Annotated in this window: 52 protein-coding genes and 3 tRNA genes (1 of these 55 only partly in view); 33 read left to right on the top strand and 22 right to left on the bottom strand. The window is 61.4% G+C overall.

The window, feature by feature from the left end; all coding sequences use genetic code 11:
• The 5 genes from rpmH to jag all read left to right on the top strand — a co-directional run.
• Positions 1-74: the 3' portion of a 50S ribosomal protein L34 gene (gene rpmH, locus B5G28_RS05850; protein WP_087231281.1), read on the top strand. Its footprint begins 61 nt before the window's first position; the window shows 74 of its 135 coding nt (coding positions 62-135); its start codon lies off the left edge, out of view; it ends in the stop codon at positions 72-74.
• A 282-nt stretch (positions 75-356) separates the two neighbouring features.
• Positions 357-776, top strand: coding sequence for a ribonuclease P protein component (rnpA, locus tag B5G28_RS05845; protein WP_087246801.1), 420 nt, complete (start codon positions 357-359; stop codon positions 774-776).
• The gene (gene yidD, locus B5G28_RS05840) at positions 773-1,063 is read left to right on the top strand and encodes a membrane protein insertion efficiency factor YidD (RefSeq protein ID WP_087246799.1); all 291 of its coding nucleotides are present in this window, start codon (positions 773-775) and stop codon (positions 1,061-1,063) included. Before rnpA ends, yidD begins: the two co-directional genes overlap by 4 nt.
• Before the next feature lie 82 nt (positions 1,064-1,145).
• Positions 1,146-2,231, top strand: a complete 1,086-nt coding sequence (locus B5G28_RS05835; RefSeq protein ID WP_087246797.1) for a YidC/Oxa1 family membrane protein insertase — start codon at positions 1,146-1,148, stop codon at positions 2,229-2,231.
• A 5-nt stretch (positions 2,232-2,236) separates the two neighbouring features.
• A complete protein-coding gene (gene jag / locus B5G28_RS15175; protein ID WP_087246795.1) occupies positions 2,237-3,421 on the top strand; it encodes an RNA-binding cell elongation regulator Jag/EloR in 1,185 nt (394 codons plus the stop codon).
• A gap of 629 nt (positions 3,422-4,050) precedes the next feature.
• Here the strand turns inward: jag and B5G28_RS14415 are convergent.
• Positions 4,051-4,503 carry a hypothetical protein gene (locus B5G28_RS14415; protein ID WP_144265482.1) on the bottom strand — a complete coding sequence of 151 codons (453 nt, stop codon included), beginning with the start codon at positions 4,501-4,503 and terminating at the stop codon, positions 4,051-4,053.
• A gap of 54 nt (positions 4,504-4,557) precedes the next feature.
• On the opposite strand from B5G28_RS14415, the gene mnmE reads away from it, so the two are divergent.
• The 11 genes from mnmE (at position 4,558) to B5G28_RS05775 (ending at position 14,453) form a co-directional block, all read left to right on the top strand.
• Positions 4,558-5,928 carry a tRNA uridine-5-carboxymethylaminomethyl(34) synthesis GTPase MnmE gene (gene mnmE / locus B5G28_RS05825; RefSeq protein ID WP_087246832.1) on the top strand — a complete coding sequence of 457 codons (1,371 nt, stop codon included), beginning with the start codon at positions 4,558-4,560 and terminating at the stop codon, positions 5,926-5,928.
• Between the two features lie 56 nt (positions 5,929-5,984).
• Positions 5,985-7,874: a tRNA uridine-5-carboxymethylaminomethyl(34) synthesis enzyme MnmG gene (gene mnmG / locus B5G28_RS05820; protein WP_087246793.1), complete on the top strand. Its 1,890-nt coding sequence runs from the start codon at positions 5,985-5,987 to the stop codon at positions 7,872-7,874.
• Complete coding sequence (gene rsmG, locus B5G28_RS05815) at positions 7,867-8,574, top strand: 16S rRNA (guanine(527)-N(7))-methyltransferase RsmG (RefSeq protein WP_087246791.1); 708 nt, start codon at positions 7,867-7,869, stop codon at positions 8,572-8,574. Before mnmG ends, rsmG begins: the two co-directional genes overlap by 8 nt.
• Positions 8,575-8,724: 150 nt before the next feature.
• Entirely contained in the window at positions 8,725-9,534 is an 810-nt protein-coding gene (locus B5G28_RS05810; protein ID WP_087246789.1) for a ParB/RepB/Spo0J family partition protein, read from the top strand.
• Between the two features lie 261 nt (positions 9,535-9,795).
• Positions 9,796-10,308: a GNAT family N-acetyltransferase gene (locus B5G28_RS05805; RefSeq protein WP_087246787.1), complete on the top strand. Its 513-nt coding sequence runs from the start codon at positions 9,796-9,798 to the stop codon at positions 10,306-10,308.
• On the top strand, positions 10,293-10,604 hold the full coding sequence (locus tag B5G28_RS05800; RefSeq protein WP_087246785.1) for a GNAT family N-acetyltransferase: 312 nt from the start codon (positions 10,293-10,295) through the stop codon (positions 10,602-10,604). Before B5G28_RS05805 ends, B5G28_RS05800 begins: the two co-directional genes overlap by 16 nt.
• 183 nt (positions 10,605-10,787) lie before the next feature.
• Complete coding sequence (locus tag B5G28_RS05795) at positions 10,788-11,606, top strand: ParA family protein (protein ID WP_087246782.1); 819 nt, start codon at positions 10,788-10,790, stop codon at positions 11,604-11,606.
• Positions 11,607-11,622: 16 nt separating this feature from the next.
• Complete coding sequence (locus B5G28_RS05790) at positions 11,623-12,507, top strand: ParB/RepB/Spo0J family partition protein (RefSeq protein WP_087246780.1); 885 nt, start codon at positions 11,623-11,625, stop codon at positions 12,505-12,507.
• Between the two features lie 64 nt (positions 12,508-12,571).
• Positions 12,572-13,897, top strand: a complete 1,326-nt coding sequence (gene serS, locus B5G28_RS05785; protein WP_087246778.1) for a serine--tRNA ligase — start codon at positions 12,572-12,574, stop codon at positions 13,895-13,897.
• 319 nt (positions 13,898-14,216) lie between these two features.
• Positions 14,217-14,293, top strand: a tRNA-Met gene (locus tag B5G28_RS05780).
• A gap of 88 nt (positions 14,294-14,381) precedes the next feature.
• Positions 14,382-14,453, top strand: a tRNA-Glu gene (locus tag B5G28_RS05775).
• A 245-nt stretch (positions 14,454-14,698) separates the two neighbouring features.
• On the opposite strand, the gene B5G28_RS05770 is transcribed toward B5G28_RS05775, so the two are convergent.
• From B5G28_RS05770 to B5G28_RS05760, 3 genes are read right to left on the bottom strand one after another with little or no spacing between them, the layout of a single operon-like run.
• Complete coding sequence (locus B5G28_RS05770; RefSeq protein ID WP_087246776.1) at positions 14,699-15,361, bottom strand: HAD family hydrolase; 663 nt, start codon at positions 15,359-15,361, stop codon at positions 14,699-14,701.
• Positions 15,358-16,749: a hypothetical protein gene (locus B5G28_RS14965; RefSeq protein ID WP_087246774.1), complete on the bottom strand. Its 1,392-nt coding sequence runs from the start codon at positions 16,747-16,749 to the stop codon at positions 15,358-15,360. The genes B5G28_RS05770 and B5G28_RS14965 overlap by 4 nt, the downstream gene beginning before the upstream one ends.
• The gene (locus B5G28_RS05760; RefSeq protein WP_087246773.1) at positions 16,746-17,189 is read right to left on the bottom strand and encodes a PH domain-containing protein; all 444 of its coding nucleotides are present in this window, start codon (positions 17,187-17,189) and stop codon (positions 16,746-16,748) included. The genes B5G28_RS14965 and B5G28_RS05760 overlap by 4 nt, the downstream gene beginning before the upstream one ends.
• Before the next feature lie 366 nt (positions 17,190-17,555).
• Here B5G28_RS05760 and B5G28_RS05755 point away from each other — a divergent pair, with 366 nt between their 5' ends.
• Both B5G28_RS05755 and B5G28_RS05750 read left to right on the top strand, forming a co-directional pair.
• Positions 17,556-18,386, top strand: a complete 831-nt coding sequence (locus tag B5G28_RS05755) for an undecaprenyl-diphosphate phosphatase (protein ID WP_087246771.1) — start codon at positions 17,556-17,558, stop codon at positions 18,384-18,386.
• 114 nt (positions 18,387-18,500) lie between these two features.
• Positions 18,501-19,625 carry a DUF362 domain-containing protein gene (locus B5G28_RS05750; RefSeq protein ID WP_087246769.1) on the top strand — a complete coding sequence of 375 codons (1,125 nt, stop codon included), beginning with the start codon at positions 18,501-18,503 and terminating at the stop codon, positions 19,623-19,625.
• Between the two features lie 71 nt (positions 19,626-19,696).
• On the opposite strand, the gene B5G28_RS05745 is transcribed toward B5G28_RS05750, so the two are convergent.
• The gene (locus B5G28_RS05745) at positions 19,697-20,296 is read right to left on the bottom strand and encodes a hypothetical protein (RefSeq protein WP_087246768.1); all 600 of its coding nucleotides are present in this window, start codon (positions 20,294-20,296) and stop codon (positions 19,697-19,699) included.
• Positions 20,297-21,182: 886 nt separating this feature from the next.
• On the opposite strand from B5G28_RS05745, the gene B5G28_RS05740 reads away from it, so the two are divergent.
• The 3 genes from B5G28_RS05740 to gluQRS all read left to right on the top strand — a co-directional run bounded on the left by B5G28_RS05740 (position 21,183) and on the right by gluQRS (position 25,193).
• Complete coding sequence (locus B5G28_RS05740) at positions 21,183-22,736, top strand: PTS transporter subunit EIIC (RefSeq protein WP_087246767.1); 1,554 nt, start codon at positions 21,183-21,185, stop codon at positions 22,734-22,736.
• 181 nt (positions 22,737-22,917) lie between these two features.
• Positions 22,918-24,252 carry a M18 family aminopeptidase gene (locus B5G28_RS05735; protein WP_087246766.1) on the top strand — a complete coding sequence of 445 codons (1,335 nt, stop codon included), beginning with the start codon at positions 22,918-22,920 and terminating at the stop codon, positions 24,250-24,252.
• On the top strand, positions 24,249-25,193 hold the full coding sequence (gene gluQRS / locus B5G28_RS05730; protein ID WP_087246765.1) for a tRNA glutamyl-Q(34) synthetase GluQRS: 945 nt from the start codon (positions 24,249-24,251) through the stop codon (positions 25,191-25,193). Before B5G28_RS05735 ends, gluQRS begins: the two co-directional genes overlap by 4 nt.
• A gap of 90 nt (positions 25,194-25,283) precedes the next feature.
• On the opposite strand, the gene B5G28_RS05725 is transcribed toward gluQRS, so the two are convergent.
• Positions 25,284-25,724 carry a hypothetical protein gene (locus B5G28_RS05725; RefSeq protein WP_087246764.1) on the bottom strand — a complete coding sequence of 147 codons (441 nt, stop codon included), beginning with the start codon at positions 25,722-25,724 and terminating at the stop codon, positions 25,284-25,286.
• A 117-nt stretch (positions 25,725-25,841) separates the two neighbouring features.
• A complete protein-coding gene (locus tag B5G28_RS05720) occupies positions 25,842-27,197 on the bottom strand; it encodes an MATE family efflux transporter (protein ID WP_087246763.1) in 1,356 nt (451 codons plus the stop codon).
• Positions 27,198-27,478: 281 nt separating this feature from the next.
• Between B5G28_RS05720 and B5G28_RS05715 the strand changes: the two genes are divergently transcribed.
• Together B5G28_RS05715 and B5G28_RS05710 are read left to right on the top strand one after the other, a co-directional pair.
• Positions 27,479-29,134, top strand: coding sequence for a putative manganese-dependent inorganic diphosphatase (locus B5G28_RS05715; protein WP_087246830.1), 1,656 nt, complete (start codon positions 27,479-27,481; stop codon positions 29,132-29,134).
• Between the two features lie 35 nt (positions 29,135-29,169).
• Positions 29,170-29,496, top strand: coding sequence for an acylphosphatase (locus B5G28_RS05710; protein WP_242956838.1), 327 nt, complete (start codon positions 29,170-29,172; stop codon positions 29,494-29,496).
• A gap of 374 nt (positions 29,497-29,870) precedes the next feature.
• Here the strand turns inward: B5G28_RS05710 and B5G28_RS05705 are convergent, their stop codons facing one another.
• Together B5G28_RS05705 and B5G28_RS05700 are read right to left on the bottom strand one after the other, a co-directional pair.
• Complete coding sequence (locus tag B5G28_RS05705; RefSeq protein ID WP_087246762.1) at positions 29,871-30,539, bottom strand: EcsC family protein; 669 nt, start codon at positions 30,537-30,539, stop codon at positions 29,871-29,873.
• 150 nt (positions 30,540-30,689) lie between these two features.
• Positions 30,690-31,355: a hypothetical protein gene (locus tag B5G28_RS05700; protein ID WP_087246761.1), complete on the bottom strand. Its 666-nt coding sequence runs from the start codon at positions 31,353-31,355 to the stop codon at positions 30,690-30,692.
• 241 nt (positions 31,356-31,596) lie between these two features.
• Here B5G28_RS05700 and B5G28_RS05695 point away from each other — a divergent pair, with 241 nt between their 5' ends.
• The 4 genes from B5G28_RS05695 to B5G28_RS05680 are packed head-to-tail and all read left to right on the top strand — an operon-like array spanning position 31,597 to position 34,629.
• Complete coding sequence (locus B5G28_RS05695; protein WP_087246760.1) at positions 31,597-31,824, top strand: hypothetical protein; 228 nt, start codon at positions 31,597-31,599, stop codon at positions 31,822-31,824.
• A gap of 60 nt (positions 31,825-31,884) precedes the next feature.
• Positions 31,885-32,901 carry an ABC transporter substrate-binding protein gene (locus B5G28_RS05690; RefSeq protein WP_087246759.1) on the top strand — a complete coding sequence of 339 codons (1,017 nt, stop codon included), beginning with the start codon at positions 31,885-31,887 and terminating at the stop codon, positions 32,899-32,901.
• Positions 32,891-33,877 carry an iron ABC transporter permease gene (locus B5G28_RS05685; RefSeq protein WP_242956841.1) on the top strand — a complete coding sequence of 329 codons (987 nt, stop codon included), beginning with the start codon at positions 32,891-32,893 and terminating at the stop codon, positions 33,875-33,877. Before B5G28_RS05690 ends, B5G28_RS05685 begins: the two co-directional genes overlap by 11 nt.
• Positions 33,874-34,629: an ABC transporter ATP-binding protein gene (locus B5G28_RS05680; RefSeq protein WP_087246757.1), complete on the top strand. Its 756-nt coding sequence runs from the start codon at positions 33,874-33,876 to the stop codon at positions 34,627-34,629. Before B5G28_RS05685 ends, B5G28_RS05680 begins: the two co-directional genes overlap by 4 nt.
• A 72-nt stretch (positions 34,630-34,701) precedes the next feature.
• On the opposite strand, the gene B5G28_RS05675 is transcribed toward B5G28_RS05680, so the two are convergent.
• From B5G28_RS05675 to B5G28_RS05665, 3 genes are all read right to left on the bottom strand, one after another.
• The gene (locus B5G28_RS05675) at positions 34,702-35,439 is read right to left on the bottom strand and encodes a Type 1 glutamine amidotransferase-like domain-containing protein (protein WP_087246756.1); all 738 of its coding nucleotides are present in this window, start codon (positions 35,437-35,439) and stop codon (positions 34,702-34,704) included.
• Between the two features lie 186 nt (positions 35,440-35,625).
• Positions 35,626-37,368 (bottom strand): hypothetical protein, encoded by a 1,743-nt coding sequence (locus B5G28_RS05670; RefSeq protein ID WP_087246755.1) that lies wholly within the window; start codon positions 37,366-37,368, stop codon positions 35,626-35,628.
• A 5-nt stretch (positions 37,369-37,373) separates the two neighbouring features.
• Positions 37,374-39,452, bottom strand: a complete 2,079-nt coding sequence (locus B5G28_RS05665) for an MMPL family transporter (RefSeq protein ID WP_087246754.1) — start codon at positions 39,450-39,452, stop codon at positions 37,374-37,376.
• Between the two features lie 209 nt (positions 39,453-39,661).
• Here B5G28_RS05665 and B5G28_RS05660 point away from each other — a divergent pair, with 209 nt between their 5' ends.
• Positions 39,662-40,483 (top strand): purine-nucleoside phosphorylase, encoded by an 822-nt coding sequence (locus B5G28_RS05660; protein ID WP_087246753.1) that lies wholly within the window; start codon positions 39,662-39,664, stop codon positions 40,481-40,483.
• 66 nt (positions 40,484-40,549) lie between these two features.
• On the opposite strand, the gene B5G28_RS05655 is transcribed toward B5G28_RS05660, so the two are convergent.
• The 5 genes from B5G28_RS05655 to tig all read right to left on the bottom strand — a co-directional run bounded on the left by B5G28_RS05655 (position 40,550) and on the right by tig (position 45,850).
• Positions 40,550-41,023: a DUF2798 domain-containing protein gene (locus B5G28_RS05655; protein ID WP_087246752.1), complete on the bottom strand. Its 474-nt coding sequence runs from the start codon at positions 41,021-41,023 to the stop codon at positions 40,550-40,552.
• Between the two features lie 598 nt (positions 41,024-41,621).
• Complete coding sequence (locus B5G28_RS05650) at positions 41,622-42,173, bottom strand: histidine phosphatase family protein (RefSeq protein WP_087246751.1); 552 nt, start codon at positions 42,171-42,173, stop codon at positions 41,622-41,624.
• A gap of 61 nt (positions 42,174-42,234) precedes the next feature.
• The gene (locus B5G28_RS05645) at positions 42,235-43,137 is read right to left on the bottom strand and encodes a DUF4097 family beta strand repeat-containing protein (RefSeq protein WP_087246750.1); all 903 of its coding nucleotides are present in this window, start codon (positions 43,135-43,137) and stop codon (positions 42,235-42,237) included.
• A 60-nt stretch (positions 43,138-43,197) separates the two neighbouring features.
• Positions 43,198-44,319, bottom strand: coding sequence for a 2-dehydropantoate 2-reductase (locus B5G28_RS05640; protein ID WP_158099585.1), 1,122 nt, complete (start codon positions 44,317-44,319; stop codon positions 43,198-43,200).
• A 229-nt stretch (positions 44,320-44,548) separates the two neighbouring features.
• Positions 44,549-45,850 (bottom strand): trigger factor, encoded by a 1,302-nt coding sequence (tig, locus tag B5G28_RS05635; protein WP_087246748.1) that lies wholly within the window; start codon positions 45,848-45,850, stop codon positions 44,549-44,551.
• 164 nt (positions 45,851-46,014) lie between these two features.
• On the opposite strand from tig, the gene sdaAB reads away from it, so the two are divergent.
• From sdaAB to B5G28_RS05620, 3 genes are all read left to right on the top strand, one after another.
• Complete coding sequence (gene sdaAB, locus B5G28_RS05630; protein WP_087246747.1) at positions 46,015-46,680, top strand: L-serine ammonia-lyase, iron-sulfur-dependent subunit beta; 666 nt, start codon at positions 46,015-46,017, stop codon at positions 46,678-46,680.
• A 24-nt stretch (positions 46,681-46,704) separates the two neighbouring features.
• Positions 46,705-47,589, top strand: coding sequence for an L-serine ammonia-lyase, iron-sulfur-dependent, subunit alpha (sdaAA, locus tag B5G28_RS05625; protein WP_087246746.1), 885 nt, complete (start codon positions 46,705-46,707; stop codon positions 47,587-47,589).
• A gap of 84 nt (positions 47,590-47,673) precedes the next feature.
• Positions 47,674-47,750 (top strand) — tRNA-Arg (locus B5G28_RS05620).
• Positions 47,751-47,901: 151 nt separating this feature from the next.
• Here B5G28_RS05620 and B5G28_RS05615 read toward each other — a convergent pair.
• Genes B5G28_RS05615 through B5G28_RS05605 form a run of 3 tightly spaced genes read right to left on the bottom strand, consistent with a single transcriptional unit; the run spans position 47,902 to position 50,485 of the window.
• Complete coding sequence (locus B5G28_RS05615) at positions 47,902-49,287, bottom strand: site-specific integrase (RefSeq protein ID WP_087246745.1); 1,386 nt, start codon at positions 49,285-49,287, stop codon at positions 47,902-47,904.
• Between the two features lie 15 nt (positions 49,288-49,302).
• Complete coding sequence (locus B5G28_RS05610; protein WP_087246744.1) at positions 49,303-49,605, bottom strand: helix-turn-helix domain-containing protein; 303 nt, start codon at positions 49,603-49,605, stop codon at positions 49,303-49,305.
• Positions 49,606-49,624: 19 nt separating this feature from the next.
• Entirely contained in the window at positions 49,625-50,485 is an 861-nt protein-coding gene (locus B5G28_RS05605) for a CHC2 zinc finger domain-containing protein (protein ID WP_087246743.1), read from the bottom strand.
• 354 nt (positions 50,486-50,839) lie between these two features.
• Between B5G28_RS05605 and B5G28_RS05600 the strand changes: the two genes are divergently transcribed.
• The gene (locus B5G28_RS05600; RefSeq protein WP_343215544.1) at positions 50,840-51,700 is read left to right on the top strand and encodes a sigma-70 family RNA polymerase sigma factor; all 861 of its coding nucleotides are present in this window, start codon (positions 50,840-50,842) and stop codon (positions 51,698-51,700) included.
• Positions 51,701-51,707: 7 nt separating this feature from the next.
• Positions 51,708-52,625 (top strand): hypothetical protein, encoded by a 918-nt coding sequence (locus B5G28_RS05595; protein ID WP_087246742.1) that lies wholly within the window; start codon positions 51,708-51,710, stop codon positions 52,623-52,625.
• A gap of 275 nt (positions 52,626-52,900) precedes the next feature.
• Here B5G28_RS05595 and B5G28_RS05590 read toward each other — a convergent pair whose 3' ends face one another.
• Together B5G28_RS05590 and B5G28_RS05585 are read right to left on the bottom strand one after the other, a co-directional pair.
• Positions 52,901-54,514, bottom strand: coding sequence for an ABC transporter ATP-binding protein (locus B5G28_RS05590; protein WP_087246741.1), 1,614 nt, complete (start codon positions 54,512-54,514; stop codon positions 52,901-52,903).
• Positions 54,515-54,643: 129 nt separating this feature from the next.
• Entirely contained in the window at positions 54,644-55,636 is a 993-nt protein-coding gene (locus tag B5G28_RS05585) for a radical SAM protein (RefSeq protein ID WP_158099584.1), read from the bottom strand.
• Positions 55,637-55,764 lie beyond the last annotated feature (128 nt).

The following is a 55,764-nucleotide window of genomic DNA, read 5'->3' as shown; positions in this document are numbered from 1 at the left end:
GTATGAGCACCAAGAACGGCCGCAAGGTCATCAATGCCCGCCGTGCCAAGGGCCGCAAGAGCCTGACTGTCTGATTGCAGCAGTGAGGCCGGCTGCATCCGGCTGCCGCGGCGTCCGGGCTGCCTTTAAGGCGGCCCGCCGAGGAGGCCGCAGGGCGGGCAGTTCCGGCCAGACAATCAAAGAATGCGCACGAAAAAGGCCGCTGATGGAAATTGGTGGCCTTATTTTTTCAGGAAAAACTGGAATTGTGTGAAAAAATTCGGGCGGCGGTCTTTCAAAGCCGCCCGTTTTTTGCTATACTGACATGGTAGGGCCCTGCTTTTCACACAGGACCGGACAAGATAGGAGGCCCGCAGATGCGATACCGTCCGCTGCGGCATAACAGTGAGTTCGGGCGGGTCTATGCGCGGGGCAAGGCGTATGTGGACCATGCCCTTGTGCTGTATGTGCTGAAAACCCGCGCCAAACAAACCCGCGTCGGCCTGACCGCCACCAAGAAGGTGGGCTGCGCCGTCCAGCGCAACCGCGCCCGCCGGGTCATGAAGGCGGCCATCGACGAACATCTCGACTACAACATCGGGGGCTATAACCTGGTGTTTGTGGCCCGCGCCGCCACACCCCGCCTCAAGAGCTGGCAGGTGTCCCGGGCCGTGGCCCGGCTGTTCCGCCAGGCCGGCCTGCCCGACCGGGCTCTGGAACCCGGCGCACCCCCGCCCTCCAGCCTGCCCCCCGCAAGAAAGACCGCCCCGTCCGCCCAGGAGGGGAGCCGTCCGTGAACCGCTGGCAGAAACTCTGCCGGGATGCGCTGTGCGTCCCCATCCGGCTGTACAAGCGTTGGATCAGCCCGGGGCTTGGGCACAACTGCCGGTTCACACCCACCTGCAGCGAATACGCCATCCAGGCCATCCAGGTCCACGGCTGTCTGAAGGGACTGCTGCTGACCGCCTGGCGGATCGCGCGCTGCAATCCCTTTGGCCGCTGGGGCTATGACCCCGTCCCCGAGCCGGGACGGTGGCGCAGTCCCCGCCGGGTGCTGCATCCGGCCCGCAGGCCCAAAAAATAACTTTGCTTCTTGTGACGGCCCGGCAGCTGTGAGCGGGTTGTCCCACGCATAAAAAACGTTCCGCGCTCACAGGCGGGACAGAATGGAAGCGCATATGAATTTTCTCTACATTCTCGCCTGGCCGCTCGGCTACGTCATGGAGCTGATCTACAACATCATCCCCAACTACGGCTGGGACCTGATCATCTTCACCCTGCTGATCCGGCTCCTGAGCATCCCGCTGTCCCTCAAACAGCAGAAAAACATGGTGCGGATGACTGCATTCCAGCCCATGATTGAGGAGATCCAGAAAAAGTACAAGGACAAGCCCGAAAAGCAGCAGGAGGAGATGCTCCGCCTGCAGCAGGATTTCGGCTACAACCCCACCTCGGGCTGCCTGCCCATGCTGCTGAACTTCTTTGTGATGTTCGGCGTCATCGGCGTCGTCTATGAGCCCCTGAACCGCATCTTCCACATCAGCAACGACCTGCTGACCACTGCCGGCACCGCTCTGACCAACCTGGGCATTCAGTTCACCAACATCACCCGGGACAACCTGATCATCGAGCAGATCCTGGCCGGGGAGCAGAGCATCATCAGCATCTTCTCGGACAGCCAGCTGCAGACCATCACCGAGTTCAGCAAGCACATGAGCTTCTTCGGCATCGACCTGACCAAAGTGCCCCAGTACAGCCTGTCGGCCGAGAACCTGCCTCTGCTGATTTTCCCCATCCTGGCTTTGCTCACCAGCTTTGCCTCCACCTGGTACAGCATGAACAGCAGCGGCCAGAAACTCCAGGGCAGCATGAAGGTCACCATGTACCTGATGCCCCTGATGTATATCTTCTTCTGCTTCACCGTTCCCACCGCTTTCTCTCTGTACTACGTCATTTCCAACGTGGTCATGGTGATCCAGAGCGCCGTCATGAAGAAAATCTATAACCCCGCCGAGGTCAAGGCCCAGGTGGCCGCCGAGATCGAGGCCAAGCGCAAGGAACAGCGCCGCGGCGTCAAGAGCACCGTGGTGAAGGTTGTGGACGAAAAGACCGGCCAGACCGTGGAGAAGAACATCTCGGCCAGCGAGATGAACAAGCGCCGTCTGGAGTACGCCCGCCAGCTGGACCAGGAAAAGTACAAAGACGAGAGGACGGTACCTCTGTCTGAGCTGAACAAAACGAAGGAGGAGTGAGCAGAATGATCCGTTCCAAGGAAGCCACCGGCAAGACGGTGGAGGAAGCCCGTGCCGCAGCCTGCGCCGCCCTGGGTGTCAACGAAGACGACCTGAACGTCAGCTATGAAGTTCTGGAAATGCCCCAGAGCACCGGATTTCTGGGCCTGAAGAAGATTCCTGCCCGGGTGCGGGTCATGGTCGAGGAGGAAGACCCGACCCCCGCTCCGGTGGAAAAGCTGGTGGTGAAGGCTGCCGTGAAGGTGGAGAAGCCCGAAAAGGCAGAGCCCGCCCAGCCCGCTGAACCTGCCGAGAAGGCCGAGCCTGCCCAGGCCGCACAGCCTGTGGAAAAGACCGAGCCCGCTGCCAAGCCTGCCAAGAAGCCCGCTCCCGCCAAGGAAGAGGCCAAGGCAGAGCCCAAGGCTGCTGTAACTGCCACTCCCGCGCCGGTGGACGAGACCCCGGTGCCCATTGATATTGAGTCTAACGCCAAGGTGAAAGCCGCGGTGGATTACCTGAAAGAGATTGTGGCCCTGATGGGCGTGGAGAACGTGACCTTCAGCGCCCTGCAGAAGGGTGAGGCCACCATCATCCGCCTGGACGGCGACAAGATGGGCGCGCTCATCGGCCGCCGCGGCGAGACCATGGAGAGCCTGTCCTATCTGGCCAGCCTGGTGGCCAACCGCCTGGAAGGCGATTACATCAAGCTGGGTCTGGATGTGGCCGGCTACCGCGGCAAGCGTGAGAACGACCTGACCGCTCTGGCCCAGAAGATCGGCCAGAAGGTGCGCCGCAGCGGACGCAGCTTCTCGATGGAGCCCATGAATCCCTACGAGCGCCGGATCATCCACTCGGCCATCAGCCAGATGGAAGGCCTGCGCAGCGAGAGCAAGGGCGAGGGCAAGGACCGCCATGTGGTGATCTATTCCACCGAGCCCGGCGCCCAGACCGAGGCCAACGAGCGCCGCAGCCGCGGCGGTCGTGGGGACCGTCGGCCCAGTGACCGGAACGGCCGCGGCCGCAACGATCGTTCGGGCCGCGGCAACGGCAGCCGTTCCCGTTCGGGCGGCAGCCGCGGGCCCCGTCCTTCCAGCGTGCCTGACCGCACTTATGTGGCGGTGGACGCTGCCGACGCCGCACCCGTTGCGCCCAAGCGCAGCCAGCGCGTCGACGATTTCGCCGATCTGGACTTCGGCAAAATCGAACTCTAACCTACTTTTTCGAGAAAAAGTAGGCAAAAAGCTTTTCACTGGGTGCCATCAAGTTTCCGGGTCTCCGGAACTTCCACGGGGCCGTTACGCCCCGGCTCGCTCCCGGCGTTTGCGCCTGCGGCGCGGTATGCAAACACAGCGACCGCGTCCGGCGCAGAAAATTTGGGCAACGGCAACCCGGACCTGCGCCCGGTACGATGCAAAGTGTTAATACACCCTGATTTCCTCTTTTTGCAAGGCCCGGCCAATCCCGGAGAAAAGTGGTCCCATCTGTTTTGCTATAACCGCGCATTGCGGCACCTATAACAGAGAAATTTCCTCGCTCCTTTGGGGGCGGGGAAATTTTGTTTGACAGGGGATGTGTTTCTGGTAGTCCATCGGCTTTGGGGGTATCGGATGTGCGGCTGAAAGGGGAGGGATGAGCCTTTTTCAAAAGGGTCTCGGATTCTCCACAGAACAGGAAATCTTTGTGGAAAACCTGCCCGCAGATTTCAGCGGCCGGGCGGGGAAGAGCTGAATGTATCCGCTGTGTTTGCATCGTACCCGGGCGCAGGTCCGGGTTGCCGTTGCCCAGATTTTCTGCGCTGGACGCGGTCCGCTTGAAAATTTGAACGGCTGTCCTCTTGCGCTTAGCCAATTTTCCCGGCGGGCGGCAATGCGCCCTTGTGAAAATTGGAGCGCTGCGCCAAGCACACCTCGCTGCATCGTCCGCTGGACGCGCTTCGGTGTGCTTGCCCCAACTCCGGCTCGGCTGTTTCTGCCGCAGGCAGCGCCTCGCCTACGTTGCCGGACGTAACGTGAGCGCGGCAAAGTCCGCAACCATCTGTCACCCTATAAGGAGCGGCCAGAGTGGACGGTACCCAGTGAAAAGCTTTTTGGATACTTTTTCTCGAAAAAGTATCGCGATGGAAGGACAAAAAATGGAAAATAGCCATCCAGAGAAGGCAAAATGATACGGGGATGGTTTTGAGAGTGTATCTTTTGAAGAAAATATACAGTTTGGAAAATACAAAAGAGGGAATGTTTTTCCACAGGAAAAGAGAAACCGGTGGAAAATGTACCGCCCGCCGGCTGTATTTCATTTTTTGTCCAAACGTGGTACAATACACACAACACCAAAGGAGGGACACCCCATGATGGAAAACAGTACCATTGCGGCCATCGCTACGCCCCCCGGCCAGGGCGGTATTGCGGTGGTCCGCCTGTCCGGCCCCGAAAGCTATGCGGTGGCGGAGAAAGTATTTCGCCCCGCCGACTCCCGCAAACAGGTGGCCGACGCCAAGGGCTATACCGCCCTGTACGGAACCTTTGTCCACGGGGGAGAAACCTTTGACGACGGGGTCGCCCTCTTTTACCGGTCGCCCCGCAGCTATACCGGAGAGGACGTGGTGGAACTGTCCTGCCATGGCGGCGACGCCGTGGCCCGGCGCCTGGTGGAAGCCTGCCTGGCCGCAGGTGCTGTCCCAGCCGGACCGGGCGAGTATACCCGCCGCGCCCTTTTGAACGGCAAACTCAGCCTCACCCAGGCCGAGGCGGTGATGGACTTGATTTCGGCCGGCGGGCGGCAGGGCGCAGCTCTGGCCAACGCGGCCCGGGACGGCGCCCTGGCCCGGAAGATTTCCGCCCAGCAGCAGATCCTCACCGACCTGCAGGCTCACCTGACCGCATGGGTGGATTTCCCCGAGGAGGACGTCCCCGCCCTGGAAACCGATGCGCTGCGCGCTTCCCTGGAAGAGGTAAAGGCCGGGCTGGATGAACTGATTGAAAATTACAACGCCGCCGCAGTGCTGCGGGAAGGGGTGGACTGCGCCATTGTGGGCCGCCCCAACGCCGGCAAATCCACCCTCCTGAATTTGTTGGCCGGCTTTGACCGGGCCATCGTCACCCCCATCGCCGGCACCACCCGGGACGTGGTGGAGCAGGCGGTCCAGCTGGGAGAGATAAGGCTCAACCTGTTCGACACCGCAGGTCTGCGGGAAACCGACGACCCGGTGGAGGCCGAAGGCGTCCGCCGCAGCTGGGCCAAGCTGGCCGAGGCGGGTTTGGTTCTGGCGGTGTTTGACGGCTCGTCCCCCCTGGCCAAAGAGGATCTGGACCTGGCCCGCCGCTGTGCCGAGTGCCGGGCCATTGCCCTCATCAACAAGGAGGACCTGCCCATCCAGTTTGACGCCGAGGTGATCGCCCCCTATTTCGCCATGGTGATCCCGGTCTGCTGCAAAGAGGAAGGGGCCAGGAAAGTCATCGCCGCGGCGGTGGCCCGGCTGCTGGGCACCGGCCGCATCGACCCCCACGCCGCCAGCCTCTCGGGCCAGCGGCAGCTGTCGGCGGCCCTTCGGGCCCGGGACGGCGTCAACGGTGCGCTGGACGCTCTGGCCACCGGCTTTGGCCTGGACGCGGTGTCGGTCTGTGTGGACGACGCCCTGGACGCCCTCTATGCCCTCACCGGCGAGAACGCCACCGAGGCTGTCATCGACCAGGTATTTGAGAAATTCTGTGTGGGCAAATAACCGGCGCAGGGGAGGGGACCAAACCGGAGCCATCCCCCCAAATGGAAAGGAACTCTATGAACCATCTTGGAGACTATGATGTGATTGTGATTGGCGCGGGCCATGCCGGCATTGAGGCGGCCCACGCGGCGGCGGTGTTGGGCGCCCGCACCGCCGTCTTTACCATGAGCCTGGACGCGGTGGGGAATATGCCCTGCAACCCCAGCATCGGCGGCACCGCCAAGGGCACTCTGGTGCGGGAGGTGGACGCTCTGGGCGGCCTGATGGGATTGGCGGCGGACGCCACCGCCCTTCAGAGCCGGATGCTCAACCGGGGCAAGGGCCCCGCGGTCCACGCCCTGCGGGTTCAGACCGACCGCAAGAAGTACAACGCCTGGATGAAGCACGCTCTGGAACTGACCCCCGGCCTGGCCATTCATCAGGCCGAGGTGGTGTCCATCCAGATTGAGAACGGCCGGGTGAAAGGGGTGGTCACCCAGCTGAACGGGGAGTACGGCGCCAAGTGCGTGGTGATTGCCACCGGCACCAACCTGGGCGGAAAGATCTTTGTGGGAGATGCCTGGTACGCCTCGGGTCCCGACGGGATGCACGCCTCCAATGCCCTCACCGAGAGCCTGCGGGCGGCAGGGCTGCCCCTGCGCCGGTTCAAGACCGGCACCCCCGCCCGGGTCCATCGCCGCAGCATCGACTTCGACAAGCTGGAGCGCCAGCCCGGCGACCCGGAGGAAACCCTGCAGCCTTTCAGCTTCATGACCACCCAGCCGGTCCGCAATCTGGTGGACTGCTACATTGCCTACACCAACCCCGAGACCCACAAGATCATCCTGGACAACATCCAGCGCAGCCCCCTGTACGGCGGCATGATCGAGGGGGTAGGGCCCCGCTACTGCCCCTCCATTGAGGACAAGGTGGTGCGGTTTGCCGGCAAGGACCGGCACCCCATCTTTGTGGAACCCTGCGGTGAGAACACCGAGGAAATGTATCTGCAGGGCGCGTCCAGCAGCCTGCCGGAGGATGTGCAGAACGCCTTCTACCACAGCATTGTGGGCTTTGAGCATCTGGAGATTCTCCGCCCGGCCTACGCCATCGAATACGACTGCGTGGACCCCACCAGCCTGGCCCCCACGCTGGAGAGCCGGCAGGTGGAAGGCCTCTACGGCGCGGGCCAGTTCAACGGCACCTCCGGTTACGAGGAGGCGGCGGCCCAGGGCCTGCTGGCCGGCCTCAACGCCGCCCGCCGCGCCCTGGGAAAAGAACAGCTGGTGCTGCCCCGTCAGACCAGCTACCTGGGCACCCTGGTGGACGACCTGGTGACCAAGGGGGTCATGGACCCCTACCGGATGATGACCAGCCGCAGCGAATATCGGCTAACCCTCCGGCAGGACAACGCCGACACCCGCCTGACCCCCATCGGCCGGGAATACGGCCTGGTGTCGGACGAGCGGTGGGCCCGGTACGAGGAGACCCGGCGGGTGCTGGAAGCCGAGCGGGCCCGCCTCCACGAAACCCACGTCAAGACCGCGCCCCTCCAGGCGGCCATGGAGGCTGCCGGCCTGACCCCCGCCCAGCAGGGCGGTCTGGCGGATGAACTGCTCCGCCGTCCCGAGATCAACTACAGCCTGATGGCCCAGGTCATCGGCTGGGGGGAGGGGGTCACCCCCATGCTGGCCGAGCGGATCGAAACCGAGATCAAGTACGCCGGCTACATCGCCCGCCAGGACCGGATGATCCGGGACATGGCCCGGCGGGAAAAGACCCTCATCCCGGCCGGCTTCCAGTACGAGGGCCTCACCGGCCTGACCCTGGAAGCCCGGGAAAAGCTCAACAAAATCCGGCCCCGCAGCCTGGGACAGGCGGGGCGCATCCCCGGCGTGTCCCCGTCCGACCTTGCCCAGCTGAGCATCGCGCTGGCTGCGGCCCAGAAGAAGGAGGCCTCCCATGATTGATAAAAACCGCCTTGCGGAAAAGTGTTCCACGTGGAACATCACTCTCACCGGCACCCAGCTGGACCAGCTGGACCAGTACGCCGAGCTGCTGGTGAGCTACAACCAGAAGGTCAACCTGACCGCCATCACCGACCCCGAGGGCATCGAGGACAAGCACTTCCTGGACAGCCTGCTGTTTGCCTGCCAGCCCGAGGTGGCGGGGAAGATGGTGGACGTGGGAGCGGGAGCCGGGTTCCCCGGCATCGTCACCAAGATCTACAAGCCCCACCTGGACCTGACCCTGATGGAGCCCACCGGCAAGCGGGTGGACTTCCTCCGGTACGCCTGCGAGACCCTGGGTCTGACGGGGGTCAGCTTTGCCAAGGAGCGGGCCGAGGAGGCCGCCCGCAAGAGCTGGCGGGAACAGTTCGACCTGGTGTCGGCCCGGGCGGTGGCCGCCCTGCCGGTGCTGGCCGAATACTGCCTGCCCCTGGCCAGGGTGGGGGGACACTTCCTGGCCATGAAGGGCGCCTCCGCCGCCGAGGAGCTGGAAGCCGCCCAGGGAGCCATCCGCAAGCTGGGAGGCAAGTACCGGGAGACCCGGGCCTTCCATCTTCCGGGCGGGGACGCCCGCAGCCTGGTGCTGGTGGAAAAAATTTCGCAGACTCCGACCGTATATCCCAGAAACGGCGGAAAAATTGCGAAAGCGCCCCTGAAATAAGGCGGAATATCTCGGCTCGCCTCGAACGGCGGCGAACGATTTTTCTGGAAAGCGCAGCGCTTCTGTGGTACTCTTGAACTGGAAGAGTTTCCCACGGGGGCGCTTTTTGTTTGCGCCCGGGATGGGACTTCACGGGAAGGAGGACAAGCCGTGTTTGACCGCAGAAAACCGGTGGGGAAGGTGGTGGCGCTGCCGGTGGAGCAGATTGAGCCCTCGCCGTATCAGGCCCGCCGCGTCTTTGACCAGGAGGAGCTGGCGGGGCTGGCGGCCAGCATCCGGGAGAATGGGCTGCTGCAGCCGGTGACGGTCCGCCGCCTGGGCCCCGACCGGTACGAGCTGATCGCAGGGGAGCGGCGGCTGCGGGCCTGCAAGCTGGCCGGCATGGACCGGGTGCCCGCCATCCTGCGGGACTATCAGGACGACCAGACCGCCGCCCTGAGCCTGCTGGAAAACATCCAGCGGGCCGACCTGAACCCCTTTGAGCAGGCCCGGGGCCTGCAGGACGTGCTGGCCCTCTGGGGCTGTACCCAGGCCGAGGCCGCCAAGCGGCTGGGGATGGCCCAGCCCACCCTGGCCAACAAACTGCGGCTGCTTCAGCTCACCGCCGACCAGCAGCAGTTCATCCTGGAAAATCACCTCACCGAGCGCCACGCCCGGGCGGTGCTGCGGCTGCCCGAGAACCGCCGCAGCGAGGCCCTCATCACCATCAGCCGCCGCCGGATGAATGCCCGGGCCGCCGACCGCTATGTGGAACAGCTGCTGCAGGAGACCGACACCCCCGCCCAGAAACCCCGCCGCCTGCCCATGGTGCGGGACGTGCGGATCTTTGTCAACACCATCGACCACGCCATCCGGCTGATGACCGACAACGGCGTCCCCGCCACCGCCCGACGGGAGGAGGGGGACGGCTACATCGAGTACACCGTCCGGATTCCCACCGGCCCCGGCACCGGCAAGTGAACCCGGACCACCACCCCGGCTCCGCCGCCGGACAAGCCCTGCTGCAGGGCGGGGGATGGGCCGGACGGCCGGGCCGCTTCTGCGCCGGCCGGGCGGCGTGGACGGGCCTCCGGCCCGCAAACCGATTCCTATTTCAGAGCCTCCGCACAGACCACCCTCCGGTCTGGGGCGGGGGCTTTTTTGTGGGAAAAGGTTCCACGTGGAACATCTTGCGCGGCGGGCCCGGGTCTGGTATCATGGAAGAAAAGGAGGGGATCACCCATGGAGCTGGAACTGCGTCCCCGGACCCAACAGGAGGTCCGCATCTACTTTGCCCGCACCCGGGACCCGGAGATCCAGGCCCGGATTCCCCAGCGCAGCCAGACGGTGGAGCAGGCCCTGGAGGACTACCGCCGGTCCCTGGCTCCCGGCGCGGACAGCTATGGCCGGACGGTTTGGGCCGACGGCGTCTATGTGGGGGACGTCTGGTGTTACTGCATCCACGCCGAGCCCGACCCCGACGCCATGGTCAGCTATTGCATCTTTGAAAAGGACCGCTGGGGGCAGGGGGTGGCCAGCCGGGCGCTGGAACAGTTCCTGGCCGATGCCGGGCCCCGGTTCGGCCTGAAACGGGTAGGGGCTTTTGCCTACGCCGACAACCCCGCCTCGGTGCGGGTGCTGGAAAAGAACGGCTTCGCCATCCAGGAAACGTTTGAGGAGGAGGGCCGCCGGTCCTTCTACCTTGTGCGGGAAATAGAAGAAACAGGGAGGCTGGACAAATGGAATACAGAGTGATCAGCAACCGGATTACAGCGGTGGAGAAGGACCAGGTTCTGGGGGAGATTACCTTCCCGGACTGCGGGCCGGAGACGGTGGTCATCGACCACACCTGGGTGGACCCGTCCCTGCGGGGACAGGGGGTGGCCGGCCAGCTGGTCAAGCGGGCCGCCGACGCTCTGCGGTCCACCGGCCGCAGGGCCCGCGTCACCTGTTCCTATGCCCGGGACTGGTTTGAGCGCCATCCCGAGGAGGCCGACGTCCTGGCGGACGGATGGGAGAAGGACCACGCCGCCTGCCGGCTGGGCCGCTGAAAAGGGCAGAGAAGGCCCCCGCCGAAACCGGGGGCCTTTTTCAGACCCAAATTTTACCGGTTTTTGCCCCATTCCCGGTGTGAATCATTTGACGTTCCCCTGCGAATGGATTATAATAGAGTGCGTAACAAGACTGAGAAATGTTCCACGTGGAACATTGCATGAGAGGGAGGATTCCGGTTCGTGGGTAAGATCATAGCAGTGGCAAATCAGAAGGGCGGTGTGGGCAAGACCACCACCGCCGTCAATCTTTCGGCCTGCGTGGCCGCCCTGGGCAAAAAGGTCCTGATTGTGGACCTGGACCCCCAGGGCAACGCCACCACCGGCTACGGCATCTCCAAGCGGAGCGTCGAGACCGGCACCTATGAGCTGCTGATCGGCGACGCCGAGCCCAGGGACGCCATCCGCAAGACATCCTTCCGGGCCGACGTGCTGCCCTCCAACACCCGTCTGGCGGGCGCCGCCCTGGAGCTCATCGACCTGCCCAACCGGGAGAGCCGCCTGCGCAAGGCCCTGGCTCCCATCCAGCAGGACTATGACTTCATCTTCATCGACTGCCCCCCCAGCCTGGACCTGCTGACCCTCAACGGCCTGTGCGCCTGCGACAGCGTCCTGATTCCCATTCAGTGCGAGTACTACGCCCTGGAAGGTCTGAGCGAGCTGATCAGCACCCTCAAGACCGTTCGCCGCAAGTACAACAACTACCTGGACATTGAGGGCGTGGTGTTCACCATGTACGCGGGCCGGTACAACCTGACCCTGCAGGTGGTGGAACAGGTCCAGAAGTATTTCGGGGACAAGGTCTACCAGACCACCATTCCCCGGGCCATCCGCATTTCGGAGGCCCCCAGCTACGGCCAGCCCATCAACTACTACGAACCCAAGGGCAAGGGCAGCGAGGCCTATATGGATTTGGCCATTGAATTCGTCAAGCGCAACCGCCCGCGGGACCCCCAGCCCCGCCGCCGTCGCGCCAAAGCAGCCAAGCCGGAAACGGCTTGAGAGGGGAGGGTGACAGATGCCAAGAGGAAGAGGCGGCCTGGGCCGCGGATTGGAGAGTCTGTTTGAGGACGCAGCCCCCAGCCTGGAATCAGACGGCGGGGTGCGCACCGTCCCCCTGCGGGAGATTGAGCCGGACCCCGGCCAGCCCCGCAAAACCTTCCCGGAGGAGAGCCTGTCCGAGCTGGCCGACAGCATCAGCCAGCACGGCCTGCTGCAGCCCATTGCGGTGCGGCCCCAGTCCATGGGCGGATACCGGATTGTGGCGGGCGAGCGCCGGTGGCGTGCCTGCCGGCTGGCGGGCCTGACCGAGGTGCCGGTCATCATCCTGGACGTGTCGGATCAGGAGGCCATGGAACTGGCCCTGATCGAGAACCTCCAGCGGGAGGACCTGGACCCCATCGAAGAGGCCTGCGGCATCCGGGAACTGATGGACCGGTGTGAGCTGACCCAGGAACAGGCAGCCCGCCGGCTGGGCAAGAGCCGCAGCGCGCTGGCCAACAGCCTGCGCCTGCTGAACCTGCCCCCGGAGGCCCTGGAACTTTTGAAAGCCGGCAAGCTGACGGCGGGCCACGCCAAAGCCATTCTGGGCCTGCCCAGCCCCGAGCTGCAGGTTCAGGCGGCTCAGCTCATTGCAGAGCACAACCTGAACGTCCGCCAGGCCGAGGAACTGTGCCGCCGTCTGGCCAAGGAGGCCAAAGAGGCGGCGGCCCCGGAACCGGCGCCCCGTCCGGCCCTGCCGGTGGAAGTGGAGGAGAGCCTCCGCCAGACCCTGGGCAATGAGGTGTCGGTGGCCTATAAGGACGGCAGAGGAAGCCTGACGGTACATTTCTACTCGGACGATCAGCTGCGGGCGTTTGCCAACCTGCTGGGCCATTACGAACAGCAGGGGAGCGGGGTGTAAAACCCCGGCGCTCCGGTGCGATTGTTTTTGTGGGAAACCTGAGTGATATAAAGGAGAAATCGAAATGCTTGACATCAAATTTGTCCGTGAGAATCCGGACGCAGTCAAAGAGAACATCCGCAAGAAGTTCCAGGATGCAAAGCTGCCCCTGGTGGATGAGGTCATCGAGCTGGACGGCAAGTACCGCAAGTGCCTGCAGGAAGCCGAGAACCTGAAGGCCCAGCGGAACAAGCTGAGCAAGGCCAACGGCCCCCTGTTCGGTCAGCTGAAGAAGTGCACCGACGAGGCCAAGAAGGCGGAGCTGCAGGCCCAGATCGACGCCAACAACGCCGCCGTCAAGGCCGACGCCGAGCAGCTGGCTGCCCTGGACACCGAGAAGGACAAGATGGCCGCCCGCATCCAGGAGATCATGTACACCATCCCCAACATGATCGACCCCAGCGTGCCCATCGGCCCCGATGACACCCACAACGTGGAGGCTCAGCGGTTCGGCGAGCCGGTGGTGCCGGATTTCCCCATCCCGTACCACACCGAGATCATGGAGAGCTTTGACGGCATCGATATGGACGCCGCCGGCCGTGTGGCCGGCAACGGCTTCTACTACCTGCTGGGCAACATCGCCCGGCTGCACGAGGCTGTCCTGGCCTACGCCCGCGACTTCATGATCAGCAAGGGCTTCACCTATGTGATTCCTCCCTTCATGATGCACGGCAACGTGGTGCAGGGCGTCATGTCCTTCCCCGAGATGGATGCCATGATGTACAAGATCGAGGGCGAGGACCTGTACCTGATCGGTACCTCCGAGCACACCATGATCGGCCGGTTCATTGACCAGACCATCGACGAGGCCAAGCTGCCCCTGACCCTCACCAGCTACAGCCCCTGCTTCCGCAAGGAGAAGGGCGCCCACGGCATCGAGGAGCGCGGCATCTACCGGATTCACCAGTTCGAGAAGCAGGAGATGATCGTGGTCTGCCGTCCCGAGGAGAGCAACGACTGGTACGAGAAGCTGTGGCGCTACTCGGTGGAGCTGTTCCAGAACATGGAGATTCCCGTCCGTCAGCTGGTCTGCTGCTCGGGCGACCTGGCCGACCTGAAGGTCAAGAGCTGCGACATCGAGGCATGGAGCCCCCGCCAGCAGAAGTACTTCGAGGTGTGCAGCTGCTCCAACCTGGGCGACGCCCAGGCCCGCCGCCTGCACATCCGCGTCAAGGGCGCCGACGGCAAGAGCTACCTGGCCCACACCCTGAACAACACCTGCGTGGCTCCTCCCCGTATGCTGATCGCCTTCCTGGAGAACCATCTCCAGGCCGACGGCTCGGTCACCATTCCCAAGGTCCTGCAGCCCTACATGGGCGGCCTTGAGGTGATGGTCCCCAACCACAAGTAATCACCCCCGCAAAAACTTAAAAGCGTTTTCAGCCGCCCTCGGCCCCACAGCGGGACCGGGGGCGGCTTTTTTGTTTGGGCCGGTCACGCCGGCCGGAAGGGAAAGGCTGGGATCATGGCTCCGGGGCGGGGGAAGGGACTGGCTTGGAGAGGCAGCCGGCCGGTATAAAACCGCCCCGGATGGGCTATGCTAAAGGGAGAAACGGCGCCCTGTCAGGACTTGTGAGAAAAAAGTGTACTTTTTTCAAAATACCTGTTGACAAATTGCGAAGGATTGGTTATAATAATGGAGCGTTCCGCGGGAGCGCAAAGATGAATATGGCGGTATAGCTCAGTTGGCTAGAGCATTCGGTTCATACCCGAAGTGTCACCGGTTCAAATCCAGTTACCGCTACCATTTACAGAGTTTCGCTAAAATAAGGGGGACGTCGTCTGCAATAGTGGACGAGGATGTCGGAGATTTTAGCGAAGCTCTGTGTTTCTAAGGCCCGTTGGTCAAGCGGTTAAGACACGGCCCTTTCACGGCTGTAACATGGGTTCGATTCCCGTACGGGTCATATAAAAAGCTCCCCAGCTTAGGCTGGGGAGCTTTTTTATGCTAGCCGTACGTGGAATCGAACAGGGCGGCGGCCCGCAGGCCGCAAAATTGATCCAGTGGATCAATTTTAGCCCGCGGGTATTCCCGTACGGGTCATACGGCCATGCGGGACGTCTCCGCCCGCGTCCGTCTGGTATCCTGCATTCCACAAACAAAAGCACCTCAGCTTGGACAGCCGGGGTGCTTTTTGCGTTCTATGTAGGGTTACTGGTTGGCCTGGTGCAGATAATCCAAAATTTCCTCCGGTTTATACACCAGCACATCCGCGCCGGCGGCCTGCAGTTCTTCGGCCCCGCGGAAGCCCCAGACGGCGCCCAGGGTCACCAGACCGGCGTTGTGGCCAGTGGCGATGTCCACGTTGCTGTCACCCACAAAGAGGGTGGAGGCTTTGGCTGCGCCCAGCTGTTCCATCAGGCTGTAGACCCCGGTGGGGTCGGGCTTGACCGGCACGCCGGGGCGGCTGCCCCGCACCGCCAGAAAGACATCGTGCCCAAAGTAGTGGTCGATGATGCCGCCGCAGAGGGTGTCCGCCTTGTTGGAAAAGACGGCGGTGCGGATGCCTTCCGCCTTGAGGGCGGCCAGCAGCTGGGGGATGCCGGGATAGGGGGCGGTTTTGTCCTCCTTGTGGGCATCGTACCGGGCGGTGAACTGGGCCAGGGTGGCGGCCAGCTGCTGGGGTATGCGGCAGTCCTCCGGGGAGAACCGCTCCACCAGTTTGGGGATGCCGTTGCCCACCATGTGCTTGTACTGCTCCACCGTGAAGGTGGGCCAGTGGTTTTGTTCGCAGACCCAGTTTCCGGCATCGGCCAAGTCGTCGATGGTGTTCAGCAGGGTGCCGTCCAGGTCAAAGAGGATGGTGTCAATCATGAAAAATCCTTCCTTTCAAAAAAGGCCGCACAGGCGCGGGCGTCGGCCAGCGGGATGCTGCGCACCCGCTCATGGAAGCGGCCGGGATAAGCAAAGGTGAGGTTGGCGCGGCCCCGCACCACCGCCCAGGGCGTCTGGGAGATGCGGAGGCACACCACCGGAGAAAAGATGCAGACACACCGCAGGGACATCCGGCGCTGCCGCAGAAAGGTGAGACGGCCGTCGGTGGGCCAGGCTCCCTCCCGGAACATTCCCTCCACCTGGAACAGGAACCAGAGCCCGCAGCCTGCGGCCGGCAGAGCCAGCAGCGGGACGGCGGCAGGCAGGGCCCAGGAGGCCACCAGAAGCAGCAGCACACAGAACCCCAGACAGCCGCCGGCGGGGGCGATCAGGGCCAGGCTGCGGCCCCGCACCTGAGACAGAGAGGCCCGCCGGTTGGGGGGCAGCCGGAAGCTGGGCAGAAGCCGCCGCACCAGTTCTTCCTGGCCGGCCCGGTAGACAAAGAGGGGATCGTCGGCGTTGTAGCATCCGGCGGTGAGATAGACGGGATAGCACCGCAGCAGCCGCGCCACAGGGGACAGCCGCACCTCGGCACAGGTGAGCTGGTCCATCCGGAAGCGGCGTTCCACCCGCAGCAGGAGCCCGCCCCGGCTGGCCAGCACCCCGCTGCCCCGCCAGACCGCATACCGGACGGTATGGCTGAAACTGCGCAGCAGGCTCAGGCCAAAGAGAACCGTCCAGAGGGTCAGGGCCCAGGCCAGGCCGGCGGGCAGCCAGTGGGCCGCCCAGGTCACGGCATGGTCCAGCTGTTCCAGCGCAATCTCCTCGGCGGCGTTGTCTCCCTGCCGCAGGGCCACCCAGACCAGAAACAGGGTGGACAGGCTGTTGGCGCCCAGCAGGGCCAAGGCCAGCCGCTCGCCGCCGGCGGGGTGATAGTATTCCTCGGCGGGGGCAGGCATCAAACGGTCGGCCAGCATCTGGGCGTCTTTGCGGGTGAGGCATAGGGTCACCGCCTGGTTTTTGGGCAAAAGGGTGGGGTAAAGGGTCACCCGGCTGGCTCCGCCCAGCCGGTAGATCACCGGCCGTTCGATCTGGATGGCGGCCAGCTGGCTGGCCTGGATGGTCCGCTCAAAGGAAAAAATCAGATTCCAGTGCAGGCGAAGCACCCCGTCCTGATCCAGCTCCCAGCTGGAGGCCCGCAGCATCACATAGCCCACCAGAGCCAGCAGGCAGAACAGGACCAGATCCTGCGCCAGCGCCGTCCGGAGGACCTCCCATTCCCGGGCAAAGAAAACCTGTACCAGGGGCACCAGATAGAGCAGGAGGGTGTGGCGCAGAAAGCGCAGGGAAAAGAAGGGGTGATAGCGCCGCGGCCCGGTGCCGGTCATAGGACGTCCTCCCCGCCGGCCAGCAGGGCTTCCCCGATGGCGTCGGCCTCCTGCAGGGGGATGCCGGGCAGAATGGCCCACATGCCGGGGGTGAAGATCACCAGGACACAGGCCCCCGCCAGCCGCAGCAGCGGGGTGCGGAAAATCAGGGTGGAGGTGATGCTGTTTCGGGGGATGACCCGCTCCACCGGGAAGGCTACCCCCATGTAGAGGGTCAGGGTGAAATCATCCAAAGTGGCCACCAGGCTGCAGGACCGGATCCACACCCCGAACACCACCCCACACCACAAAGCGCAGAAACCAAAGCCCCATCCCAGCCCCTGCCAGAACAGGAAGGGCGCTGCAATCAGGCCGGGCAGCGCCGCCCAGACACAGAGGACCGCCCTGCCTCGAGGGGTAGGTGTAGACGCAGAGCCAGCGAGATCGAAGAGCTGTTCCATGGCGCGGCCTCCTTTCTGACGCTACAAAAGGGAATGTGTGACGCTTTTATAACGGAACGTTGCGGCCCGGCGGGCCGTCCTGCGTTCCGCCCCTATTATATCCGGATTGGCTGGGAGCGTCAACGATGGAAGGGAAAACCGGCCGGAACCCTCCTTTTTCGCAAAAACCGGGGACCAAAACCATCCGCCCTGCAGAACAAAAGCAGGACCGCCGTCCGCCCCGCTTTGGCTTTAAGACGCAGGAAAGCCCGAATTTTCTTCCAGAAAAGTAGGGGGTTAGGGGTGCAGGCAGGCTCATAGTATGGTATACTGAAAGAATCAATGTGAGAACGTGCGCGTGTGATGGCGCACAGGGAGGAAATTTCTATGTTGATTGAAATCATCAAGGCCCTGCTGATGGGCATCGTGGAGGGCGTCACCGAATGGCTGCCCATCTCGTCCACGGGACATATGATTCTGGTGGAACAGCTGATCCAGTTTGACGCCAGCGATGCGTTTATGTCCATGTTCCGGGTGGTGATCCAGCTGGGCGCCATTCTGGCGGTGGTGGTCCTGTTCTGGGGCAAACTGTGGCCCTTTGGCCTGCGCCATGGCCGCATTACCTCCAAGGCCCCGGTCTGGAGCCTGTGGTTCAAGGTGGTGGTGGCCACCCTGCCGGTGCTGGTCATCAGCCCGCTGGACGACTGGATGGAGGCCAAGTTCTATAATTATATCACGGTGGCCGCCATGCTGATTCTGTACGGCGTCCTGTTCATCCTGGTGGAAAACCGCGGCGCAGCCGCCCGGGTCACCCGCCTGGATCAGATCAGCTACCGCGAGGCCCTCATCATCGGCCTGTGGCAGACCCTGGCCATCATCCCCGGCACCTCCCGCAGCGGCGCCACCATCGTGGGCGGCCTGCTGCTGGGCCTGTCCCGGGCCGCGGTGGCTGAGTTCACCTTCTATCTGGCTATCCCGGTGATGGCCGGCGCATCCCTGCTCAAGGTGGTGAAGTTTGTGCTGGAAGGCCAGACCATGACCAGCACCGAAATCGCCATCATGGTCACCGGCTGCCTGTCCGCCTTTGTGGTGAGTATGGTGGCCATCCGGTTCCTGATGTCCTACGTCAAGAGCCATGACTTCAAGTTCTTTGGCGTCTACCGCATTGCGCTGGGCGTGGTGGTGCTGGCGGTGGCCGCCGTCAGCGCCTTCGGCTGAGCGGGCAGAGAATCCCCGGTTTGTCTTTCCTGACCTGCGGGTTTGTGGTATACTTTCCCATAAGAGAGAATCTTGGGCGGGCTGCCCGCCCGGCCCCAAAGGAGGACAAACAACATGGAAGGTTCTGCTGTATACTATACCGATTTCCGGTGCCCGGTGGGCACCAGCCTGACCGAGAAACTCCGCCGCCTGTGCCTGGCGGCGGGCATCCGCAACATTGAGATGGACGGCCGCTTTGTGGCCATCAAGATGCACTTTGGCGAGCTGGGCAACCTGGCTTTTCTGCGGCCCAATTACGCCAAGGTGGTGGCCGACCTGTGCAAGGAACAGGGCGGCATGCCCTTCCTGACCGACTGCAACACCCTGTATCCGGGCAGCCGCAAGAACGCCCTGGAGCACCTGACCTGCGCCCAGATGAATGGCTTCTGGCCCATGACCACCGGCTGCCAGGTGCTGATCGGCGACGGCCTGCGGGGCACCGATGAGGTGGAAGTCCCGGTGCCCAACGGCGAGTTCTGCAAGACCGCCAAGATCGGCCGTGCCATCATGGACGCCGACATCTTCATCAGCCTGACCCACTTCAAGGGCCATGAGTCCACCGGCTTCGGCGGCGCCATCAAGAACATCGGCATGGGCTGCGGCAGCCGCGCCGGCAAGATGGAACAGCATTCTTCGGGCGCTCCGGCGGTTCAGCGGGAACTGTGCCGCGGCTGCCACCGCTGCGCCAAGGAGTGCGGCTCGGACGCCATCCACTACGATGCAGAGAACAAGGCCGTCATCGACTACGATCTGTGCAAGGGCTGCGGCCGCTGCATCGGCGCATGCAGCTTTGACGCCGTCTATTCCAAGGACAGCAGCGCCAACGAGGATCTGGACCGCAAGATGGCCGAATACGCCGCCGCCGTCTGCGCCGGCCGTCCCTGCTTCCACATCAGCCTGGTGCAGGACATCAGCCCCAACTGCGACTGCCACGGCGAGAACGACGCACCCATCCTGCCGGATATCGGCATGTTCGCATCCTTTGACCCGGTGGCTCTGGATCAGGCCTGCGCCGACGCCTGCCTGGCAGCGACTCCCATTGCCAACAGCCAGCTGGGCCAGAACCTGGCCCGTCCCGGCTGGAACTGCTACCACGACAACTTCAAGGATTCCAACCCCAACATCGAATGGAAGGCAACCCTGGAGCAGGCCGAAAAGATCGGTCTGGGCCAGCGGGCTTACGTCCTGAAGAAAATCTGATCCCGCGCACCTGACTTTTCAACAACAAAGGCCGCAGCCTGTGGAAGGCTGCGGCCTTTTAATTTCCGGTTTTACTGCTGGGGTGCGGGGACGATGGCGTTGAGAACGCCCGCCACTGCGGACCAGTCTTCCTCGGAGCAGGAGGGCGTCTCCTGGACGCCGGCGTCGGACAGTTCACCCTGAACGGCCTTGGGGTCGTCCAGAATCCGCTGGGCGGATTCCTCAATCAGGGGCCAGGCCTCGGCGAAGTTCTCCTGGTCCACCTGTTCCAGCGAATTGAACCACTGGGACAGGCTGTCGTTCAGCGCATCGCTGCTGCGGTTGGCGGCGGCGTTGGCGTCGGCCCATTCCATCATGGATGCGGCGGCGGCCACCGATTTCAGAGAGGTGCCTGCGGTGCCGGGGCCCCAGCCCAGGCTGCCGGCGAAGGCGTCGGCGGGATCGCTGATGCCGTTGAAGCCGTTTTCGCTGCCGTCCACCACGGGCGCGGGGGCCGTGTCATCCTCGCCGGAAGGCACTGCCTGGGAGGTGGGAGCCTCGCTCAGAGCCTGGGAGGAAGAAGAGGACGAGCTGCTGCTGGCAGACGGGGTACAGCCTGCCAGTACCAGCGAGAGAAGGAAAATTCCGCAGCATCCTGCAGCGCAGGTGCGGAACAAATGACTGTGTTTCATATCAAAAAGACCTCCTTTTTGCGCCCTGAGGCGGCAGTCCTTTTATCATCACTCGGATTCTATTATCAGTATACTGTCCCTGCTTCTCCTTGTCAACGGCCCTACTTTTCTGCCCTACTTTTCTGGAAGAAAAGTAGGCAAAAGACTTTTACTGTGTACCATCAAGTTTCCGGGTCTCCGGCAGTTCCGCGGGGCCTTTACGCTTAGGCTCGTTCCCGGCGTTTGGGGCTGTGCCCCGGTACGATGCAAACCCCGACATGGCCTGTTTATCCCAAGTTTCAGCGGCGTTCTGTACCGTATGCCCCCAAAATTGATCAAAGACAAAATCCTCGCTCCGTTTGGGGCGGGGATTTGTACTTTACGGGCTTTTCTGTGGATCACGAATTAAGTCTGGAAAAGTTTGTATCGTACCGGGCCGCAGGCAACGGCAGCGACCACACCCGGTGGATGAAACAGGGAGCAGGGGCCGCGGTCTGAATTTTCAAGCATCATGCTTGATGCGCAGAAAATTCAGGGCACCGCAAGATGGAGCTTTTCTGCGGTTCAGAAAATCAGGCTATGAGGTGGTTTGCATCGTACCGTGCCGCAGGCACAAACGCCGGGAACGAGCCTAAGCGTAAAGGCCCCGCGGAACTTTGGGAGACCCGGCAACTTGATGGTACCCAGTAAAGCTTTTTCTCGAAAAAGCGGAAAGCGGGAGGAGCATAAAGTGCAAATATATTGCACTTTATGCAACTTGTTGGCGATTGACAAGGGTTGGAGGGGTTTGTATAATGAGCTCATAGCGGGGGAAAACGCTGTCCCGGCCTGCAAAAAGCAGGGCTCTGCAAGGCAGAATCCGGGCCCGGCGCCCGCGGGAAACTGTGAGAAAAGGAGCGATGCAGGGATGAAGCCAAAAGAGCGGATGCTGTGCACGCTGGAGGAATTCTCAACGGCGATGCTGTCGGCTCTGGGTTACCTGCCGGTGGCGGGCGTGGTTCTGGCCGTGGGCGCCTTGCTGGCCTCGGCCGGACTGGGAACCTTTATCCCCATCTTGAAATGGGAACCTTTGGCCTTCGTGGGCAATCTGGCCTACGATGCCATGATGGTGATTGTGCAGAATCTCAGCGTGGTGTTCTGCGTTGGGATTGCTTCCTTCCTGGCCCGGAAGGATAAACAGCAGGCCGCCATGATCGCCCTGCTTTCGTATTTGATCTTCCTGACCGCAGGTCATACCACCCTGGACCAGCTGGGCCAGCTGGCCGCCGCAGACCCCAACCTGGGCCTGTACGGCACCGGACAAGCCGTGGTACTGGGCATCCAGACGGTGGATATGGGGGTCACCGGCGGGATTCTGCTGGGCTTCCTGACCGGCTGGATCTATAACCGCACCTGCGGCAAGACCTTCCGCCCCACGCCGCTGCGCATCTATGGAGGGGTACGGTGGTCGTTCCTGTGCATCGGCGGCGCCGCGGCGGCGCTGGGCCTGGCGTCCTGCTTTGTCTGGCCCCCGATCCAAAACGCCGTGGACGGCCTCACCGGCTGGATTGCGGCGGCAGGGGATACCGGCCTGTTTCTGTATGGCTTTCTGGAACGGATTCTGATTCCCACCGGCCTCCATCATCTGGTGTATATGCCCTTTCAGTTCAGCTCTCTGGGCGGCACGCTGACGGTGGGGGAACGGGTCTATGCCGGCGCGTACCCCGTCCTGATGGCGGAATACGCCATGGGGATGCCCTTCTCGGACGGCATCCGCTGGATGTATGTGGGCTTCACCAAGACCTTTGGATATTTCGGGATTGTGGGCGCCTTTATCTTCTGCGCCCGCCCCGAAAACCGCCGCCGCACCGCCGCGGTGCTGGCGCCGCTGCTCCTGACGGCTTCGCTGGCCTCGGTCACTGAACCCATTGATTTTCTGTTCTGCTTTTTGTCGCCGGTCCTCTGGCTGGCCCATGGCGTCATTGCCGGCGTCTTTATGGTATTGCTGGACGTCTGCGGCGTCACCGGCTTTACCAGCGGCCTGTTTTCCTCGCTGGCCATGAACCTGTCTGCCGGCGTGGAACGGACCCATTACCCGGTCCTGTACCTGCTGGCGGCGGCGGAAATTCTGGTGTACTTCGGGGTGTTTACCTTCCTGATCCGCCGGTTCGATATCCGCACCCCCGGCCGGGAAGAACAAGTCCCCGCCGCGCCGAAAGAGGAAAAAGGCCGGTTCCCGTATAAGAAACTGCTGGCCGCCCTGGGCGGCCGGGACAACATTGCTCGGGTGGACAACTGCATCACCCGTCTGCGGGTCTGGGTGAAAGACACCAGCCTGCTGGACGAGGACCAGCTGCGGGCCCTGGCCCCCGAGGGCCTGACCTTCCAGAGCAAGGAAGTACAGATTGTGTTCGGCTTCGATGCCGTGCAGGCCCGCCGGCAGCTGGAGGAGCTGCTGGGCGTGAGCGCCCTTTCACCCTGAAAAACAAGGATTTCTTTTGGCCGCAGGATGCGCCCCGTGGGGGCTGCGTTCTGCGGCCTTTTGAATGGGGGAAGGGGGTGACGGTTGACCGGTGATGCCAAACGCGCTATAATCGGAATACCTTAGATAACATACCGGAGAGGAAGGAATTCCCCGGCCTCTCCCTTTTGGAGGAACCAACATGGAAAACAAGGAACTCTACCGGGACCAGCAGTCCCTGCTGGATGGGCTGTTTGCGTTTCTGGACAAGAGCGTCAGCCCCTTCCACTCGGCTGCCGCGGCCTGTGAAATTCTGGAGAAGGAGGGCTACACCCTCTGCCCCGAGGGCCAGGCATGGCAGCTGAACGAGGGCGGCCGCTACTACACCACCCGCAACGGCACCGCCGTGCTGGCCTGGCGCATGCCGCAGGGCAAGCTGACCGGCTGGCACGCCACCGCCAGCCACAGCGATTCGCCCACCTGGCGGATCAAGGTGCCCGACATCAAGGAGGGCGGCTATCTGAAGGCCGAGACCGAGGGCTACGGCGGGATGATCGCCTCCACCTGGCTGGACCGGCCCCTGAGCGTGGCGGGCCGCCTGCTGGTCAAGACCGCCGATGGCGTGGAAACCCGCCTGGTGGCTCCCGACCGGGCGCTGCTGTGCATTCCCAATCTCTGCATCCACTTTGACCGGGAGGCCAACACCGGCAAAAACTGGAACTACCAGGTGGACCTGCAGCCTATCTGCGGCCTGGAAAACGGCCGTTCCCTGATGGAGATTCTGGCCGCCGAGGCTGGGGTCAGCGCAGAGGATATCCTGGCCCACGATCTGGTGCTCTGCATCCGCCAGAAGGCCGAGCGGGTGGGCGTGGACAATGAGCTGTTCATGTCCGGCCGCATCGACGACCTGGAGTGCGCCTACACCACCCTCTGCGGCTTCCTGGCCGGCGAGGGCCGCGAGGAAGGCCGGGCCGACATCTGGTGCATGTTCGACAACGAGGAAGTGGGCTCGTCTTCCCGTCAGGGCGCCCAGGGCACCCTGATGGCCGACACCATGGCCCGCATCGAGGAGGCCATGGGGGTTACCCGGGAGGAGAGCGTCCGGGCCCGGACCAACAGCCTGCTGCTGAGCGCCGACAACGGCCACGCCACCCATCCCAACCACCCCGAAAAGAGCGATCCCCGCAACCCGGTCCGTCTGGGCGGCGGCATCCTCCTCAAGTACAACGCCAGCCAGACCTACACCACCAGCGGCCTGACCGCTGCCGCCTTCCAGCGGATCTGTGAAAAGGCCGGCGCGGCGGTTCAGATCTTCGCCAACCGGGCAGACGTCCGGGGCGGCTCCACCCTGGGCAACCTGCTGGGCCATCAGATTGCCATTCCCATGGTGGACATCGGCCTGGCCCAGCTGGCCATGCACTCGGCCGTGGAAACCGCCAGCTGCGACGACGTGACCGCCATGGTCAAGGCCTGCACCGTCTTTTATAATACCCCGATCTTCCAGCCCGCCGACGGGGTTTGGAAGCTGGGCCTGTGAGCGGCCCGGTCGGGCGGTTTGCCCCCAGCCCCAGCGGGCGGCTGCATCTGGGAAATCTGGCCTGCAGCCTGCTGGCCTGGCTGTCCGCCAAGAGCCAGGGCGGGCGGGTTGTCCTGCGGATTGAGGATCTGGACGCGGCCCGCTGCCCCCGGGTCTATGCCGACCAGCTGGAGGAGGATCTCCGGTGGCTGGGCCTGGTGTGGGATGAGGGCGGCTCGGACGGTGGCCCCAACGGCCCCTATTATCAGAGCGAATGCGCTCCCATCTATCTGGAAAGCTATCACAAGCTGGAGGAGATGGGGCTGGTGTATCCCTGCTTTTGCTCCCGGGCCCAGCTCCACGCCGCCAGTGCGCCCCACACCTCGGACGGGAACGTGGTGTACCCCGGCACCTGCCGGAATTTGACCCCCGCCCAGATTGCCGAAAAGAGCCGCACCAAGGCCCCCGCCTGGCGGGTGAAGGTTCCCGATGAGGAAGTGACCTTCACCGACCTGTGCATGGGGGAGCACCGGGAAAACCTGCTCACCGGCTGCGGGGACTTTTATCTCCGGCGGGCCGACGGCGTCTTTGCCTATCAGCTGGCGGTGGTGGTGGATGACGCCCGGATGGGGGTCACCCAGGTGGTCCGGGGAGCGGATCTGCTGTCCTCCACCGCCCGCCAGATTTACCTCTACCGGCTGCTGGGGCTGACGCCTCCGGCCTTTGCCCATTGTCCGCTGCTGCTGGACGTGGACGGCCGCCGCCTCTCCAAGCGGGACGGGGACCAGAGCCTGGAAAACCTCCGCAGCCGCTACACCGCCCCCGAAATCATCGGCAAGCTGGCCTACCTCTACGGCCTGCAGCCCGAGCCGGCCCCCCGCACCCCCGAGAGTCTGCTGGACGGTTTTGACTGGGCCAAAGTGCCCAAACAGGACGTCTGCCTCGAGCCGGGCCTGTTCTGATTTTTGCATTTGTTCTGTGATGTTTTGTTCCACGTGGAACAATGATGGAAAAAGCCGCCGCGGAAGTCCGCGGCGGCTTTTTGGTTGGGTTCAGGATTGCAGGATGGCCATGGCCTGTTCAAAGAGAGCCTGCCCGTCGGCCTGCAGGGTGCCGTCGGAGGTCAGGGTGAGACTGAAGGTCCGGACGCCGCCGGCGGTGAAGTCGAGGGTGAGAAAGGTGACATTGGCCCCGCCGGTCAGGTCGTGGGAGGGGTTCTGCGGGAGGAGAACTTTTCGGTAACTCTGGGCCGCAAAGAGATCCACCAGGGCCCGGTAGGCGGGGTCCTCCAAAACCAGCTCGGCGGTGGTGATTTCAGGCTCCCGGATGCTGCTGTAGGTCTCGGTGCGGACCCATGCCCCGTCCGACCGGGCCAGGGAAGTCCGCAGGTCCACCCGAAGCCACCAGAACAGGGCCAGCCCCAGCACAAGGACCAGCAGGCCGGCCCAGAGGGTCCGGCGCAGGCGTGGAGAAGGAGCGGATGGTTTTTGCATGGCGGGGCCTCCTTTCGGGGTGAGAACGCTTTTCTCTATTGTAGGAGATGGCCCGGCCCTTTGTCAATGAAAAAGGCCGCCGCGGAAGCCCGCAGCGGCCTTGAAATATAGGTGCAATCAGATAACCGAGTTTTCCATCCATTTGCCGCTGATAAAGCGGATGACAAAGAACAAAGAGCGGCAGCCCCAGTCCACAAACATACCGGTCCAGATGGCCAGCAGCCCGCCGCCGAAATGTCCCACCAGCAGGTAGCACAGGCCCACCCGGAACAGCCACATGGAGGCGATGCTCACCACCATGGTGTAGCGGGCGTCGCCGGCAGCACGGAGGATGTTGGGCAGGGTGAAGCTGGAGGGCCAGATGAACAGGGAGATGATGTTGAACCACATCATGACTTCCAGGGCGATGGCGCTGGCCTCGGGGGAGAGGTTGAAGAACTGGAGCATAAACCGGTTGCCGAAGAAGAAGGCGGTCAGGTTCATGATCCAGGCGCCTGCATAGGCCAGACCCATCATCAGGCCGCCGTACCGCTTGGCCTGCTTCTTTTCGCCGGCGCCCAGGCACTGGCCCAGCACCGTCAGGGCGCCCATGCCCACCGCGTTGGCGGGGATGTTCAGCAGGGTGGTGGTATTGTTGGCCACGGCGTTGGCGGCGATGGCCGCCGTGCCCAGGGTACTGGTCAGGCTGGACACCGCCAGCTTGCCCACCTGAAACATGCCGTTTTCGATGGCGTTGGGGATGCCGATGACCAGAATCCGGCGGATCAGCTTGCGTTCGGGGCGCAGGTTCTGGATGCTGTCCACCCGCAGCATGCTGGTGGGCCGCTGCAGCAGGAAGATCACCGCCGTACAGGCGATGATGCGGGACAGCAGGGAGGCCAGGGCCGCGCCGAACACCGCCCACTTGAACCCGAAGATAAACAGGGCGTTGCCGCCGATGTTCAGCACGTTCATCACCAGGCTGGACAGCATGCTGATTTTGCTGTTGCCCTGAGCCCGGAACAGCGCCGCTCCGGCGTTGTACAGGCCAATGAAGGGATAGCTCAGCGCCGACAGCAGGAAATAGGTTTCGGCGAAGGCCATGACGTCGTCGTCGATGGCGCCGAAGATGCCCCGCAGAATCATGTGGCGGCCAAACACCACCACCAGGGCCACCGCACAGCTGAAGGCCACCATCACCAGCATGATCTGGCCGGCGGTGTTCTTGGCGTTTTTGGGTTCCCGGTGGCCGATGTACTGGCTGGTGACCACCGCGCCGCCGGTGGCCAGAGCGGTCATGATCTGGATCATCAGGGTGTTGAAGGTGTCCACCAGACTGACGCCCGACACGGCGGCTTCGCCCACCGAGGAAACCATCAGGGTGTCGGCCAGACCGATGGTGACGCTGAGGGCCTGTTCCGCCACCAGGGGCAGGAGCAGGGCAATCAGCTGCTGCCGGGTAAAGACCGGCTTGGATGAGACGGATTCTGTCATGTGAATTTCGATTCCTCCCTGCGCGCAGCGCCCCAAAAAAGGGGACGATATGTTGTATACTACTTTGGATACTATAGCACAAAGCAATAGCCGATGCAAGCGGTGGGAAAACCAAATTTCGCCCCGGTCCTCTGTGCAGGATTTTCGCAGGGGAGCTATTTACCCCCGCGGGCGGATATGCTACAATAAAAACAGGAATGAGAAGGGAAAGCCAGCCCTCCGCGGCCCGTGCAGGAGGCCGGGAGAGGCATTGAATCCAATGGATGGAGGTAAATGAAAACATGCCCAAAGAAGCACATAAAGTGGTGGTCATCGGCCACCGCAACCCCGACACCGATTCGATTTGTTCGGCCATTGCCTATGCGGCCCTCAAGAACCGCACCAGCGACCTGGTCTGTGAGCCCCGCCGCGCCGGCAAGATGAACCAGGAGACCGAGTTTGTCCTCAAGCGCTTCGGGGTGGAGCCGCCCCGGATGTGCACCGACGTCAACCCCAAAATCCGGGATGTGGATTACCGCGAGATGGAGGGCATCGACGGTTCCACCAGCCTGCGCCGGGCCTGGCAGATCATGCGGGACCGGGATATCGACACCCTGCCGGTGGTGAACGCCGACAATGAATTGCTGGGCGTCATCACAGTGAAGGATATCGCCACCGCCAACATGGACGTGTTCGACACGGCGGTGCTGGCCAAGACCCACACCACCTACCGGAACATTCTGGAGACCCTGGGCGGCGAGATGGTGGTGGGCAGTGAGGACGGGGTCTGCACCGCAGGCAACGTCCATATCGGTACCGCCACCCCCGAAATGCTGGAAAACGTGGTGGAGAAGGGGGATATTGTCATCCTCACCAACCGCTATGAGAGCCAGCTGTGCGCCATCGAGCAGGAGGCCTCCCTCCTGATCATCTGCAACGACTCCAAGGTGGGCAAGACCATCAGCCGCATTGCCGAGGAGACCGGCGTCAACATCATGACCGCCCCCTTTGACACCTATGCGGCGGGCAAGCTCATCAGCCAGTGCGCCCCTATTTCGTACTATATGACCAGCGAGAATATCCTCAAGTTCACCCGGGTGACCCCGGTGGCGGATGTGACCCGCGTGATGGCCAAATACCGCCATCGTTATTTCCCGATTCTGGACGAGAACGGCAAATACTGCGGCATGGTCAGCCGCCGGAACATCATCAACCTGCGCAAGCGCCGGATGATTCTGGTGGACCACAACGAGGCCACCCAGGCGGTGGAAGGTTTTGACCAGGCCGAGATCCTGGAGATCATCGACCATCACCGGATCGGCAGCCTGGAGACCAGCGGCCCGGTGTATTTCCGCAACCAGCCGGTGGGCTGCACCTGCACCATCGTGACCCAGATGTACGACGAGCAGGGGGTGGAGATTCCGCCCCAGATGGCGGGCCTGATGATGGCCGCCATCCTGTCCGATACCCTGATGTTCCGCAGCCCTACCTGCACCCCGCTGGATGAGGCCACCGCCCGGCGGCTGGCCACCATTGCCGGGGTTAACCTGGAGGACTTCGCCGCCGAAATGTTCGAGGCCGGCGAGCGGCTGGACGGCAAGACCCCCGAGGAAGTCTTTTTGCAGGACTTCAAGGTCTTTATGTGCGGCGACCTGCGGTTCGGCGTGGCCCAGGGCAGCTACATGACCCACTCCAACCTGCAGGCGGCCCAGTCCCTGCTGATGCCCTATCTGGAGGAGGCCCGCCGCAAGCAGAACGTGGAGGACCTGTATATGATGCTGACCGAAGTGCCCCGGAAGGAGAGCGTGGTCATCTGCACCGGCCGTCACGCCCCCGAGATGCTGCGGGCTGCCTTTGACAGCGAGCCCCAGGAGGATGGCAGCTGGGTTCTGCCGGGTGTGGTCAGCCGCAAAAAGCAGTTCATCCCCGCCATGATGGACGCCTATCAGGAACTGTAAGAGAGACACCGGGAAAGGCCAGGTGAACAGGAACCGTGTTTGACTTTCTGAAACAAAAAGACCGCACCCCGCCCACTCTGCCGGAAGGGACGGTGCGCCGCCGCTACCGGGTGTCGGGCCGGGTGCAGGGGGTCGGGTTCCGGTACCGGGCGCGGTACGCCGCCGGCCAGCTGGGCCTGACCGGCTGGGTGGAAAACGAGGACGACGGCACCGTCACCCTGGAGGTCCAGGGCGATCCGCAGCTGTTTGACCGGATGTTTGATATGATCGCCGCCGGCGGATATATTGAGATCACCGGCATCCGGTCGGAGGAACTCCCACCCGACCCCTGGTCCCGGGGCTTTTCGGTCAGAGGCTACTGAGCCGAGCGCGTCCAGTGGACGAAACAGCGAGGCGAAGTAGGCGCAGCGCTCCAATTTTCACAAGGACATTTATGGCCGCAGGGAAAATTGGCTAAGCGCAAGAGGGCCGCCCGCCTGAGGCGGGGGGCGTTTCCCCCCCGACCTGCGGTCTGTCCTCTTGCGGTTCCCTAAAGATTCGGCGCATCGGAATGGATGCTTGAATCTTTAGACCGCTGCGCCAACGGCAGCTCCTTGTTTCGTCCGCAGGACGCAGTCGCCGCCGTTGCCCCGTAGGGGCTCAAGACATAAAGATTGCCCTTTTTCTCAAGGGCAATCATAACCGCAAAGAAAAAGCTCCCTTATCCGGCCGCAAAGTCGGATGGGGGAGCTTTTATTCAGGTAATGTCTGCGTTGTCAGACTCAAAATCTTGGAGAATGAACATTTTATAGGCTCTATGGGCAATGGCTTTTGTTTCTACAAAATCAAAGCCACCGCCTATTACTCCGCCAATAACCGGGACAGCTTTACCTATATTGATCAAGCCTTTTGTCCCAAACTTGGTAAACAGACGAAAACCAACGCGCTGGTTGATTTTAATCAGGACTTCGCCTGGAATTTTTTTAACCATATTTATAGCAACCTTATTGCCAATTTGAATGCCAACCTGTTTAAGTACTTGGTCAATAGAAATGCCTGCAAGACAGGCATAAACCAGAGTTTGTACCTGATCGCTGTTGATATCGTATCCTCCCATATAAGCAAGACATGAAATCATTCGCATTTGTACATAAAGAACGCTGCTGACGTTGGCAGGGATTGCGACGGGGAGGGTGATTAAACCACCCAATCCTGCAAGAAATCCGGAAGTGGTGCATTTGGCAATTTGATATTTGATGAAAGCTTCAGCAGATTCTTCGACACTGGAATACTTTTGCAGATAATCGTCTGCCATTTTATTAATAGGTGGGCTGATTTTGTCAATGCCGTGGATCGAACTGTCATAAAGTTTGCCAAGCATCTGCATGATTTGATCTGGGGTCAGGGCAGCAGCTTTGGTGCTCATAGAATCCTCCATATGTTAATGAAAATAGTATCTGGACGGGGATGATCCCCTGAAAGAAAATGTTTTTTTCGCGACCAATGCAATCATACCACTTTTTGAGCGTTTGGGCAAGAAAAACTGCCGCAAATCGAATATTTGCGGCAGTCAGATTCAGGCCAGGATTTTCAGGGGGCTGTTTTCGGTCCAGATGGTGCCGTTCAGCAGGCGGGTCAAGGCCAGGGTGCCGTTGGCGGACACCCGGGCGGGGTCCAGGGCGAAGAAGTCGCTTTCCTGGAGGTTGTTGGGGTCAGCGGCCGTGTCAAAACCCACCACACAGACCCAGTGACCATAGGTGGAACTGGTGGAGATGTGGGGATAGTTCACCACATCCCAGCCGCTGCCGGTCAGATGGTATTCCTTGGTGGAGGTGCGGTTGGTGTGCTTGGAGACGCCGCTGACGGTGGTATTCTGCAGATGTACAATCACCGGATGGCCGGCGGCCAGCTCGGTGTAGATTTTGGTGAGACAGGCGGACAGGTCGCCGGAAAAACCGGTATAGCCGCCCGCCGACCAGACCGCGCCATTGGACCACATGCCGGCGCCGGAATTGGTAGCGCCGTCCAGAATGGTGCGGGCGTACCGCAGAGCGTAGAGGCTGCACTGGCCGGGGGCCTGGTTGCCGATGGAGAGGATCTGGGAGGTGTCAAAGGACAAGACCTGGATGCCGTACCAATTTTCGAGGCTGGCGCCGAAGGCGCGGGGCAGACAAGTCAAACACAGCGACAAAACAAGGAAAAGCGCTGCCAGACTGCGGCGGACCGGGGCGGCTGAGTGCATGGGGAAAGCCTTCTTTCTGGTTTGATGTTCACAGTTCGGCAAGAGCCGACTGCCAGAAAGAAGTATACTATGAAAAAATGGTGAAAATGTGAGAGCCCCGGCGGATCGGGCGGAAAAATTGCGCCCGGTTTTTTGGTAAAGATTCACAATTGCCGCCGCCGCCCGGCGATGACAAACCAGCGCGGCTGTGTTATAATGAAACCTGTTCCAGCAAAATCACGTCGTGAAAGGAGAAGCTGTTATGGAACCGCTCATCAAGTTCTGGCTGTTTCTGTGCCACTGGGTGGAGTTTGACACCAGCGAGGAAAAAGAGACCATCGACGACATCCTGGAAACCCTCTCCCGGGCGGGCCTGCCCTATAAAGTCCGCACCCGCCGGAACAAACAGGGCCAGGAGGAGTACGTCCTTTACGTCAAAAATGCAGACCGGGACTATGCGCGCTACTGCACTGGCTGGCGGCCCTTTTAAAAGGCCCGCTGCGTCCGGCCTGCCTCGGCAGGCCCCATCACTTTGAAAGGAATATTTCCCATGAACAAACACAAGACCCTCTGCGCCGCCACGGCGCTCCTGCTGGCCTGCGGCCTGCTGTTTGCCGGCTGCGGCCAGGCTTCATCCGCGGCTTCTTCGGAGGCGGCGCCGGCCGCCTCTTCTTCCGCGGCTTCCCCGGAGGAAAATGCAGCCTACAGCTATACCTTCACCGATGACCTGGGCCGGGAAATCACCCTGGACGCCGCCCCCCGGCGGGTGGCTGCCACCATCGGCAGCTACGCCGATATCTGGTGCACCGCCGGCGGCAAGGATACCCTGTGCGCCACCGCCTCGGATGCCTGGACCGACTTTGATCTGGGCCTGTCGGAGGATGTGGTGAACCTGGGCGGCGCCATGTCCACCAGCGTGGAGGACCTGCTGGCCAGCGAGCCGGACCTGGTTCTGGCCAGCACTAACACCTCCTCCAACCTGGAAATGCAGTCCATTCTGGAGTCTGCCGGCATTCCGGTGGCCTACTTTGGGGTGGATACCTTTGAGGATTATCTGCGGGTGCTGAAGGTCTGCACCGACCTCACCGGCTGCCCCGAAAACTATGAGACCTACGGCACCCAGGTGGCCCAGCAGGTGGAAGACGCCCGGGCCAAGGCTGCCGCAGCCCTGGAAACCCAGGACCCGCCCACCGTCCTCTACATCCGCGCCGCGGCCTCTCTGGTCAAGGCCAAGAGCTCCAAGGGCAACGTGCTGGGCGCCATGCTGAAGGACCTGGGCTGCATCAACATTGCGGATCAGGATGAGACCCTGCTGGAGGATCTGAGCATGGAGGCCATTCTGGCCGCCGACCCGGACAAGATTTTCTTTGTCCTGCAGGGCGCCGACCCTGAGCCGGCCCGGGTCCAGCTGGAGGGGGCCGTCCTGTCCAATCCCGCCTGGCAGCAGCTGACCGCCGTGCAGGAGGAGAACTACTACTACATGGACAAGGACCTCTATCACCTCAAGCCCAACGCCCGCTGGGGCGAGGCCTATGAGCAGTTGGTGGACATCCTCTATGGCGCATAAAAAGACGGTGCTGGGGGTCACCGTTCTGCTGGCGGTGCTGGCAGCGGTGCTCAGCATCTGCGTGGGCGCTGTGACGGTGCCGCCCGGGGACCTTCTGGCCGCCCTGACCGGAAAGAGTACCGGCACCGGCACCGCCATTGTGCTGTATGTCCGCCTTCCCCGGACGGTGGGATGCCTGGTGTCGGGGGCGGCGCTGGCGGTGGCGGGCGTGGTGATTCAGACCGTGCTGGCCAACCCGCTGGCTTCTCCCAACGTCATCGGCATCAACGCCGGCGCCGGCGCGGCGGTGGCCCTCTGCTGTGCGGTGGCCCCCACCGTAGTGGGCATTACCCCGGTGGCCGCCTTTCTGGGAGCCTTTGGCAGCGCCATGCTGGTGCTGGCCATTTCCCAGCGGGCGGGTTCCTCCCGGATGACCCTGATTCTCACCGGCGTGGCTCTGTCCAGCATCTTTTCCGCCCTGGTGGACCTGGTGGTGACCCTGGCCCCCGACGCCCTGAACGGGTATTCGGATTTCCGGGTGGGCGGCCTGGGCAGCGTCACCATGGCCCGGGTGGGCCCCGCCGCCGCGGTGGGGCTAATCTGCCTGGCGGGCGTCCTGCTGCTGACCAATGAGCTGGACGTGCTGGCTCTGGGCAGCGAGACCGCCCGCAGCCTGGGTCTGCGGGTGGGGAAGATGCGGGTGATTCTGCTGGCTCTGGCCGCCGGTCTGGCGGGAGCCGCCGTCAGCGTGTCGGGCCTCATCGGCTTTGTGGGACTGATTGTGCCCCACCTCATCCGCCGGTTTCTGGGGGAGGAGAGCCGCCCGCTGGTGATCGGCTGCGCCTTTGGAGGCGCGGCCCTGCTGACCGTCTGCGACACCGCCGCCCGCACCCTCTTTGCCCCCTATGAAATCCCGGTGGGCGTGGTGCTGAGCCTGGGCGGCGGGCCCTTCTTCATCTGGCTTTTGCTGCGGCAGAAAGGGGGACGGCGGCGTTGATCGAATGTTCTCACCTGAGCGCAGGCTACGACGGCCGCCCGGTGGTAGAGGACGTGAGCTTGTCCTTTCGGCCGGGGGAAGTGACGGTGCTGCTGGGGCCCAACGGCTGCGGCAAAACCACCCTCCTGAAAACCGCCCTGGGTCTGCTGGACCCGGTGGCGGGACAGGTCCTCTACGATGGGACCGACCTGGCCGCTATGACCCCCACCGAGGCCGCCCGCAAGGCCGCCTATATGCCCCAGAACCGCCCCGCGCCCCGGATTGACGTCCGGCGGATGGTGCTTCACGGGCGGTTCCCGTACCTGTCTTTCCCGCGGCAGTACCGGGCCGCGGATTATGCCGCCGCCGATGCGGCTCTGAAGGCTGCCGGCGCCGCCGACCTGGCGGGCCGGATGATGGATACCCTCTCGGGCGGCCAGCGCCAGAAGGTCTATCTGGCCATGGCGCTGGCTCAGCAGGCCCCCACCATCCTGATGGACGAGCCCACCACCTGGCTGGACCCCAAACACCAGCTGGAAGTGATGGCCACCGCCCGGGATCTGGCCGCCGAGGGCCGGGCCGTGGGCCTGGTGTCCCATGAACTGAGTCTGGCCCTGCGGACCGCCCACCGGGTGGCCCTGCTGGCCGGCGGCCGGCTGATGGCTCTGGGCACCCCCGAGGAAGTCTGGCAGTCAGGGGCGCTGGAAGAGGCCTTCGGGGTCCGGATCGGCCGGATTCAGGCCGAAAACGGCTGGCACTACTATTACCTGTGACAAAAAGAAAAATCCGCATGTTTCCAGCCGGAAACGTGCGGATTTTTTGTTGCAGAATGATCTTGCGGCGGGTTACCAGAGGGGCAGCTCCTCGCCCTCCTCGTTGACCAGCGAGACGCGGCCGTTGCTGAAATACCAGCCTTCGCCGTAGAGGGTCTCGTGGCCGTCCGCGCAGAGAATATAGGACCCGTCGGGCAGGCCCATGAAGGGACGGCGCTTGCTGTCGGCCAGGGCAATGTCCATCAGGGACTGACCGTCCACCGACAGGTCTTTGGAGTACTGATAGTGGGGCCAGATGCTCACATAGCTCAGGCCCAGGCCCGACATCCAGCGGCTGTAGAGGGGATCGGTGGCTTCGCCGGCCTCCTCGGGCTGGGCGTAGACGATGCGGGCGGCGTTCATGGAGCCGGCGCTGATGCCCACCGCAATGCCTTCGTAGCTCTGGATCAGGGCAGGCAGGCCGATCTCAGAGAAAAAGCGGTTTTGGGTGGGAACGTGGCCGCCGCCCAGAATCAGGAAATTGCACCGGGTCAGCAGTTCGCCGATCTCGTCTTTATTGCGGCTGTCGCAGGGAGTCAGACCGTCCAGACGCAGCCCTGCCCGGGCAAAGCAGCCGGCGAAAAAGGCGCAGGCCTCGTCGTTGGCGGCATGGGCTTCGGGGTCGGCCGCCAGATACAGCCCTTCGGGGGGCTCCTCGGGCCAGACAGCGCGCAGCTTGTCAACAAATTGGTTTTTGGGGTCCAGAGCAGCGGGCTGAGGGCCGGGTTCGAAGGGGCAGCCGGTGGGGCTGCTTGTCAAAAACAGGGTCATACGGATTCCTCTTTCATGGCCAGAAACAAAAAGCTACATCCGGCGGCGCAGAGCCGGCCAGTATGTACAGCGGTACTATTGTAGCACAAAACGCCGCAAGTGGGGAGTGCAATTTCCACCAAAAGAAAAAGTTTCACTTTTCACAAAACGCACAAAAGTGAAACTTTTCCGGAATATTCTTTTGTTTTAGTCCTCTTTGTAAAGGCCGAAGAGGTCCAGCAGCTTTTCCCAGAAGGTCAATTCCCTGGCCGGCTCTTCCTGGGCGGATGCACTTTCGTCCAGGGCGATGGGCTGGGTCTGGAGGGCAAACTGCAGGGCGGTGACGTTGGTGTTCTGGCTGGAAGTGAAGGAGGCGGGTGCCTGGCCGCCCGACAGGGCGTCCAGCAGGCTGCTCAGTTCCTCATCCAGATGGAGGCTGCTGGTTTCAGTGTAGAGCTGGTGCGCGCCCGCCACCAGCAGGGCCGAGGCGGCGTTCAGCTGCTGCGCGCCGGCCAGAATCTGTTCCACGCCGGCGGTGTAGGCGTTGACGCCGGTGTCGAAGGTGCCGTACTGGGTGGCCAGGGTGGTGACGGCGTCGGACAGCAGGGCCAGATTCTGGAGCATCCCGGTGAGGATGGAGGCCATGGCCTGGATGCCGCTGTCAAAGGCGGCGTATCCCTCCCGCACTGCGGAAGTGCCCTGGCGCAGGGTGCCGATGCCCTCGCTGACGGTGTCCAGATAGACCTGGACCGCTCCGGCCAGGGCGGCGTTGCCCTGGAGCAGCAGGACAATCTGGCTGATCTGGTCGCCGATGCCGAAGGGCAGGCCGGTCAGATTTTGCAGCATGGCGATGGCCTGGGCGTTGCCGGCGGCCAGGGTGTCCAGATCCAGGCCGTTCTGGGCCAGAATGGCTTTGAAGGCGTCGTAGTTCACCTGGCTGTCCAGCTGGGCCACGCCGTCGTCCAGCTGGGCCAGACCGTTCCCGATCTGGCTGGAAGCAGTCAGCAGGGCATTCAGCTGGTCGTTGGAGGCGGAAATCCCCGACACGGCGCTCTGCAGCTGGAGCAGAGCGCTGTGGATGGCGGAGGAACCGCTGGTCAGCAGGCCGGACTGTTCGTTCAGCATGGCCAGGCCTTCCTCCAGGGCCGCGATGCCCTCGCTGAGGGCGGCGGTGCCTTCGTCCAGCTGGCCGGTGCCGGTGGTGAGCTGGTTGATCCGGTTGGTCAGGGACACCCCGTCGATGTCCAGCTTGAGCTGGAGCAATACGCCGTTGAGGGTGATGGCCGGCATGGTGAAGTTGGTCACGTCGGCGGCCACTTCCACCTCGCTGGTCTGGCCGGGCAGCAGGGTAAAGACAATCTGCCGCTGGCTGCCCACGCTGGCGATGGTGGCGCCGTCGGCACGGATGTTGGAGGCGTTGGCGGTGTCCAGGGTGACGGTGGTCTGGAGGGCGTACTGGTCAAACCAGTCCCCCGGACAGTCGGGGTTGGGGATGACGTTGATGCGGATGATCAGCGCGCCGCTCTGTCCCGCCAGTTCCCCGGCGGTTTTCTCGACGCCGTCCAGAATGTAATGGACCTCAATCAGCCAGGGCAGCGGGGTGGAGGGGTCCATGGTGCCCTCGTAATACACCGGTCCGTCGCCGGCGGGGGTCACCGATACCGTGTTGTCCCCCTGGGTCAGGGGATCGGTGGTGGTCATGTTGCGGACGGCGGTGTAATTGCCGTAGTCGGTGATGGTGTCGCCGGCAGAGGCCTCAAAGTGGTTGACGGCATAGATGCTCTGGACGCTGCCATCGGCGGCCAGCTTGCCGTAGATGACCTCCTCTTTGGGCAGGTCGTTGACGGCGGGAGCCTCGTCGGCTCCAAAGACCGGCAGGGCTGTGGTGCACAGCACCGCAGCCGCCAGCAGTGCCGCGGCGGCGCGGCGGGAAAGGGATGCAAGTTTCATGGGGTTCAGCCCTCCTTGGGCACAGGGGCGGAAGCCCCGGGCTTTTTGCGGGTGATGAGCGGGTCAATGAGATAGAGGATGCCGGGCAGGGCCAGCAGCACGATGGTCAGGGAAGCGATGCTGCCCACACCCAGGAAAGTGCCCAGCTGGCTCAGCAGCTGGTTGGTGGAGATGGCTCCCATCAGGAAGCCCACCACCGCCAGGCCGCTGCCGGTGGTCAGCACCGAAGTGGTGACGGTGGCCACGGTGGAGGCGATGGCCGGCTTTTTGTCCATGGTCTCCCGGTATTCCCGGTAGCGGTCGGAGAACAGGATGGCGTAGTCCACCGTGGCGCCCAGCTGCACCGAGCTGATGATCAGGTAGGCGATGTAAAAGACGGTGGTTCCGGTGAAGTAGGGCAGGGCCAGATTGAACCAGATGGCGGTCTCGATGCTCAGCACCAGCACAATGGGCAGCACCAGACTGTGTTCCATGGCCAGCAGGATCAGGAACACCGCCGCAATGGCCACCAGATTCACCTTGGTCATGTCGCCGGTGATGGTGTCCATCAGGTCGTAGGTGCTGACCCCCTGGCCGGCCAGATACCAGCTGTCGGGGTAGTATTCCTGGGCGATGGACCGGACGTTCTCCACCAGGGCAAAGGCGGCGTCTCCCTCAAAGTCGGCGGCCACCGAAATCACCATCCGGGTGTAGCCATCCGAAACCAGCTGGGACAGGGTGGCGTCGTCCAGATATTCGGGGGGAATTTCGGGCCCGGCGTTGTCCACATAGGAGATGATGCTGGTGACCTCGGGCAGGCCGTGGAGGGCGTCGGACAGCTCGCTCTGGGTGGCGGTGTCCCCGGCGGGGACCAGCAGGACATAGGTGTCGCTCTGGCCGAAGGTGTCGTCGATGGCCTGGGTGTCCCGGCCCACCTTGGTGTCGGTGCCGAACATATGGCCGGCGCCGTAGTAGTAGGTGTTGGCGTTGGAGGCCAGATAGGAGGGGACCATCACAATGACCAGCACCGCCACCATGGGCAGCATGATCCGGCTGACAAACCGGCCGAAACCATGGAAGCTGGGCAGCAGGGGCTTGTGACGGGTGCGGTCCATCCAGGGCAGGGCGGTGACCACCAGGGCCGGCACAAAGGTAAAGACGGTCACCAGACTCAGGGCGACGCCCTTGGCCAGAGCGCGGCCCAGGTCGGGGCCGATCTGGAACTGCATCAGGATCAGGGCCACAAAGCCGATGACGGTGGTGAGGCCGCTGGACAGGATGGAGGAGGCCGACTTGGACAGGGCTTCCACCATGCAGTCCCCGGGGTCTGCGCCGGGCCGGGCGGCCCGCACTTCCTCAAACCGGTGAATCAGGAAGACCGAATAGTCCAGCGACACCGCCAGCTGCAAAATACTGCCGGCTGCGCTGGTGACAAAGGAGATCTCCCCGAACATCAGGTTGGTGCCGTTGTTCAGCAGGATGGCCACACCCATGCCGATCATAATCAGCAGGGGTTCGGCCCAGCTGTTGGTGGTGAGGCCCAGAATGAAGAAGACGTACACCACTGCAATGGCGGCGATCTTGGCCACCTCCACCACGGTGGAATTGGTGGCCGCGGCGGTGGAGACTGCCGAGCCGGTCAGGGCGCCCTGGTCGCCCAGCAGCTGGCTGATGGCGTCCACCGCCTCGGTCCGCTCACTGTCCAGGACCGTGATGGTAAAGAGGGCGGCGCCGTCCTTGTAGTAGGCCTCCACCGTCTTTTGGTCCTGCATTTCCAGGGGGACGGTGACGTCCACCACGTCGTCCAGCCAGGTGACGGCGGTGACGCCCTCCAGCTGGGAAATCTGCTGTTTGTAGGCCAGGGCCTCCGGGATGGTGACGTCCTGCACCATGGCCCGCACGTTGGGGATGCCTCCCGCAAAGGCGTCCTCCATCACCTCAATGGCGGTGGTGGAAGGGGACGTGGGGGGAAGGTAATCGTTGATATCGTAGTTGACCGACACCAGCATCCACAGCACGGCGCACAGGACCGATGCGATGGCATAGCCGGCCAGCACCTGTTTGCGGCGCCGGACAACGGCGGCAAAAAAGCCTGTTCCTTTCATGAAGCGGTTCCTTTCTAAAACGTGTTCCCGGGGCAGAGTCTGCGCCGGAACATTCTGCCCTTTATTATAAGAGTTTTGCCAGAGAAAGGGAATGAACAACCTGTGAATTTTTTTGTACATAAGATAAGGTTTGTTAAAGGGGGACTGTATCTTGCAAAGCCGGGGGCCGAACCGTATAATAAAAGAAAAAAGCAAAGGAGAGTCATACCATGGAACAACTGTATGAAAAAGCCTCTGCCAGCGCGGCTTACCTGAAGGAGAAGCTGCGCTTTGATCCCAAGATTGCGGTGGTTCTGGGCTCCGGCCTGGGAGACCTGACCGCCGATTTCACCGATACCCGGGAGATCCCCTATGGGGATATTCCGGGCTTCCCCCAGTCCACGGTGGCGGGCCACAAGGGCGCCCTGCTGGAGGGCAAGCTGGGGGACACCCCGGTGCTGGCCATGGAGGGCCGGTTCCATTTCTATGAGGGCTACACCATGAAGGAGGTCTGCTATCCCTTCTATGTGTTCAAGCTGCTGGGCATCGAAAAGGTGGTCCTGACCAATGCCGCCGGCGGCGTCAACCGCACCTTTGAGCCCGGCACCCTCATGCTTATTACCGACACCATCAACATGATGGGCACCAACCCCCTCATCGGACCCAACGACGAGCGGTTTGGCCCCCGTTTCCCGGACATGACCGAGATGTTCAACCACCAGCTTCTGGACCTGGCCAAGAGCGTGGCGGACGCCCAGGGCATCGAGTACAAAGAGGGCGTCTATCTGGGCTTCATGGGTCCCTGCTATGAGACGGCCGCCGAGATCCGGGCCTTTGCCGGCATGGGCGCCGATGCCGTGGGCATGAGCACCGTGCCCGAGGCCATGGTCTGCAACTATCTGGGCATCAAGGTGCTGGCGGTCAGCTGCATCACCAACATGGCCACCGGCATCCAGACCGTCAAGCACAGCCATCAGCGGGTGCTGGAGATTGCCAACGCCGCCGGCGAACGGATGTGCCGCTGGCTGGGCGAAGTCATCCAGAAGATGTAAGCCCTATCTGCATACGATACAAAAAGCGCCCCCGTTCCGGCGTCAGCCGGGGCGGGGGCGTTTGGATTAGCGGGAGGCGGGGGAGTCCTGTTTTTCGCGGAACAGGGTCCGGAAAATCAGCCGGACCAGAGGGCCGCAGTAGCACAGCTGCCACAGCAGGGCGCAGGGCAGGTTCATGCCCCAGGTCTGGACCCACACCGCGAAGGTGTGTTCTTCCTTAAACAGGATGGTGGCGATCAGGCTCATGATGGGGCACATCGCGCAGCAGATGCACCAGGAGATGGCGTAGGAGATGAACTGGGGGCGGTCGTCCGGTTTCATGAAGGTGAAAGCCAGCCAGTGGGCCAGGTTGTCCACCACGAAGAATTCCAGAACAAAGGCGATGGGGGCCATGATGTACAGTTCATGGAGAGCCAGTGCGAAGGTTTCGGCGTGGACGCCGCCGGTGTTCAGGGCCACATTGTAGACGATCATGCCATAGACCATAAAGATGGCCATGATGGCGGTAAAGACGACGTTTTGCAGTTTGGTTTTGGGCATAGTAAAAAATCCTCCTGGAATGATTCCCCTTTCGGGGGCGTGCACTGTGTTGTTCGTTATCATTCCAGGGAATGTGCGTTGCCAATCGTCACCATATGCACCAGTTGGATATTATAGCACATTTTTCCGCCCCTCGTAATACCTACTTTTCTGGAAGAAAAGTAGGCAAAAGACTTTTTACTGGGTACCATCAAGTTTCCGGGTCTCCGAAGATTCCGCGGGGCCTTTACGTTCCGGCTCGCTCCCGGCGTTTGGGCCTGCGGCCCGGTACGATGCGAGGTTGATTCGGGCGGTGATAGGAAAAACAGTTCGGGGTGTCCGAAGGACAGCCCGGGACGTCCCACGGTTTTCTCTCCTTTCTGCCCCTGCAAAAAGCTCCCCCGCCTTCATCCTGTCGGCGGAGGAGCTTTTTATTGTTTGAGACAGTCGTCCAAATCTTCACACAGATTTCTCAAAAAGAGAACTCCAGGGTTATATTGGAGTTTGCATCGTATCCGGGCACAGCCCGGACCTGGGTGAGCGCGGCATAGTCTGCAACTCCCTGCCGCGTCATAAAGAGCGGCTAGAGTGTATGGTACCCAGTGGACAGCCCGGGGAATCAATAGGGTTTGGATTCGGGGAAATCGTAGCCGATCAAAGCGCAGTTGCCGATCCCGAACAGGGCGAATTCCTCATTGGTCATCTCGTTGAAGTAGGAGTGAACCATCCGGGCGATGCCGTTGTGGGCCACCAGCAGGGCGGTGCCGTCCTGCTGGGACAGATCGTCCAGCAGGCTGTAAATGCGGGCCGCCAGCTGGAACATACTCTCGCCGCCCTCGAACCGGTCGGCAAAGTGGAGCTTGGCCAGCGCAAAGGCTGCGTCGTTCCGTGGGGTGCCCTCATACCGGCCGAAAGCCTGTTCCCGCAGGCGGGGTTCCACCGTCAGGGGCAGGCCGGTGCTGGCGGCCACAATCTCGGCGGTCTCCCGGGCCCGGCTCAAGGGCGAACAGAGAATCCGGGTGATGCCGTGGCTGTCGGCGGCCAGCTGCCGCCCCAGGGCCCGGGCCTGCTGACGGCCCAGATCGGTGAGGGGGCTGTCGGTGACGCCGCAGATTTTGTTTTCCACGTTCCAGACCGTCTGGCCGTGGCGTGTGAAGTAAACCGTTTTCATAGCTCCTCCATGGGGGTTCATCCAAAAAGCCCGGCCCTGCGGGGGCCGGGCAGAACAGGCGTTACGGACGGACGGTCAGCCGGATGCTGCCGCTGGTGGTGGAGACGGTGCAGGCGCCGGCGTTGGGGGTGGATGCAGGGACATTCACCCGGCCGCTGGTGCTGGAAGCCGAGAAGTTCTTGCCCGACAGGAGAGAACCCTCCACCTCGCCGCTGGTGGTGAGGATGTTCAGGCTGGCGGCGTCCACCGATTCCATATCCACGTCGCCGCTGGTGGTGTTGATCTCGATGGCGCCGGAGGCGGTGGTCCGCTCCAGATCCACATCGCCGCTCACCGTCTCGGCCTTCAGGCTCTGGATCAGGGCGCCGGTGATTTCAGTATCACCGCTGGTGGTGTTGGTTTTGACCGCACCCAGCGCCGGGCTGCGCAGTTCAATGTCGCCGCTGGTGGAGGTGCAGTTCACAGCGCCGGTCACCGAGCCCATCAGGTCGATGTCGCCGCTGACGGTGGTCAGGCTGGCTGCCGAGAAATTCAGCTGGCTGGCGCTCTCCACATCGCCGCTGGTGGTGTTGACGGTCAGAGCGCCGTAATCCCCGGCGGGCAGATAGACCACGACCTTGGGGTCGTCGTCATCGTCGTGGAACCACCGCTCCCCGACGGTGGGCTCGGGGCGGGAAATGCTCAGGGTACCGTTTTTGACGGTGACGGTGTGGGTGACGTCCTCGGCGTCCCGGGTGGTGACGCTGACGGTGCCGTCACGGGAAGCCCGCAGCTCCACGTCGGCGTAATATTCAGTGATGGAAATGTCGGTAAAGCCGGTGCTCACCGGATAATTCTTGGTTACCAGGGTGGCGGTGCTCCGCCAGGCGGCGTCCGCCACAAGGTTGGTGCGCAGGACCGTCAGTCCGCCGACAGCCACAACAGCCAGTGCGGACAGAACAATGGTGGACAGATGGTGCTTCATGGAAACAGGCTCCTTTCTTGTATAGGGTTCATGGTGGATGGGCCGGGCACAGGGCCCGGATCAGGCTTGTTGCTGGGGATCGCTCCAGCTGGCCTCAATGGCCCGGATGCGCTCATAGAAAAAGTCGTTGGCGGGGGTGGGCAGGCCGTGCTTGGCCGACAGCCGCCGGACCACGCCGGCGAACTCCTCCACCTCGGTGGGACGATGGGCGGCCACGTCCTGGCCCATGCTGGGCTTGTTGTCCGGCTTGAAGGTGGGGATGGCCCCCGCCAGCCACTGGACGTCGTCGTCCGGGGGCAGGGGAACGCCCTCCGCGTTGGCCAGACGGATGACTTCCTGCATGGCTTCCAGCATTTTGGCCCGCTCGGGGCCGTCCTGGGCCAGGCCGCCGTAGGTCATCCCAAAGGCTGCCGAGGCCTGGTTCAGGCCGTCGTTGATCATCAGTTTGTGCCACTGCTTGTAGAGGATGTCGGTGCAGGGTTCGCCCACAATGCCGCAGCGGTCCAGATACTGGGCCACCGCCGCCACCCGCGGGGTGATGGAACCGTCCTTTTCGCCGAACTGAATCCGGCCCGGCGCCTGGAACACCAGCTGGCGGCCCTTGCGGTTGGCGTCCATCCCGATGGCCACGCTCCACAGAGTGTGGCCGGGGTAGGCGGCTTCGATCCGCTCCTCGCTGGTGATGCCGTTCAGCAGGCTCAAAATCACGGTGTGGGGGCCCACAAAGGCGGCCATGTCCCGGATGGCGTCCTCCAGAGCGGTGGCCTTGACGGTCACCAGAATCAGGTCCACCGGCTGCCCGTCGGCAGGGGCGCAGTAGTTGAAATGACAGGGCTGGCCGTTGCACAGAACCGGCTCGGCGGCGTAGCGGGCGGCCCGCTCCGGCCCTGCAATCACCTGGACCCCCGGCATCTTCCGCCCGAACAGGATGCCCAGAGCGCCCAGCCCAATGAGGGCACTGGTGCGGATGGGACGGACCTTTTCCAGCCCGGTTTCGGTGCGGAGGACGGTGTCACCCTCCTGAATGCCGGCGGCCGTCAGAGCGGCGTCGGGCAGCTCCAGCGTCCGGGTCTGGCCCTGGGAATCGGCCAGAGTCACCGCACAGAGAACCGGCGCACCTTCCGGCAGTTCTTCGCAGCCGTAGTCGGCCTCGCTCATCTGGGTCACCTGATACAGTTCCATGGTTTTGCCCTCCTTTGGCATGGGTCCGGGACACCTGTCAAATATTTGATATTTTATCCTCATTATAACGGAGCCGAAACACCCCGTCAATGTGTTTGGGTCACAAAACCCATAAACCCGGTGAGAAAATATCGCCCCGCTTTTGGCGGAGTTGACAGGTCCCGCCCCGGAAACAAAAACCCCCGTCCGGAAAGGACGGGGGAAAGGTCGAATGGGGTGAATTTCAGGCTCAGGCCTGCTTCTCGGTGATGGTGGAGTGCTCAATCACCCAGTCGGCAGCCCGGCGGATGGACTCATTGCGGCGCAGAGCCCGCATGTCGGTCTTGGACTTGACCTCTTCCAGGGTCTTTTTGGCCATCTCGGCGCGCTGGGCCAGCTGGGCGTCCAGCTCGGCGTCGGTGGGAACCAGCTTCTCGGTGTCGGCAATCTGGAGCAGAGCCATCCGGGCGCGGGTGTTCTTCTCAGCCACCTTGCGGACGGTGGCCTTGAACTCGTCCCGGGTCTGGTGAATCTGGCCCAGGTACTTGTCCAGGCTCATCCGTTGCATCTGCAGCTGCTGCTGGAAGCTCTGCATCTCGTTGTGGTAGGCGTTCTCCACCAGAATCTCGGGCAGCTCGCCTTCGGATGCGTCGGCCAGCAGCATCAGGACCTGGTTGCGGGCGTGGTTCAGGGCGGAGGTGCGCTTGCGGGCGGCCAGCTGGTCGTGAACCTGGGCGCGGTATGCCTCCATGGTGTCCACCTTGCCGGCCTTCTTGGCGAAATCGCTGTTCAGGGCGGGCAGCTGGCGGATGCAGACGTCGTGGACCTTGATCTTGAAGGTGGCTTCCTGGCCGGCCAGGTCTTTGGCGTGGTAGTTGGCGGGGAAGGTGACCTTCAGGTCGAATTCGTCCCCGGCCTGGTGGCCGATGACACCCTCCTCAAAGCCGGGAATCATCCGGCCGCGGCCCAGCTCGATGGCCTGGTTCTGGGCGCTGCCGTTGGGGAAGGGCTCGCCGTTCAGGTAGCCGGTGTAGTCCATGTGGACGATGTTGCCCTTGACGGCGGGACCCTTGTGGGGGACCAGCTCGGCAAAGCCGGCGCGGCGGCGCTCGATGACCCCGTTGACCTCCTTGTCGGAGGTGGCGGGGATGGTGCAGGTGACCTCAAAGCCGGAGGTCTTGGTCAGATTCAGCTCGGGCTGCAGGGCGACGGTGGCGGTGGCCACAAAGCCGTCCTCTTTCTTGACGCTGACCAGGTCGTAGCTGGGCTCGTCCACCGGGCGCAGGTTGCCGTCGGCCAGAGCCTTTTCGTACAGGCCGGGGACGTCACGGTCCATCAGGTCGTTGATGGCGTCGTACCAGAAGATGTGTTCGCCCCGGTCCGCCTCGATCTGGGCGCGGTCGGCCTGGCCCTTGGCAAAGCCCTTGATCGTAAAGGTGTCCCGTGTGCGCTGATATACGGCCTCGGCGGCCTCCTCCAGCTCGGCGGCTGAGGCGCTGAAGGTCATCTTGCAGACGTTCTTTTCAGGCGTTTCTACACTTACCAATTTCATAGTCGATCTTACCCTCCGTGCAGCCCCCTACGGGCGCAGTATAGTCAATTTAAAATTATTATAGCACATATAACGCAAAAGCGGTATAATAAAATTGTAATTTTCTGCGCGCAGCCCCCGGGTGAGCGCGCCAAACCCACAACGAAAGGCAAGGTTTTGCAACGATGCGCCTATTTGACGTACTGGGCCCGGTGATGATCGGCCCATCCTCCAGCCATACGGCCGGCGCGGCCCGGATCGGCCGCACGGCGCGCCAGCTTCTGGGTGAAGCGCCCCTGCGCGCTGATATCGGCCTGTACGGCAGTTTTGCCACCACCGGCCGGGGCCACGGCACCGACCGTGCCATTGTGGCGGGCCTGCTGGATATGAAGCCGGACGACCCCCGCCTGCCCGACAGTTTCGCCCTGGCCGAGGAGGCCGGGATGGAATTCGTGATTCATTCGGTGGAGCTGCGAGCAGCCCATCCCAACACCGCCGTCCTGACCCTGGAAGGCAAGCGCCGGAAGCTGAGCCTGACGGCGGCCTCGGTGGGAGGCGGACGGATTCGGGTGACCTCCATTGACGGCGTCAGCGCCGACTTTGGGGGCGACGCCAACACCTTGATTATCCACAACGAAGACACACCCGGCTGCATTGCCGAGGTGACCCGGGCTCTGGCGGCCCGGCGAATCAATATCGCATCCATGCAGGTGTTCCGCTCTGCGCCGGGCGGCGAGGCGGTGATGGTGCTGGAATGCGACAGCCATATTCCGGCGGACCTGGAGCCCCAGCTGGGGGCGGTGTCCGGCATCCACAAGGTCACCTGCCTGAATGTGGATGACACCCCGTAACGACGAAAAAAGAGAGGGAAGAAGATGTCCTTTTTATCCTGTGCCGAGATGTTGACCTATGCCCATGAACAGGGGTGCAGCCTGGCCCAAGCGGTGCTGCGCAGCGACCTGGCCGAGAGCCGCCTCACCGAGGCGGACAGCCGGGCCGAGATGCGGCGGCTGTGGCAGGTGATGCAGGCCACCAGCCGGGACTATGACCCCGACCGCCGCAGCCGCAGCGGCCTGGTGGGCGGCGACGCCGCCAAAGTGGAGCGGGCGGCCGCAGCCGGCCAGCTGCTGGGCGGGGAATACCTGTCGGCGGTGACGGCGGAAGCTTTAAAGACCGCCGAGTGCAACGCCTGCATGAAGCGGATTGTGGCGGCCCCCACGGCGGGCAGCTGCGGCGTTCTGCCGGCGGTGCTGCTGCCTCTGGCCCGGATGGGGGAGGCGGACGACGACACCATCTGTGACGCCCTGTATGTGGCGGCGGGCTTTGGGCAGGTGATTGCCGCCCGGGCCACCCTGGCGGGCGCAGAGGGCGGCTGTCAGGCCGAGGTGGGCGCGGCCAGCGCCATGGCCGCCGCTGCCCTGTGCTATTTGAAAGGCGGCACCCCCGCATCCTGCGCCTCCGCTGCCGCCATGGCCCTGGGCAACCTGCTGGGCCTGGTCTGCGACCCGGTGGCCGGCCTGGTGGAGGTGCCCTGCGTCAAGCGGAACGTGGTGGGCGCGGTGAATGCCGTGGCCTGCGCCAATATGGCCCTGTCGGGGATTGACAGCGCCATTCCCTGCGACGAAGTCATCGACGCCATGGGCCGCGTGGGCCTGCAGCTGTCCCCGGATCTGCGGGAAACCGGCGCCGGCGGCCTGGCCGCCACCCCCACCGGACGAGCCATTGCCCGCCGTCTGGCCAGCGAGGCCGGAGGGGTCTAAAAATTTTTTAAAATATTTTTCAAAAACCCATTGACAAATGGCCGAACTGATGGTAGAATATGTTTCGTTCCGAACGGAACACATGCGTTGGTAGCTCAGCTGGATAGAGTGACTGACTACGAATCAGTAGGCCGGGGGTTCGAGTCCCTTCCATCGCACCAAGAAACGCCGTGAGATCGAAAGATTTCATGGCTTTTTTGTTTTTTGCAACACAGCTGCACGGTTTTTGCACGGTCGGTGCACGGTTCGTGTTTTCTGTGTTGAATTATGTAGGGCGCGGGATTGCATTGCAATCCGTGCCCTTTTTTGCATTTAGGTCAACAGTGCAAGGCGAAGCTGTGCCTTCGTTTCAGGGTCTGCATCTTTCAGGAGCTCCAAAAGCGCGGCCATGGAGAGCGCTGTGTTCCCCTGGACAGGCGGAGTTTGGGCGCTGGCTTCTGGTTTGGCGTAGAAAGAATTTTCAAACTTTTTGCCCAGCTCCATGCGGGAAGACTGCTGGATATGGGCGTAAGTGTTGACCAGAAGATCCGCACTGGCGTGGCCGGTTGTTCCCTGCACAGATTTGATATCGCCGCCCGAGATCATCAGCTGGTAGGTGGCGCTGGAATGCCGCAGCCCGTGGAAGACGATGCGGGGGAACTCCGGGTGAGCGTCCTGCCATTTGAGAAACTTCTTGCGGATCAGAACGGGCTCCACGGCCTGACCATTGGGCAGGCGAAGCAGCATTCCGCTGTCGTGGTAGCGGTCCGGGGCGCGGGCCTCATCTGCTTTCAGCCTATCCAGCCAGTGTTTCAGTTCCTCCCGGAGAGCGGTGGTCAGAAAGATATTCCGGCAGGAGGACTGGGTTTTGGTGCTTTTCAGGATGAGAGAAGTTTTGCTGCCTTCCAGTTTATCGGGAAACTCCTTGATGATACAGCTGCCATCCACCTGAAGCAAGGCGTTTTTCTGGATGCGCTGCATGGATTTGTTGACCGAGAACGTGCCGACCCCACCGGCGGCGTCAAAATCGATGTCCTCCGGGGTGAGTCCGGCAACCTCCCCTTCCCGCAGCGCACCCACCAGGGTCAGGTGGACTGCCAGGTGGAGGATGGGATCCTCCATGCTGGCCAGGGCCGCTCGCATTTCTTCCACTGTCCAGATGCCTCGTTCCTGGGTGGTCTTTTTGGGGCCTTCCAGAGGAACGGGGCTTTTCAGAAGGATTCCCCATTCCACCGCATAGAGGAACGCGGTGTGAAGCAGACGATGAACCTCATGGATGGTGGTGCCGGACAGCAGACGCTGTTTCTGCTTGGGGGTGAGCTTCTGCTTTTTGCCCTCAATATACTGCCCACAGGGCGTTTTGCTCAGGGTACTATACAGATTCTCCAGGTGATAGGGCTTCAGCTTCTGCATCTCAAAGCTGCCGATATAGGGGAGGATGAGATTCTGGATGGTGGACAGGTTGGACTGGTAGGTTTTGGGAGCCCACTTGTGCTTGGTGCATTGTTTGGGCAGCCAGTTCATCAGGAACTCTGCCACCGTCACCGTGGACGGGATCAGGAAATTGCCGGTCGCCAGCTCATGCTCGATCTGCTTCTGGCGTTTCACCGCCTCCTCTTTGGTGGGAAAGCTTTCCCATTTGTCGCAGCTCTTGCCGTGCTCGTCCTGATAGGTGTAGCGGACACTGTAAGAACTGCCGCGTTTCGTGATATATGCCATACTGTGCCTCCTTGATCAAGCGGCCCGGAACAGCCAGGCGTCGAAGCTGTCCTTGGGAATGCGGATGCTTCCGCCTGCCCGCAGGACACGGAACTCGGTGGTGCTGTTGCACAGGTTGTAGGCGGCACGCTGGCTGATGGCCAGCATCTGTGCGACCTCCTTCACCGTGTACACGCAAGCTTTCGACTCGGGCTGTTTCAGGTCAGAGATTGGAGACTTGACGGCATTGTTTTGGGTGACCAATTCCATTGTACCGGGATTTGCGGCGCTTTGCAAGGCTTCAGTGTTAAAATGATCGTTCTTACAAACATTCTTCATGGCATTTCTCCTTTTTGATTCAAAGTTCTGCGGTGCGGCGGGAGGCTTTGGGCTTCGCGTATTCTTCCAAGACTTCCGGCGGAATTCGCTCCAATACGGCGAGAGCCTCCTGATACTCCCGCTGGAGCTTGGCATCCTCCAACTTCTTCAGCACGCTCTCGTAGTTTGCTTCCTCCAGGGACTCCGAGAGCTTTTTGTTTTTCTTCTTGAGCTTCTCATTCTCGGCCTTGGTGCTGGTAAAGGCCGTACTGTACTTTTTGAGCTGAGTCCGCATTTTCTCCACGGCTGGGATATAGCCGTCCAGCAGTTCGGAAATCTCGGCGGCCCGCTTCTTGCTGTTCAAGGGGCCGATGCCGGTCAGCAGCTGGTCCAGCTTTTGGCGCTGCTGGGTGAGATGGGTCATCTCCTTGAAGATACGAGGCGGGATATGCAGAGCCTCCACAAAGCGATCGTCTAGCGGCTCCTCCGTGGATAGGGGAGCGAACTCTGTCTGCCACCGAATCAGCAGATAGCGATAGTCGTGTAGGACTCGGAGACAGTAGAAGATTTCCTCTTGCTGGGCATCCGAAGGGAGAGAGGGCGGCTTGGGCAGAGCGACTGCACCAGATGGGGGCTTGTCCGGGCTGAGGCCGAAGTCCTGGGCCAACTTCCGGGCCGCCTGGAAGCTGCTGAGGCCAAACAACTGGGCGGTAAGGTCGATGACATCGCCGGTGGCTCCGCAGCCGAAGCAGTAATAATAGGTGTCATTCAGCTTCATGCTGGGAGTATGGTCCTCGTGGAAAGGACAGCGGACCATCCAGGTGGACGTAACGGGCAGGCCGTACAGAGCTGCGGCCTGCTTGACAGTGACGGATTCCTTTACGATTTTAAAAAGATTCATTTATACCTCGCTAATCTGGCATCTTGTGGGCAGGGATACAGTACTTCGCCATGGATAGAGGTGTGCCTCGTTTCGGGGCACACCTGAGTCCCTGACGAGTGAATTGGGTGCGTAACATTTCGTTCCATACCTCCTTCTGCGAAAAAATAAAGCCTGACTTCTCCTTTCGACTTTTTCTTCTTGAGCCCGGGAGGGCCTTCAATGTATAATCAGAAAAAGTTCCATGAAATGTAACCCGGTTATGGGCTGTAACCCGATTCGGAACTACCCTTTCATTAATAGGAGAAATTCGGGGTGCAAAACGGAACTATTTTTTAAAAATTATCAAAAAATTTTTTGGAGTGAGGTGGAGGCGTGGTAAATCGGTATGCGAGAGGATTTCAGGACGACAGATGGGACGATGAATCCAGCATCAGTTTGACGAATGAGACGCTGGAACGAGATGCGGCGGCGGAACGTCAGATCGAGCTGGAAAGCGCCCTGGAGCATGACGAGCACCCCCTCCATGATGAAGTAGAGCTGGAGACGGAGGAGGAAGAAGCCGCGCCGACCAGTGAAAAGCGGCTGAAACGGGAAATCCGGGCGGAGGCGGTTCGGCGTCTGGAGGAAGCTGCCCGGACTGAGGCGGACTTTTCTGTGGTGATAAAAGAGTGGGACAAACTGGACCAGAACCGGGAGCGCCGGGAACGGAGTTACGAACACCTTCGGGGAGACTTGCCGCTGGATTATCAGGCTGTTTCAGAACCCAAGCTTATCCCCAGGTGGATGAATGACACGGCGTACCGGCAGATGATGGCCGGAAACTTTCTGGATATCCTATTTAACTGCCCTTATGAGATGCACCAGCTGACCGCCGATCCATTTATCTCTCGCATGATCAAGGACCTGAGCGAGGATCACAAGGAAGTTCTGTACTTTTTATCCCTGCGGCTGTGGAGTGCCACCCAGCTTGCCTTAGCCCGTGAACAGTCTGACCGCAACATCCGGAAACTGCGGAAAACCATTCATAAGAACTTACAGCGTCAGATGTTTGGCTATTTATATGATAAAAGAGAACGAGGCAAAAGCCTGACCCTGCGGGAACGCCAATTTATAGAGGAATATTCGGCCCTCGCAGAGGAACAAGGCAAAGATGTTGTGATTCGGCGGGAAAATAAGACGAACCGCAAAAAAGGAAAACCGCCCCTGATGACAGGGACAGTTGAGGGGGAGTAAATGCAGAATGAAGAATTTGTTTGAGCAATCCCGTTCCCATTGGGTGCGGTACGATCACTATGAGCTGAAAACGGCAAAGGACGGCAAACGGTACATCACCCCCGGCAAAGATGCAAAGCCGGAGGTTTATAACCCGCTTAAAGAGGTTCCAGACATCGTGCTGGACGCCCTGAATGTTGGAATGCTGATGATGAGCCGCAGAGCGGCGGCGGAAGTGGAGCGGGCAGTGCTGGAGTTTGTCACCCGGTACGGTTTGTTGGGGCTGATGACCGCCCTGCCCACCACGCCGGCCTTTATGGACTATGAGGCGGTTTACCTGCCGAAAAATCATTTCCTTAAAGAGGAATGCATGGGCACCGACCGATATCTGGCTTTGTTTTATCCCTTTGACCAGCTGGACTTGGTGAAACGGGGAATTGAATCCGCCTGGAAGGTTTCTGGAGACCGGACGATGGTTGCCCTGACCATGACCTTTATGGATGAACCCATGGCAAAAACTATGAGCTTCCAGCGGCAGTATGCGGAGCCTTATGACTGGGTCGCCCAGCAGTTCAAGGACTGGTCCTTCACACTGACCACCTCTATCTTGTACTACCAGGACTGCCGTTTAATGGATCAAGACACCCGGGAATTGTACCAAAAAGCCATGGCTGCGTTCGGCGGGATTGCCCCCAGCTACCATATCGAGCTGCTGGATAAGCCCACCATTTACTGGGATTTTCACTCCCTGTTGCTGGGTATCCAGATGATGTTCAGCTTCATGCTGGTGGACGGGGAACATCCCTTGCGGCTGTGTAAGAATTGCCAGAAAGCATTTCTGGGCAGTCATGTCAACACTACCTTTTGCAGTCCCCAGTGCAAGAACCAGTACAACGTCCACAAGAGTAGGGAAAACGCCAAAGGAAAACCGGAAGAAAACGAATGAATCCGCCGCGGCGGGGCTTTATATACCTTTGTTCCGCAGACAGCAAAAGGCTGGCAGCCTGTGCTTTTAGGCACAAACTGTCAGCCTTTCTTTGCCGTTTCTGCTGCCCCACAGGGGCACCTTTCACGCCATGGGAGCGGGGCGGGATAGCTCCCCCCAGCTGCCGTCTGCTGCACAAAGGTATAACACATTAGACTTTGTACCCAAAGTCGTGTGCCACGAAACCTCGGCGCGGTTTCTTTGGATTCTTCCGACTATCGCGTTGCCTCCCGGTTTCAGACAATAGAAGATGCGGGCGTCAACTCGTACACATGATCGAACTGAGCTTTGCGCTCGTCGCTCAGGTGATGGCTAATCAGGATCAGGGTCAGGTCGGGGTTGGACAGCAGACTCTTCTCCACGATGTCAGCGTTCTTCTGGTCCAGGGCGCTGGTGCCTTCGTCCACAAGCAGGATGCTGCGGTTATGGATCAGAGCACGGGCGATAGCCACACGCTGTTTCTGGCCGCCCGAAAGGGCGCTGCCTTCTTCGCCCACCGGCGTATCCAGCCCCTGGAGCATATTGACAAGGTCACCTGCCAGGGCGCTGTCACGCAGAGCCTTTTCCATCTGCTCGTCGGTAAAGTGCTCACCCAGGGTAATGTTCTCACGGATGGTGGTATTGAACAGGAACACATTCTGCTCGATGTAGCTCATTTTCTGCTGGAGCTGCTCGGGCGTGTAATCCCGCACATCTCTCTCGTCATAAAGGACCTTGCCCTGGTAGCCGGGCAGCCAGCCCAGAAGAAGCTTCAGCAGAGTGCTCTTGCCGCAGCCAGAGGGACCGGTGAGAGCGTATTTGCCGCCCTTCTTAAATTCCGCGTTCATGTGAACCAGAATCGGCTGATTTTCATCGTAGCAGAAAGAGACATCCTTGACCGTAATGCCTTCCTGCAGAGTAGGCAGGCCAAAATCAGGAAGCTGTGCCTCGCCGGCATGGACGGTAATCTTATCGAAATAGGGCTTGCTGGCTGAGAAGGACACTGCAAGTTTGGACACTTGGTTCAGTCCATTGTACACGCCGGCGCAGATGGTGCCGGTGCCCATAAAGGTGGCCAGAGGAATCATATCATTGAGGATCAGGACACCCAGCAGGATGACAACGGCCACCTGGCAGACGGCGCTGACATAGGCCAGACCACAGCCGATGCCGTCCTTGTTGATGGTCAGTTTGTACTTGGCCTGCTCCATGCTGTCGCTGGCTGCATCGACTCCGCTGGTAAACCGTTCATCCTTGCCAAAGAAGCGAAGCACATCGTAACCTGCCAGCAGATCCTTGATTTTACTGACGCTGTCAGCCTGGCTGGCGGCACAGGCTGTGCCAACGGTTCCCAACCGTTTGCTGAACAGACGAGGAACGAAGATCATGACCAATGCGATGACCAGAGAAATCACCAGAAGCAGCCAATGAATGGATGCCAGTGCAACGATGCCGAACACCACCTGTGCCGCAGAACCCATGATGGTGAAAAACGGAGTCCAGGCCATCTGCTCAATCTGGTTCACGTCGTTGGTAAACTGGGAGAGGTACTCGCCGCTCTCCTGCTTATGATACTCCTGATGGGTCTTGTGCAGTAGGCCCGCTGCCATATCCCGGCGCAGAGCGTTGTTCATCCGGCGCACGGCCCGGCCCTGGAAGAAGGTCTCTGCAATCAGGCAAAGGACCACGGCCAGCCAGGTCAGCAGAAGAAGAATGATCCGAATGGTGAAAGCCTGCAGATCACCGTCCAGCAGGCCCTGGGTAACCTGAATCTGTACCAGACTGGTGCAGACCTGCAAACCATAGGCAACAACCATACAGATGGAGGCCGCTGTAACAGTGGGCCAGCACTTTTTGAGATAATACTTCATGATTTCCACCTCTTCTGTGATAGTTCCATCTGTCTTAATCAACAGTGGAATTGTGTGCTTCGTTCTTTCTGGTTTAAATTGTAGCACACGGGATGAGGAATGAACATATCGTTTTGTGTTAGTTATTGATTACACACATTCCGATTTTCTATAAAGGCAGACTGTCTTTCCATCAATGATTTCAGACTTTTTGCACCGCATATTCATGCAGCGCAAAACATTCTGGCAGCTGCGGCACTCGGGCTTCAGATCAGAAAAGCTCCACCGGCGGTTAACCTCCGGGTCGATCACAACACCTTTTTCGGGATCAACCCAACCCAACTGGTTTTGAGGGTGGTCAAGCGCCACAGTGCATTTGCCAATTTTTCCATTGGCCCGGAATACCATGCTATGCGGATAGGAAGCGTAGCACACCTGTGCAAGGGTTCCGTTTCTGTGGTTATGACACGACATCCCGATCTTATCCAGATATGCAACATGTTTTGCTACCAACACATCTTTTGTATCCTGATGAAGGATAGATAGACTGTGGACGCCTTCGCCGCCCCAGTCACCAACAGCACGAACAAGTACGGCGAAGCGTTTGTCATGCCCAAACAGACGGTACAGATAATCATACCAACTGTAGTCCTCATCGTCGGCCAGAATATTGTGGCGCAGCGTGATATGGAAGGGATACTCTTCCGGGGGCAACTTGGAAAGAGAGACCAGATTGTCAATGATGGTCTGCAGGGTTCCCTTGCCGGATACATGGGGTCGAGTCTTGTCGTGATTCCAACCATCAATTGTAATTTGATAGCTAGTGATCCCTGCCTGATAGAACTGACGAAACAGCTTTTCGTCCAGCAGATAACCATTGGTGGTCATATTGGCAGCATAGTGAAAGCCATACTGTTTCTGCAGATTTTGCACAATATTGGACACTTCCAACACAGTGTCTTTGCAAAGAGTAGGTTCACCTCCAAACCATGCAAGCACGACCTGTTTATAGCGCGGCGCTTGTGCAGTGATATACTCTTCAATTTGGTCCAGTGTGTCACGGGTCATACTGGCTGCCGGGTGGTTTTTGTGGCAGTATGAACACTGAAAATTACACCCTTCAGTAGGAATCAGTGTGGCCATGAAGACATCTTGAACTGCCCCAGAATTAGTAGACATGAATAAAAAGACCCTCGTGTAGTGGGGAGCTTAACAGGACTGGCGAAGCGTAAGCGGAGCCAGTCCTGTTTTCAGTTGAATGCGCTCATGGT

This window comes from Faecalibacterium sp. An77, assembly GCF_002161315.1.
Classification (GTDB): Bacteria; Bacillota; Clostridia; order Oscillospirales; family Ruminococcaceae; genus Faecalibacterium.
Note: the sequence above shows the minus strand (reverse complement) of the source record. Positions and strands in the feature narration are given on the sequence as shown.

What these genes read in the sequence shown, in the direction of transcription:
- rnpA (WP_087246801.1), top strand. Translation starts at nt 357, where the DNA reads ATGCGATACCGTCCGCTGCGGCATAACAGTGAGTTCGGGCGGGTCTAT.
- B5G28_RS05835 (WP_087246797.1), top strand. Translation starts at nt 1,146, where the DNA reads ATGGAAGCGCATATGAATTTTCTCTACATTCTCGCCTGGCCGCTCGGC.
- jag (WP_087246795.1), top strand. Translation starts at nt 2,237, where the DNA reads ATGATCCGTTCCAAGGAAGCCACCGGCAAGACGGTGGAGGAAGCCCGT.
- B5G28_RS14415 (WP_144265482.1), bottom strand. Translation starts at nt 4,503, where the DNA reads ATGAAATACAGCCGGCGGGCGGTACATTTTCCACCGGTTTCTCTTTTC.
- mnmE (WP_087246832.1), top strand. Translation starts at nt 4,558, where the DNA reads ATGGAAAACAGTACCATTGCGGCCATCGCTACGCCCCCCGGCCAGGGC.
- mnmG (WP_087246793.1), top strand. Translation starts at nt 5,985, where the DNA reads ATGAACCATCTTGGAGACTATGATGTGATTGTGATTGGCGCGGGCCAT.
- rsmG (WP_087246791.1), top strand. Translation starts at nt 7,867, where the DNA reads ATGATTGATAAAAACCGCCTTGCGGAAAAGTGTTCCACGTGGAACATC.
- B5G28_RS05805 (WP_087246787.1), top strand. Translation starts at nt 9,796, where the DNA reads ATGGAGCTGGAACTGCGTCCCCGGACCCAACAGGAGGTCCGCATCTAC.
- B5G28_RS05800 (WP_087246785.1), top strand. Translation starts at nt 10,293, where the DNA reads ATGGAATACAGAGTGATCAGCAACCGGATTACAGCGGTGGAGAAGGAC.
- B5G28_RS05790 (WP_087246780.1), top strand. Translation starts at nt 11,623, where the DNA reads ATGCCAAGAGGAAGAGGCGGCCTGGGCCGCGGATTGGAGAGTCTGTTT.
- serS (WP_087246778.1), top strand. Translation starts at nt 12,572, where the DNA reads ATGCTTGACATCAAATTTGTCCGTGAGAATCCGGACGCAGTCAAAGAG.
- B5G28_RS05770 (WP_087246776.1), bottom strand. Translation starts at nt 15,361, where the DNA reads ATGATTGACACCATCCTCTTTGACCTGGACGGCACCCTGCTGAACACC.
- B5G28_RS14965 (WP_087246774.1), bottom strand. Translation starts at nt 16,749, where the DNA reads ATGACCGGCACCGGGCCGCGGCGCTATCACCCCTTCTTTTCCCTGCGC.
- B5G28_RS05760 (WP_087246773.1), bottom strand. Translation starts at nt 17,189, where the DNA reads ATGGAACAGCTCTTCGATCTCGCTGGCTCTGCGTCTACACCTACCCCT.
- B5G28_RS05755 (WP_087246771.1), top strand. Translation starts at nt 17,556, where the DNA reads ATGTTGATTGAAATCATCAAGGCCCTGCTGATGGGCATCGTGGAGGGC.
- B5G28_RS05750 (WP_087246769.1), top strand. Translation starts at nt 18,501, where the DNA reads ATGGAAGGTTCTGCTGTATACTATACCGATTTCCGGTGCCCGGTGGGC.
- B5G28_RS05745 (WP_087246768.1), bottom strand. Translation starts at nt 20,296, where the DNA reads ATGAAACACAGTCATTTGTTCCGCACCTGCGCTGCAGGATGCTGCGGA.
- B5G28_RS05740 (WP_087246767.1), top strand. Translation starts at nt 21,183, where the DNA reads ATGAAGCCAAAAGAGCGGATGCTGTGCACGCTGGAGGAATTCTCAACG.
- B5G28_RS05735 (WP_087246766.1), top strand. Translation starts at nt 22,918, where the DNA reads ATGGAAAACAAGGAACTCTACCGGGACCAGCAGTCCCTGCTGGATGGG.
- B5G28_RS05725 (WP_087246764.1), bottom strand. Translation starts at nt 25,724, where the DNA reads ATGCAAAAACCATCCGCTCCTTCTCCACGCCTGCGCCGGACCCTCTGG.
- B5G28_RS05720 (WP_087246763.1), bottom strand. Translation starts at nt 27,197, where the DNA reads ATGACAGAATCCGTCTCATCCAAGCCGGTCTTTACCCGGCAGCAGCTG.
- B5G28_RS05715 (WP_087246830.1), top strand. Translation starts at nt 27,479, where the DNA reads ATGCCCAAAGAAGCACATAAAGTGGTGGTCATCGGCCACCGCAACCCC.
- B5G28_RS05705 (WP_087246762.1), bottom strand. Translation starts at nt 30,539, where the DNA reads ATGAGCACCAAAGCTGCTGCCCTGACCCCAGATCAAATCATGCAGATG.
- B5G28_RS05700 (WP_087246761.1), bottom strand. Translation starts at nt 31,355, where the DNA reads ATGCACTCAGCCGCCCCGGTCCGCCGCAGTCTGGCAGCGCTTTTCCTT.
- B5G28_RS05695 (WP_087246760.1), top strand. Translation starts at nt 31,597, where the DNA reads ATGGAACCGCTCATCAAGTTCTGGCTGTTTCTGTGCCACTGGGTGGAG.
- B5G28_RS05690 (WP_087246759.1), top strand. Translation starts at nt 31,885, where the DNA reads ATGAACAAACACAAGACCCTCTGCGCCGCCACGGCGCTCCTGCTGGCC.
- B5G28_RS05685 (WP_242956841.1), top strand. Translation starts at nt 32,891, where the DNA reads ATGGCGCATAAAAAGACGGTGCTGGGGGTCACCGTTCTGCTGGCGGTG.
- B5G28_RS05675 (WP_087246756.1), bottom strand. Translation starts at nt 35,439, where the DNA reads ATGACCCTGTTTTTGACAAGCAGCCCCACCGGCTGCCCCTTCGAACCC.
- B5G28_RS05670 (WP_087246755.1), bottom strand. Translation starts at nt 37,368, where the DNA reads ATGAAACTTGCATCCCTTTCCCGCCGCGCCGCCGCGGCACTGCTGGCG.
- B5G28_RS05665 (WP_087246754.1), bottom strand. Translation starts at nt 39,452, where the DNA reads ATGAAAGGAACAGGCTTTTTTGCCGCCGTTGTCCGGCGCCGCAAACAG.
- B5G28_RS05660 (WP_087246753.1), top strand. Translation starts at nt 39,662, where the DNA reads ATGGAACAACTGTATGAAAAAGCCTCTGCCAGCGCGGCTTACCTGAAG.
- B5G28_RS05655 (WP_087246752.1), bottom strand. Translation starts at nt 41,023, where the DNA reads ATGCCCAAAACCAAACTGCAAAACGTCGTCTTTACCGCCATCATGGCC.
- B5G28_RS05650 (WP_087246751.1), bottom strand. Translation starts at nt 42,173, where the DNA reads ATGAAAACGGTTTACTTCACACGCCACGGCCAGACGGTCTGGAACGTG.
- B5G28_RS05645 (WP_087246750.1), bottom strand. Translation starts at nt 43,137, where the DNA reads ATGAAGCACCATCTGTCCACCATTGTTCTGTCCGCACTGGCTGTTGTG.
- B5G28_RS05640 (WP_158099585.1), bottom strand. Translation starts at nt 44,319, where the DNA reads ATGGAACTGTATCAGGTGACCCAGATGAGCGAGGCCGACTACGGCTGC.
- tig (WP_087246748.1), bottom strand. Translation starts at nt 45,850, where the DNA reads ATGAAATTGGTAAGTGTAGAAACGCCTGAAAAGAACGTCTGCAAGATG.
- sdaAB (WP_087246747.1), top strand. Translation starts at nt 46,015, where the DNA reads ATGCGCCTATTTGACGTACTGGGCCCGGTGATGATCGGCCCATCCTCC.
- sdaAA (WP_087246746.1), top strand. Translation starts at nt 46,705, where the DNA reads ATGTCCTTTTTATCCTGTGCCGAGATGTTGACCTATGCCCATGAACAG.
- B5G28_RS05615 (WP_087246745.1), bottom strand. Translation starts at nt 49,287, where the DNA reads ATGGCATATATCACGAAACGCGGCAGTTCTTACAGTGTCCGCTACACC.
- B5G28_RS05610 (WP_087246744.1), bottom strand. Translation starts at nt 49,605, where the DNA reads ATGAAGAATGTTTGTAAGAACGATCATTTTAACACTGAAGCCTTGCAA.
- B5G28_RS05605 (WP_087246743.1), bottom strand. Translation starts at nt 50,485, where the DNA reads ATGAATCTTTTTAAAATCGTAAAGGAATCCGTCACTGTCAAGCAGGCC.
- B5G28_RS05595 (WP_087246742.1), top strand. Translation starts at nt 51,708, where the DNA reads ATGAAGAATTTGTTTGAGCAATCCCGTTCCCATTGGGTGCGGTACGAT.
- B5G28_RS05590 (WP_087246741.1), bottom strand. Translation starts at nt 54,514, where the DNA reads ATGAAGTATTATCTCAAAAAGTGCTGGCCCACTGTTACAGCGGCCTCC.
- B5G28_RS05585 (WP_158099584.1), bottom strand. Translation starts at nt 55,636, where the DNA reads ATGGCCACACTGATTCCTACTGAAGGGTGTAATTTTCAGTGTTCATAC.